The sequence below is a fragment of the Lampropedia cohaerens genome, from assembly GCF_001005215.1.
GTDB lineage: Bacteria > Pseudomonadota > Gammaproteobacteria > Burkholderiales > Burkholderiaceae_C > Lampropedia > Lampropedia cohaerens.
This window is the reverse complement of record NZ_LBNQ01000008.1, coordinates 1-57,671: the sequence shown is the minus strand read 5'-3', so window position 1 is coordinate 57,671 and position 57,671 is coordinate 1. Positions and strand designations below refer to the sequence as shown.

Sequence of the window (57,671 nt, the reverse complement as noted above, 5' to 3'; positions counted from 1 at the left end):
GGTGGTGAACTGGGATCCGGTGGACCAGACGGTGCTGGCCAATGAGCAGGTCATCGACGGGCGTGGTTGGCGCACCGGGGCGCTGGTGGAAAAGCGCGAGATCCCCGGCTACTACCTCAAGATCACCGATTACGCGCAGGAGCTGCTTGATCACGTGCAGATCGGCAACGACAAGGCCACGCTCGATGGCTGGCCGGACAAGGTGCGCCTGATGCAGGAGAACTGGATCGGCAAGTCCAGCGGCGTGCGCTTTGCCTTCACCCACACCATCCAGGGCGCCGATGGCCAGCTGATCCAGGACGGGCGCCTCTACGTATTCACCACCCGCCCCGATACCATCATGGGCGTGACCTTCTGCGCCGTTGCGCCCGAGCATCCACTGGCTGCGCACGCGGCGGCTGGCAATGCGAAACTGGCCGCCTTCATCGAGGACTGCAAAAAGGGCGGCAATACCGAGGCGGAGCTGGCGACCAAGGAAAAGGAAGGCGTGCCCACGGGCCTCTTCGTCACCCATCCGCTGACCGGCGAGCAGGTCGAGGTCTGGGTTGGCAACTACGTGCTGATGAGCTATGGCGATGGCGCCGTGATGGGGGTGCCTGCCCACGACGAGCGCGACTTCGCATTCGCGAAGAAATACGGGTTGCCGATCAAGCAAGTCGTGGCGGTGGAGGGGGAGGCATTTTCCACCGACGCCTGGCAGGAGTGGTATGGCGACAAGCAAAAGGGCGTGTGCATCAACTCCGGGGTGCTCGACGGTCTGGGCTACTCCGACGCGCTGGAGAGGGTGGCGGCATTGCTGGCCGAGAAGGGCCTCGGCGAGAAGCAGACCACCTGGCGCCTGCGCGACTGGGGCATCTCGCGCCAGCGCTACTGGGGCACACCCATTCCCATCATCCACTGCGAGGATTGTGGCCCGCAGCCCGTGCCGGAAAAGGACCTGCCCGTCGTGCTGCCCGAAGGGCTGGTGCCCGATGGCTCCGGCAACCCGCTCGTTAAGTGTGAGGCGTTCCATGCTGGCGTAGTCTGTCCCTGCTGCGGCAAACCGGCGCGGCGCGAGACCGACACCATGGACACCTTTGTCGATTCGTCCTGGTACTTCATTCGCTATTGCGATCCGCACAATGCCGAGCAGATGGCCGCCGATGGCGCCAGGTACTGGATGCCGATGGACCAGTACATCGGTGGCATCGAACACGCCATCCTGCACCTGTTGTATGCGCGCTTCTGGACCAAGGTGATGCGCGACCTGGGGCTGGTGGCGATCGACGAGCCGTTCAAGCGCCTGCTCACGCAAGGCATGGTGCTCAACCACATCTACAGCCGCCGCACCGCCAAGGGGGGCAAGGAGTACTTCTGGCCCAAGGATGTGGAGAACGTGCTGGACGATGGGGGCAAGATCATCGGTGCCCGGCTCAAGGTGGCGGTCGACAGCGCTGACGGCCTGCTGCCGGCGGGCACGCCCATCGACTACGAGGGCGTGGGCACCATGAGCAAGTCCAAGAACAACGGCGTCGATCCGCAGGACCTCATCGCCCGCTATGGCGCCGATACGGCGCGCCTGTACACCATGTTCACCGCGCCGCCGGAGCTGACGCTGGAATGGAACGATGCGGCCGTCGAAGGCAGCCACCGCTTCCTGCGTCGCGTCTGGGGCTTCGGCACCCGACTGGCTGGGCCGGAAGTGGCGGCCGCGATTGCAGGGCTTGATCGCACTGCGCCGCCGCAGCGTGCGTGGAGCAAGGCGGCCAAGGCGCTGCGACTGGAAGTGCACACCGTGCTCAAGCAGGTGGATTTTGATTACCAGCGCATGCAGTACAACACAGTGGTCTCCGGCGCCATGAAGATGCTCAATGCCATGGAAGGCTTCAAGCCCGGCGAGGCAGGGGAGGCAGCGCCCGACCTGCTGGCCGTGGCCGAATCCTTTGGCATCCTGTTGCGTGTGCTGTATCCGGCCACGCCGCACATCACCCACGCCCTGTGGACGCAGCTGGGCTATGACAAGGTGTTCGGTGAGCTGCTCAATGCGCCCTGGCCGCAGGTTGATGCGAAGGCGCTGGAGCAGGACGAGATCGACTACGTGCTGCAGATCAATGGCAAGCTGCGCGGGACGATTGCCGTGCCTGCTGCGGCCGACAGGGCCGCGATCGAGGCCGCCGCACTGGCCAGCGAGGCCTTCGCTAAGCAAGCCGGCGGTGCTGCGCCGAAGAAGATCATTGTCGTGCCCAAGAAACTGGTGAACATCGTCATTTGATGGCACCATCCAGCGTCCTGTGAATACTGCGAACGGAGTCCTCGCCATGCAACGCCGCCGCTTTCTGACCTTCGCCTCCGCAGCCGCCGCGGGGTGTGCGCTCTCGGCCTGCGGCTTTGCGCTGCGTGGCAGGCAGGACTTTCCGTTTCAGTCGCTGTTCATCCAGGCGCAGCAGCAGTCGCAGCTGGCGCGCCAGCTGCAGCGCATGCTGGAGGCATCCGGCGTGACCGTGCTGCGTGCCCCTGACCATGGCCCCCAGGAGGCGCAGGCGGTGTTCGAGCTCCTGCAGGAATCGCAGGAGCGCGCCGTCATCAGCCAGTCGGCCACCGGCAGTGTGCGCGAGTTGCAGCTGCGCCTGCGCGTGCGCTACCGCTTGCACCGTGGCGATGCGCAGGCTGCCGAGGAGGTCGAGCTGCTGCAGACCCGCGACCTGAACTACGACGAATCGTCGGCGCTGGCCAAGGAAATGGAAGAGCAAATCCTGTTTCGTGACATGCAGCTCGATCTGGTCGGCCAGATCGTGCGGCGCCTGAGCCTGGCGCAGTGACCGCGCGCCGACCCTCGGCCGGTGTCATGTTTTGTCCCGTGGGGCCTGGGCATTGCGGCGACGCAGCTCGGCCAGTTTCTCGCCGATCTTGATCTCCAGTCCGCGCGGCACCGGGCGGTAGAACCCTGGTGGTGCCATGCCATCGGGCAGGTAGTTCTCGCCGGCGGCAAAGCCATCTTCCTCGTCGTGCGCGTAGCGGTAGCCCTTGCCGTAGTCGAGCTGCTTCATCAGCTTGGTGGGCGCATTGCGCAGATGCCGCGGCACGGGGCGGGTGCTGTCCTGTTTGACGAAGGCCTTGGCGGCATTGAACGCCTTGTAGACGGCGTTGGACTTGGGGGCCATGGCCAAGTACACCATGCACTCGGCCAGCGCCAGCTCGCCTTCGGGCGAGCCCAGGCGCTCGTAGGTCTCGGTGGCGTCCAGCGCCAGGCGCAGCGCACGCGGGTCGGCCAGCCCGACGTCCTCGGTGGCCATGCGGATCATGCGGCGGGCGATGTACATCGGGTCGACGCCGCCATCGAGCATGCGCACCAGCCAGTACAGCGCTGCATCCGGGTCGGAGCCGCGCATGGACTTGTGCAGTGCGCTGATGGTGTCGTAGAACTGCTCGCCGCCCTTGTCATAGCGGCGCATACGCTCGCCCAGCACGCGCTGCAGCCAGGCTAGCGTGACGTTATCGCGCTGTTCCTGCCTTGCTGCCATGGCCAGCGTCTCCAGCGTGTTGAGCAGGCGTCGAGCGTCGCCGTCGGCATACGCCAGCAGCTGGGCGAGTGCCTCCTCGTCGATGCCTGGCACGGCTCCGATGGCCTGGGCACGCGCGACGATCTGGCGCAGGTCCTGCTCCGACAGCGGCTGCAGCACATAGACGGCCGCGCGTGAAAGCAACGCTGAGTTGACCTCGAACGAGGGGTTTTCCGTGGTTGCGCCAATGAAGGTGAACAGCCCGCTTTCCACGTGCGGCAAGAACGCATCCTGCTGCGCCTTGTTGAAGCGGTGTACCTCGTCCACAAAGACGATGGTGGCCTGCGGTGCCAGCCCGTCGCGTGCCTTCTGGGCTTGCTCGACCGCGTCGCGGATTTCCTTGACGCCGCCGAGCACGGCGCTGATGGAGATGAACTGGGCATCAAACGCGTTGGCCATCAGGCGGGCAATGGTGGTCTTGCCCACGCCTGGTGGGCCCCACAGGATGCAGCTGTGCGGGCGGCCCGATTCGAACGCCAGCCGTAGTGGCATGCCTTCGCCCAGCAGATGCTGCTGGCCGACGACATCCGCCAGCGTGCGCGGACGCAGTTGTTCCGCAAGGGGTTGGTGCAGGGGTAAGGCGCTCATCTTCTTGGCAACAGGGCAACGCGCCGTGGCTGGCGCGCCGCGCGGGCAGCGCGCTGCGTTATCGAAATGCCGTGGCGCAGCAAGCCATCATATCGACACGCGACCTACGTTTCACGCGTGGTGGCCTTGTGGCCGGGAGTGCCTGTCTACAATCTCCCGCTCCTTGACTCTCAGGCGCCCTGGCATGACCCGCACGCAGCTGTTTCGACTGGTGATCGCGCAGGTGTTTCTGCACGCGTCGATGACGGGACTGCGGCTGGCTACGCCGTTGCTGGCGCTGAGCCTGGGCTACAGCCCGGGCGCCGTCGGTGCGCTGATTGCGCTGTTCGCCCTGAGCCAGGTGTTTCTGGCGATTCCGGCTGGCAAGTATGCCGATCACCATGGCCTGCGCAGACCCATGGGCTTTGCCGTCAGCGCCGCCGCACTCGCACTGACGCTGGCTGCCATCTTTCCCTACGTGCCGATGCTGTGCGTGGCCGCCTTGATGAGCGGCGCATCGGCAGGAGTAACGACCATCGTGCTGCAGCGCCACATCGGCCGGGCGGCGCGGTCGGCGGCGCAGCGGCGGCTCTTTTTCAGCTGGCTGGCGATTGCGCCTGCCGTATCGAACTTTCTCGGGCCATTTGGTGCGGGGCTGGTCATCGACCATGCTGGCCGGACACCCAACGACTTACTGGCTTTTCGCGTGTGCTTTGGCCTGCTGGCGCTGCTGCCGCTGCTGGCCTGGCTGCTGCTGATGCGCGTGCGGGAGCTGCCCTACGAGCCGGTCAATCCCCATGCGGCTCCCACCCATGCCTGGGACCTGCTGCGCCTGCCGAATTTCCGCTACATCCTGTTTGTCAACTGGCTGCAGTCTGCCTCGTGGGACATCCACGCCTTTCTCGTGCCGGTGCTGGGGCACGAGCGGGGGCTGAGTGCCTCGATGATCGGCACTATCTTGGGCGCCTTTGCGGTGGCGGCGGCAGCGATCCGTATGAGCCTGCCGGTGATCGCCGCACGCTTTGCGGAAAAGCAGGTCATTGCCGCCTCGTGCGTGATCACGGTCCTGGTATTTGCCGTCTATCCGCTCGCTGGCGGGCCGGTTGCCATGGTGGCATGCTCGGTTGTGCTGGGCGCCGCGCTGGGCTGCGTGCAGCCCATGATCATGAGCCTGCTGACGCAGGTCACGCCTGCCAGTCGGCAGGGTGAGGCGCTGGGGCTGCGGCTGATGGCCATCAACGCATCCAGTTTTCTCATGCCGATGGTGGCCGGCTCGTTTGGCGCACTGATTGGCGTGGCCTCGGTGTTCTGGGTGGTGGCGGCACTGGTGGCTGTGGGCGCGCCGGTCGTGCGGCGCATCACCTTGCCAGCCGAGGAGTCCCGCCCTGTCGACGGATAAGCGGCCATCGCGCACGCCCTGCCAGTGCCATGCGCCACGCCTATAATTGCAGGCTTTTGCGTGTTTTCCCGCACTTCATTCTTTGTGACTTTGCTATGCCAATCTACGCTTACCTGTGCACCGATTGTGGCTTTCGCAAGGATGTGCTGCAGAAAGTCACCGACGCGGCCCTGACCACATGCCCACAATGCGGCAAGGCGGCTTTTCAGAAACAGCTTTCGGCGCCGAGCTTTCAGCTCAAGGGCACCGGCTGGTACGCCACGGATTTCAAGAACAGTGGCAAACCGGCCGCATCCTCTTCCTCTGCCGCGCAGTCTGATGGCGCTGGCAACGCGGCCGCCTCGGGCGGCGCCAGCAAAGCTTCCACCGACACCGCCAGCGCCGCTGCCTGAGGCAGCGTGTTGACACTCTTGCGACCTGCACCCCCGGCTGCCTGTCAGCCAGAAACGGAACCTTCTCTCCATGGCAACCCGCACTGAATACTGTGGCCTGATTACAGAACGACTGATTGGCCAGACCGTGACCCTGTTTGGCTGGGTCAACCGCCGCCGCGACCATGGCGGTGTGATCTTCATTGATCTGCGGGATCGCGAGGGGTATGTGCAGGTCGTCTGCGATCCGGACCGCCCCGAAATGTTCGCCACCGCCGAGACCGTGCGCAACGAGTTCTGCCTGCAGGTCACCGGCGTGGTGCGCGCGCGCCCCGAAGGCACGGTCAACGACAGCATCACCAGCGGCAAGATCGAAGTGCTGTGCCAGGAGCTGACGGTGCTCAACCCGTCGGTCACGCCACCGTTCCAGCTCGACGAGGAGAACCTCTCGGAGACCACGCGGCTGACGCACCGGGTGATCGACCTGCGCCGCCCGTATATGCAGCGCAACCTCATGCTGCGCTACCGCGTCAGCATGGCTGTGCGCAAGTTCCTGGATGCGCACGGCTTCATCGACATCGAAACGCCGATGCTGGGCAAGAGCACGCCGGAAGGCGCGCGCGACTACCTGGTGCCAAGCCGTGTGCACGACGGCCAGTTCTACGCGCTGCCGCAGTCGCCCCAGCTGTACAAGCAGATGCTGATGGTGGCGGGCTTTGACCGTTACTACCAGATCACCAAGTGCTTCCGCGATGAGGATCTGCGCGCCGATCGGCAGCCCGAGTTCACGCAGATCGACATCGAGACCTCCTTCCTGGGCGAGCAGGACATCCGCGACCTGTTCCAACGCATGATGAGCGAGGTGTTCAAGCAGACGCTGGGCGTGGATCTGGGCGAGTTCCCGGTGCTCACCTATGCGGAAGCTGCGCGGCGCTTTGGTTCGGACAAGCCGGACTTGCGCGTCAAGCTGGAGTTCACCGATCTCAAGGACGTCATGGCCGATGTGGACTTCAAGGTCTTCTCCGGCCCTGCCACGCAAGCCAATGGCCGCGTGGTGGCATTGCGCGTGCCCGGTGGTGCAGCCATGCCGCGCAGCGAGATCGACGCCTATACCGAGTTCGTCAAGATCTACGGCGCCAAGGGCCTGGCGTGGATCAAGGTCAATGAAATTGCCAAGGGCCGCGATGGCCTGCAGTCGCCCATCGTCAAGAACCTGCACGACAAGGCCATTGCCGAAATGCTCGCACGCACCGGCGCGCAGGATGGTGATCTGCTGTTCTTCGGTGCGGACAAGGAAAAGATCGTCAACGACGCCATTGGCGCGCTGCGCGTGAAGATCGGTCACAGCGAATTCGGCAAGTCCCATGGCCTGTTCGAAGACCGCTGGGCGCCGCTGTGGGTGGTGGACTTTCCAATGTTCGAGTACGACGAGGACGAGCAGCGCTGGAACGCCATGCACCACCCCTTCACCGCCCCGAAGGATGGCCATGAGGAATACCTGGCGACCGACCCGGGCAAGGCTGTGGCCAAGGCCTACGACATGGTGCTCAATGGCTGGGAGCTGGGCGGCGGCTCGGTGCGTATCCACCGCGCCGACGTGCAGAGCAAGGTGTTTGCCGCCCTCAACATCAGCGAGCAGGAAGCGCGGGCCAAGTTTGGCTATCTGCTCGATGCGCTGCAATACGGCGCGCCGCCGCATGGCGGGCTGGCATTCGGCCTGGACCGGCTGATCACGCTGATGACCAGGGCCGACTCGATCCGCGACGTGATTGCCTTCCCCAAGACCCAGCGGGCGCAGGATCTGCTGACGCAGGCGCCCTCCGAGGTCGATGAGAAGCAACTGCGCGAGCTGCACATCCGCCTGCGCAACCCGCTGCCTGCGCAGTGAGTCCTACCGCGCCGGATGCCGCCATGACCCATACCGAAAACCTGCTCGTCGAACTGCTCGTTGAAGAGCTGCCGCCCAAGGCACTGCGCAAGCTGGGCGAAGCGTTTGCGCAAGGCCTGGCCGAGGGGCTCAAGGCCCAGGGCCTGCTGGATGCGGCGGCGGCCATTACGCCCTTTGCCACGCCGCGGCGGCTGGCCGTGCACCTCACGGGCGTGGCGAACAAGGCGGCCGACAAGCCGGTGTCGCAAAAGCTCATGCCCGTCAGCGTCGGTCTCAAGGACGGCCAGGCCACGCCTGCGCTGCTCAAGAAGCTGGGCGCGCTGGGGCTTGATGCGAGTGTCGTGGATCAGCTGCGGCGCGAGGGCGAAGGCAAGAACGAGGCCTTGTACCTCGACAGCGTGCAGCCGGGGGCAACGCTGCAGCAGGGCTTGCAGAAGGCGCTCGATGACACGCTGCGCCACCTGCCGATTCCCAAGGTCATGACTTACCAGCTCGAAAGCGGCGTGGCTTTGCCGGGCTGGGACAGCGTACAGTTCGTGCGCCCGGCACACGGTTTGGTGGCGCTGCACGGCGCGCAGGTGGTGCCCGTGACAGCGCTGGGCCTGCAAAGCGGCAACACCACGCAGGGACATCGTTTCGAGGGTAGTGGCCAGCCCATTGATCTGAGCCACGCCGATCGTTACGCCGACCAGCTGCGCGAACAGGGCGCCGTCATTGCCAGCTACGCTGAGCGCCGCCATGCCATAGCCACGCAGCTGCAGCAGGCCGCGCGCCAGGTGGGCGAGGGCGTGCGCGCCATTGAGGACGAGGCGCTGCTCGACGAGGTCACCGCGCTGGTGGAACTGCCCAATGTGCTGGTGTGCCAGTTCGAGGAAGAGTTTCTGCAGGTGCCGCAGGAATGCCTGATTCTCACGATGAAGGCCAACCAGAAATACTTCCCGCTGCTGGATGCGGCGGGCAGGCTGACCAACCGCTTCCTCGTTGTCAGCAACATCCGTCCCCAGGATCCGAGCGCCGTCATCGGCGGCAACGAGCGGGTCGTGCGTCCGCGCCTGGCCGATGCCAAGTTCTTCTTTGACCAGGATCGCAAGAAGACGCTGGAGTCACGCCTGCCGCAGCTGGCCAAGGTGGTCTACCACAACAAGCTCGGCACGCAGGGCGAGCGCGTCGAGCGCGTGCGCGCCATCGCGCGGGCCATTGCCAGCCAGCTGGGTGTGGATGTGCAGCAGGTCGATCAGGCCGCGCAGCTGGCCAAGACCGACCTGGTTACCGACATGGTCGGCGAGTTTCCCGAGCTGCAGGGCACGATGGGCCGCTACTACGCGCTGTCCGATGGCCTGCCAACCGAGGTGGCCGATGCCATCGAGGACCACTACAAGCCGCGCTTTGCCGGCGATGCGCTGCCGCGCGGGCAGGTCGGCGTGGTGGTGGCGCTGGCCGACAAGCTCGAGACCCTGGTGGGCATGTTCGGCATCGGCAACCTGCCCACGGGCGACAAGGATCCCTTCGCCCTGCGGCGCCACGCGCTGGGCGTGATTCGCATGCTGATGGAGAAGGCGCCAGCGCTGGCGCTGCAGGACGTACTGCGCAGCGCCCACGCGGCATTTGCAGGTCGCATTCCGGCAGACACCGCGTTTTCGGATGCGACTGCCCAGGTGGCCCAGTTTATCTACGAGCGCCTGGCCGGTAGCCTGCGCGAGCAGGGCTACAGCGCCGCAGAGGTGGAGGCCGTGCTGGCGCTGCAGCCGCAGCGTCTGGCTGACGTGGCGGCGCGTCTGCAGGCGGTGCGCGCCTTCGCGGCGCTGCCTGAGGCCCACGCACTGGCTGCGGCCAACAAGCGCGTCTCCAACATCCTCAAGAAAGCGGACGGCGCGGTGCTGCCGCAGGTCGATACGCGCTTGCTGCGGGAAGAGGCGGAAAAGGCGCTGCATGCCGCATTGCAACAGGTGGCCACGCCGGCGCTGCAGGCCTTCGAGGCCGGCAATTACACGGCCAGTTTGCAGGCGCTGGCTGCACTGAAGGCGCCGGTTGACGCCTTCTTCGAGCAAGTCATGGTCAATGCCGACGATGCGGCGTTGCGTGCCAACCGCCTGGGCCTGCTGCGGATGCTGCAGGAAGCGATGAACCGCGTAGCCGACCTGTCGCGCCTGGCCGTCTGACGCGCTCCGGCGGTAGTCAGTGCCTGGTGCGTGCGGGCATGACTGCACGTTTTCCCGCAGGACGCGTGTCTGTGGCGGGCTTACCATGGGGCGGTGGCAATGCTTCGCTTAGCATCCTAGCCGGGTTGAAAATACTGTGAAAAAAAGACGTTGGACAGGCACCAACCTCAACGAGGAGACATAGCCCATGTTCAAGAAACTGCTGATAGCGGTGGGGTTCAGCCTTGCCGCGACGCTGGTTGCCGCGCAAGGCTGGCCGACCAAGCCGGTGCGCATGATCGTGCCGTTTCCGCCTGGTGGAGGCACGGACATCCTTGCGAGACTGTTGGCCAGCGAGCTGAGCGCTGCCAATGGCTGGAACATCGTGGCCGACAACAAGCCCGGAGCGGGCGGCACGCTGGGCATTGGCGAGGCCGTCAAGGCTGCGCCGGATGGCTACACCATCGTGCTGGGCCAGAAAGACAATCTGGTGATCGGGCCATGGCTGTACCCGCGCCTTGGGTGGAATCCCGTAGACGATCTGGAGGCAGTGGCGCACATTGCCTATTCGCCGGTGCTGATCTCCACCAGCATTGAATCGCCATACCGCACGCTCGCCGACGTGGTGGCAGCGGCCAAGGCTGAGCCGGGGGCAGTGACCTATGGCTCTCCTGGCAATGGCACCTCCATCCATCTGGCCGCGCATCTGTTCGAGCAGGCAACGGGCATTGCGATGACCCACGTGCCGTACCGCGGCTCCAACCCGGCTCTGGTGGATGTCATGGCAGGCAACGTGGCGTTGCTGGTTTCTTCGGTGCCATCGGCGATCGGGCAGATCAAGGCAGGCAAGCTCAGACCGTTGGCGGTGACCTCCGCGCACCGCAGCTCGTCGTTGCCGGATGTGCCAACGGTGGCAGAATCGGCCATCGCCGGGGTCGAAGACTTCGACGTCAGCACGTGGTACGGGGTGATGGCCCCCAAGGGTACGCCTGAACCGCTATTGCAGGCACTGCATGCGCGCATCGATGCGGCGCTGGACAAGCCGCAGCTGCAGGAGGCGATCCGGCAGCAGGGCGCAGAACCCCAGGCCCAGGCGCGCGAGGCATTTGCCGCCTTTCTCAAGGCCGACTACGAAACCTGGCAGACCATCGTCCAGGGCTCTGGCGTGCAACTGGATTGATCGCAGGCCGATCGGGGATGGAGATGACGACAATTGACTGGAACGACTTCGCCAAGGTCGAACTGCGGGTTGGTAAGGTGGTGCGCGCTGAACCTTTCCCGCAAGCGCGCAAGCCTGCCTACATTCTGCATGTCGACTTTGGCGCGGAGGTGGGCCTGCGCAAGTCCAGTGCCCAGATCACCGACCTTTACACGCCCCAGGAGCTGGTGGGGCGGCTCGTCGTGGCCGTGGTGAACTTCGCGCCCAAGCAGATCGGCCCGATCCGTTCGGAATGCCTGGTCACTGGTTTTCACGACGCCAACGGCCATGTCGCGTTGTGCGTGCCCGATCGGGAGGTACCGCTGGGCACGCGGCTGGCCTAGAACCTGCTCACGATCCTTTCGTGCGTTGCGCAGCCAGGCATTGAAATAAAAGGGTTCTCAGAAGCTGATGCTGCCCGCAGGCAGATCGACCAGCACGGTGTCCTTGCCGAGTGCTGCGGTGATGGCCGAGGCGAAGGCACTCGACCATTGCGGGCTTTCAAGCTGTTCACGGGTTGCAGTGTTGGCGATGGCGAGCACCTTGTCTGCGGTCAGCACCTTGCCGCTGGCACGCAGCGGTTCACATTCGAGCTCGACGAACTGCTGATCCAGCCATTGGCGCGCGTCCTGTTGCGTCAGCGCGCTGCCGGGTTGCAAATGCACTTCCTGGCTGGCAGAGAGCTTGATGATGACTTCCTTGGGCATGTGGGTGTCTCCTTTGTCGAAAGTGGCCGTGCGCAGGCTGTCCGGCGTGCACGGCCATTCTAGTGGTGGGGGAGGCGATGCCCCAAGGGCATCGGAGGCCCTGCAGCATACCGCAGGAATGTTGCGCAGCGCGTGTCTGGCGCAACTTCCGCGCACGCGGCGTCACTGCCATGACCAACCAGACGTGACGCCGCTTGCCGGACCTATTGCGCCAGCGATGCAATGTCGATGACAAAGCGGTACTTCACATCGCCCCTGAGCATGCGTTCGTAGGCGTCGTTGATCTGCTCGGCGCGAATGAGCTCGATGTCCGCCACGATGCCATGTTCGGCGCAGAAATCCAGCATCTCCTGCGTTTGCGGGATGCCGCCGATCATCGAGCCGGCCAGGCTGCGCCGCTTGGTGATGAGGGTAAAGACCTCTGGTGAGGGATGGGGCGTGGCTGGCGCGCCCACCAGCGTCATCGTGCCATCGCGCTTGAGCAGCGTCAGCAACGCATTCAGATCGTGCGGCGCGGCCACCGTATTCAGAATCAGGTCGAAGCTCTGCGCGTGCGCGGCCATCTCTTCGGGATGGCGCGAGACCACGACTTCGTCGGCGCCCAGTGCCGTGGCGGCCTCGCGTTTCGCGGCGGAGGTGGTGAAGGCCACCACGTGTGCGCCCATCGCATGGGCCAGTTTGATGCCCATGTGGCCCAGCCCGCCAATGCCGACCACGCCGACCTTTTTCCCCGGCCCGGCATGCCAGTGGCGCAGCGGCGAATAGGTGGTGATGCCCGCGCACAGTAGCGGCGCGACGGCGGCCAGCTGCTGCGCGTCGTGGCGGATGCGCAGCACGTAGCGCTCGTGTACGACGATGCTTTGTGAGTAGCCGCCCAGCGTATGGCCGGGTGCATCCGGCGTTGGGCCGTTGTAGGTGCCCACCATCTGGCCGCAGTAGTTTTCCAGCCCTTCGTTGCACTCTTCGCAATGCTTGCAGCTGTCAACGATGCAGCCCACGCCAACCAGATCACCCGGCTTGAAGCCGCGCACATGTGCGCCGACCGCCGAGACGCGGCCGACGATTTCATGGCCCGGTACGCAGGGAAACAGCGTGCCGGCCCATTCGGCGCGGACCTGGTGCAGGTCCGAGTGGCAAACCCCGCAGTAGGCAATGTCAATCTGCACATCGTGCGCGCCCGGTGCGCGGCGGGGAATATCCATGGGCTCCAGCGGCAGATCGCTGGCATGGGCACCATAGGCTTTGACGTTCATGAGCAGGCTCCTGATAGCGTGAACGGAGAAATGGACGGATACCGCTGCGCGGTACGCAAAAAGATCGTAAACAGGTTCTAACGACGTGTCGGCAAGCATCGCGCTGACGCTGGCAGCAGGTGTTGCTGCAAGGCATGGTATTCGATGCGACACTGTCCGTGCGTGAGAATCTGTTTGCGCGCGGTGATGCCTGACGCGGCGCACGCAGGTTATTTTGGCAATGTGACAGGCAGATAGCGAATAGAGCAGGAGGCCAGGGCAATGAAGCGATACGATTACATCGCCATCGGCGGCGGCAGTGGCGGCATCGCGTCGGTCAACCGTGCGGCCATGCATGGGCGCAGGTGCGCGCTGATCGAGGTCGGCGCTATCGGCGGTACCTGCGTCAACATGGGCTGCGTGCCCAAGAAGGTCATGTGGCATGCGGCGCAGCTGGTCGAGGCCGTGCAGCGCTACGCGCCCGACTATGGCTTGCAGGCACGCTTGGAGCGCCTCGACTGGGTGCAGCTGCTGGCCAGCCGCACAGCCTACATTGCACGCATCCATGCGTCCTACGAGGCGGGGTTGCAGCGCAACGGGGTGGACCGCTATACAGGCTTTGGCCGTTTCGTGGATGCGCACACCGTCGAAGTCAACGGCGTGCGGCTGACCGCGCCGCACATCCTCATTGCCACCGGGACCAAACCGGCCCGGCCGGGCATTCCCGGGGCCGAACTGGGCATCGATTCGGAGGGCTTTTTTGCGCTGCAGGCGCTGCCTGCGCGCGTGGCCGTGGTGGGGGCGGGCTATATCGCCGTAGAGCTTTCCGGCGTATTGCATGGCCTGGGTGCGCAGACGCATCTGCTGCTGCGTGGCGAGGGCGTGCTGCGGGCCTTTGATGCCATGCTGGGCGAGACGCTGGTGCAGATCATGGAAGAAGACGGCATTCACCTGCATCGCCATGCCGAGCCGCAGCGCATCACGCGGCAGGCCGATGGCAGCCTGGCCGTCCATCTGAGAAATGGCGAGGTGGTGGAGGTCGACTGCCTGCTATGGGCCACCGGGCGCAAGCCCGACACGCGCGGCCTTGGCCTGGAAGCTGCGGGCGTGGCCTGTGACGAGCAGGGCTACGTGAAGGTGGATGACTACCAGGACACCAACGTGGCAGGCATCCATGCGGTAGGCGACATCACCGGCCGACTGGCCCTGACGCCCGTGGCCGTGGCCGCCGGGCGGCGCCTGGCAGAGCGGCTGTTCAACGGCAAGCCCGACGAGCGGCTTGATTACAACAATGTGCCGACCGTGGTGTTCAGCCATCCGCCCATCGGCACCGTCGGCCTGAGCGAGGCGCAGGCGCGGGCGCAGTATGGCGACGCTGCTATCAAGGTCTACACGTCATCGTTTGCCGCGATGTACACGGCCGTCACGCGCCACCGCCAGCCGGTGCGCATGAAGCTGGTGTGCGAGGGGCCGCAGCAGCGCATTGTCGGCATCCACGGCATCGGCCATGGCATGGACGAAATCCTGCAGGGCTTTGCCGTGGCGCTGAAGATGGGCGCGACCAAGCGCGACTTCGACGACACGGTGGCCATCCATCCCACCGTCGCAGAAGAGTTCGTGACCATGCGCTGAAAGCAGGGCGGGATACGGGAAACGGCTGGGCACAACGCCCATCCTGATCGCCGCACCGATGAACGCGACAACGCCTTCCCCACAGCAGGTGCGCATTTGGGCGGCATGGGCGAGGCGGTCGCCCCGGAGCGCCGGGGCCCTTTTGCCCAAACGCACGACGTCCACCGCGATGCGTTGCCTGTCCTGGTTGCGCCAGGCTACCTGGCATTGCATGCTCGGTCTCACGCCAGCCCGTTCTCGCGCATCAATTGCAGCAGCGCCGCGCCCTCCTCCTTGTCCGCCTCGAAAATCCTGTCGCCGTCCAGCATTCGTGCCTGCACCAACTGGTCCAGCCCCTTGCTGTCGGACAGCCGCAACAACGTCTTGCCGAGCATGTAGTGCACGAAGGGGTTGTCCAGGCCCCCGCTGCAGTTGAGGGCGTCATAAAACTCGTCTTTGGCGGCGGGCCAGTTCTCCATCAGGAAATAAGCCTCACCCATCGACGCGTGCAGCCACATGGCCTGCCCATCAAGGCGCTCATCTTCGGGCAACAGATCCAGGGCTGCCCGCCACGCCGCGAGGGCCTGCGCATGCCTGCCCCCGTCCAGATGCGCGTTGCCCTCTTCGGCCAACCGCTCGATCTGCTCGTAGAGATCTTCTTCCATCATGACCCTTGTTCACTGAATCAATTGTTTGTGCTTGGCCGGTTCACCTTGAAAGCAACGTCCCCGGGATATCCGGTTGGCCTCGACAAAGTGCAGCCGCGCCTGGTCAAGATCGCCCATCTCGTAGTAAACCGTATCCAGTACGAAATGAGGCCTGTCCTGATACGGCTCGACTGTCCCTGACTCAAACAGCGCCCGCATGATTTCGAGCGCACCTTCGAAGTCGCCAGCGTCCCGACGAAGTTTTGCGAGCATATGTACATAGCTTTGGCTGACGTCCCAGTCAAACCGGGGTTCAAGCAGGCTATCCCACGCCTGGGCCGCCAGCAGCAACGCCTGTGACTTTTCGCCGTGGTCGAGAAGCGCCCTGGCCTCGAAGAACATCGCGTCGATACGGTCACGGGTTTCAACGTCAAGGTCTTGCATGATGTTTTGTAGATAGGACGGTCGGATCTTGGCAGATGGCCGGGTGCCGTTGCGCCGCATGACGGCGAAGTTCTCGGATCATGCCCTATTGGACAACATCAACGGCAATATGTCTTACTTTTTATGGGCCGGATCTATAGGACCCGGCCATATCGGACTTGGTGGCCAGTGCCCGGTATCATCCACGGGCGTATCGGGTCTGTAATCGCGGTGAAGCTGCAGCCCCGTGGCTGGCTTGCTCCGTCGGTAAGCCGTCGGTGGAACAGGTTCGCGTCACGAATGGTCTGCGTTCTGTCTGTATATCGGATGCGGCATTTGACGCTAGAGGCGCTGCGGACATGCGTGGCACTGACGGTCCCACACTGTCGCGGTAGAGTCTGGACTGCACATGAGTGCCTTTACAGGACTGGGCCCGATGGGGCGCGGCTACGTTGGCTTGGCCCTGATTGCCAGCCACTCTTGTGCCAACTGTCCGAATGTCTCCTGCGGTTCAGGATCTGGCAAAGGCGGGTTTCTCGCATCTGTGAGGGTCAAGCCGTTGGCATGGGTATCTGCACCCAATGCGGTGACCCTCTAGCGCGTCTGTGCATCCGTCAGCTGGTGCTGGTATGCCCCACGATCATACGAAACCACGGCCCAGCCACGACCAACTGTCGTCTGGTTTCAGCTGCCAGTCCCTCTACTCATAGGGCCTGACGCGAAGGTAAACCCCATCCGCGTGTCTTTCCCTGTACATGCCCGCTTCCGGCTCCAGCAACTCGATGACTGTATCTGCCAGTGGTCTGCGCTTGACCTCGCTGCGTCTCAGGGGTTGCCCTGTTTGTGTATTCCTGAGTTGGATTTTTCTACAGGGATACACCAGGGGATACAAGAAACCTCGTGCTGTATAGGTGCATGCGTGCCCATGATTTAACGCTAACTCATTGAGTTTCCAAAGAAAAACCCCCATGTGTGAGCATGGGGGTTTATGTCGTTGGTGCCGGATGTCGGATTCGAACTGACGACCTACCGCTTACAAGGCGGGTGCTCTACCAGCTGAGCTAATCCGGCGAAGCGCGCATTCTAGCCGCTTTCCAGAAAGATGACGGTAAATGGCGTTGCCACGTGGCGGGCCATGACGCGTCAACGGCGCTTCTTGCGCGCGTAGGCCTTATGCCGCTCCTGCTGGTACAGCTCCTTTTTCAGCTGGCGCTCGGCATCCAGCCGTTCACCCGTGGCCAGCCATTGCTGGAATTCCTCCGGGGTCTCGATGGTCACGCGGCCCAGCGCGCCGCTGCGGAAATCCTGCAGAATCAGCTCGGCGGCTTTCTGGGCGTTGATGCGGTTGCCTGGCAGCAGGGCCCCACGCTTGCGCGCGATGGCCTCGAACAGTGCGTCATCACGCATCTCGGCCAGTGCGGATACGTTGTCGGCAACGCCGTAGCGTGCCTGCAGCGCCTGCGGGTAATGGCGCTGCAGATAGGCCAGCAGCTCCAGCGCCACCAGTTCATCATCGAACGCATTGCGACCGATGGAACCTGCGGCCGCGAGGTTGTAGCCGCTTTGCGCGACGATGATGCGCGGCCATAGCACGCCCGGCGTGTCGAACAGGTAAAAGCCATCCTGCAGCACGTAGCGCTGCTCCTGGCGTGTCACGCCCGGCTCGTTGGCAGCTTTCGCTGCGCGTTTGCCGACCATGGTGTTGATGAGCGTGGATTTGCCGACGTTGGGAATGCCGCAGATCAGCACGCGCATGGGCTTGTCCATGCCGCCGCGGTGCGGTGCCAGTGTCAGGCAGGCCTCGATCAGCGCGCGCGCCGGTGCGCTGTGGTGGCTGTCCATGGCAACTGCACGGGTGTTCTGCTGCTGCGCGTACCAGTCCAGCCACAGCTGCGTACGTACCGGATCGGCCAGATCGGCCTTGTTGAGGACCTTGAGGTTGGGTCTGGCCCTGAGCAGCTCACGCAGCATGGGGTTGGCGCTGGAGGCAGGCAGCCGGGCATCGACCATTTCGATGACGACATCAATCGTCTTGACCCGCTCGCCGATGGCGTTGCGGGTCAGGTGCATATGGCCGGGAAACCACTGGATGTTCATGGCGGAGCTGGGAGCAGAATGGAGGCCGATTGTCGGCGATTGTCGGCCTGGCGGTTGCCGGTAGCGCAGATTCCTGGCCGCGCGCAGAAACAATGCGCAGCGCACGGTACTGGCAAGATGACGCTGCGACGCCGCAGCAATCCACCGATGATAGCGAGAGGAGATTCACCCCATGCGAGCCACAGCGGGAACCTGCGAAGCAGTGGAGCCGGCCAGCGTAACGGAGGCCAAAGAGGCCATCCCGGCAGCCAGCGTCATCATTGTGCGACCCGGGCAGACAGCGCCATTCGAAGTATTGCTGATGGAGCGAGCAGCAGCGTCGCGCAACTTCGCTGGCGCGCTGGTGTTTCCGGGCGGCAAGGTGGAGCCGGGTGATGCGGCGCTGGCCGGGCAGGCGGGTTTTGCGGATTACTGGCAGTCCCATCATGCCCAGCTGGGAGACTGCGTAGCCAGCATCGAACAGATGGCCGGGCTGCTCGGCGCGGCCTTGCGCGAAACGCTGGAGGAAGTGGGCATCTGCTGGGGCGAAGGCGTACCTGCCTTGCCGGCTCAATGGCTGGATGCGGTGCGGTGCCGGCTGCTGGCAGGCGCGCCCTGGCAGGCGATTGAAGAGGTCGGCGCGCAGCGCCTGTGCGCGGCCGCATTGCGGCCTTTCTCGCGTTGGATCACGCCGCGCCTGCCGAACATGAGTGCCAAGCGCTTTGACACCTGGTTCTTCATCGCCCGACTGCCGCAAGGACAGACAGCACGGGCCGATGGCGCGGAGGCGCAGCGCATCCTTTGGGGCAGTCCTCGCACGCTACTGCAGCGCTACGCGCGTGGTGAAATTCTGCTGGCACCGCCTCAGGTGATGACGCTGGCGCACCTGGGGCGCTTTGCCAGCCTTTGCGCCCTGACCGAAAGCCTGCGCTCGCACATCCCCTACTGTGTCGCGCCGGTCAGCGTGGATGGCCCGCAGGGACGGATGGTCTGTTTCCCCGGCGATGTCCTGCATGCGCAGACGCAACCTGTCATGCCGGGGCCGACCCGGCTGGTGGCGCAGGATGGACGATTCCTGCCAGAAGGCGTGCTTGCGCGGCTTTGGAATTGAAAAACGGCCTGCGCGGCCGTTTCTCAGATGGGGCGGGACATCGTTACAACCCGGCCGGGCGGGTATAGCCGGGGAAATGCTCGTCCAGCGCGGCCTTGAAGAACTCGGAGCGGAACGCGTTCTTCAGGTCCTGCGCCCAGGGCTTGTCCGCGTCCTCGCTGCGTACCGCCACAACCTGCTGGTAGTTGACGGGAGGATTTTCCAGCGCCAGTGCGCTGGTGAACTTCAACCCGGCGGAGGTGGCGAAATTGCCGGGCACGATGGCGATGGCGGCATCACCGAGTGTGCGTGGCAGCTGTGCCGCCTCGATCGGCACAAAGCGCAGCTTCTTGGGGTTGTCGACTACATCGCGCTCGCTCACGCGCAGCGGATCGACGTCGGGCTTGACCGTGATCAGCTCTTGCTGGACCAGCAATTGCAGGGCGCGGGCGAGGTTGCTCGGGTCGTTGGGCAGCGTCACGCGTGCGCCTTCAGGCAGATCGGCCAGTGCGGTGATGTTTTCCGAGTAGATGCCCATCGGGGCGGTGGTGCTCTGCACCAGATCGGTCAGCGCCAGCTTCTGGTCTTCCTTGAAGCGGTTGAGGTAGGCGATGTGCTGGAACAGATTGGCATCCAGGCTGCCCTGTGCCAGTGCCATGTTGGGCTGCACATAGTCATTGAACTCGACGAGCTTGACGGTGTAGCCTTCCTTCTCAAGCTGAGGCGCGATGGCGAGCTTGAGCACGTCGTAGTTGTAGCCGGCGGTGGCGCCCAGCGTCAGATCGGTCTTGGCCGGATCGGCGGCGTAGGCACTGGATGCAAGGCCGAATGCCGTGGCAGCAGCGGCAAGCAGAAGTTGGCGACGGAGAAAGGACATGTTGGCAATAAGGTAGGTGACGCGCGAATCGTGCGCGCAGGAGGTTGCAGAAAACAGGCCACTGGAACATGCCAGTGACCTGTTCAGGTGGGGGTGCTGAGGCGGTTTTGCAAGAGGGCGCGGGCACTGTCGTTCAGCGCTTGTCCAGGCGGGCCGCCAGTGCGTTGCCGCCGAACTGGATGATTTGCACGATGACGATGAGCAGCCCCACCGTCAGCAGCATCACGTCGGTCTGGAAGCGGTAGTAGCCGTAGCGGATCGCCAGATCGCCGATGCCGCCGCCACCGACCACGCCGGCAATGGCCGAGTAGGACAGAAAGCTCACCGCCAGCACCGTCAGCGCCAGCACCAGGCCGGAGCGCGCCTCGCGCACCAGCACGCGCCAGACGATCTGCAGCTCGGACGCGCCCATGGCGTGCGCCGCCTCGATCACGCCGCGCGGCACCTCGCGGATGCTCTGCTCCACCAGCCGGGCGAAATAGGGAATGGCCGCCACCGACAGCGGCACCGAGGCCGCCAGCGGCCCGATCGACGTGCCGGTCACCAGCCGCGTGAACGGTACCAGCGCCACCAGCAGGATGATGAAGGGAAACGAGCGTACTGTGTTGACCACCCAGCTCAGTACCAGATAGGCCGTGCGATGGCTCAGCGACTGGCCCGGGCTGAGCAGAAACAGCAGCACGCCCAGCGGCCCGCCGAGCACGACGGCTGCCGCCAGGCCGATGCCGAGCATCATCGCGGTCTGGCCCAGCGCCAGCCACAGCTCAGGCAACAGGGCGGAAATGTTTTCGGACATAAGGTGTTCTATAAGGTTCAGGAGGCACGTTCGGCCAGCTGGCCGCTTTCCCAGCGCTGCAGGATGTGTTGGCGCTGTTGCTCCAGCAGCAACTCGCGCCCCAGCGTGCTCAGGCGTGGCGTGGCCTGATCGGCCACGGCGAATTGTTCGACGATGCGGCCTTGCTCGACCACTGCCACCCTGTCGCACAGGGCCTGCACCACCGCCAGCTCGTGCGTGACGATGACGATGGTTACGCCCAGTTTCTGGTTGATTTCGCGCAGCGTCTGCAGCACCGAGCGGGTGGTGCCGGTATCCAGCGCCGAGGTCGGCTCGTCGCACAGCATCACCTGCGGGCGCGGCGCCAGCGCCCGCGCAATCGCCACGCGCTGCTTCTGTCCACCCGACAGCTGGGCCGGATAGCTCGATGCCTTGTCGGACAGGCCCACCAGCTCCAGGCACTCGGCCACGCGCTCGGCAATCTCCGCCTTGCTGCGCCGCCCGTGCAGGCCGAGCGGAAAGGCCACGTTCTCGAACACCGTGGCGTTCTGCAGCAGGTTGAACTGCTGGAAGATCATGCCGATATTCTGCCGCGCCTTGCGCAGCTGCGCCTTGGACATGGCGGTCAGTTCCTGCCCGTCAACCACCACGCGGCCCGAATCAGGGCGTTCGAGCAGATTGATCAGCCGCAGCAAGGTCGACTTGCCCGCACCACTTTGGCCGATCAGCCCGAAGATCGTGCCAGCGGGCACCTGCAGGGAAACATCCCGCACCGCTTCGAAGCTGCGGCCATCGGGCAGGGCAAAGCGTTTGCTGACAGCGTCCAGATGAATCAGCGGCCGCGCGGGCGGGGGGGCAGAGGTCACGGCAGAAGCCATTCGTTGCTTGGGAAGATGAGTTGAAACGACGCGGATGGCGCACTGCGCAATGTCATGACAGCTTGGCCTTGAGCAGCGCATTGACCTGCGCCGGATTGGCCTTGCCCTTGGTGGTCTTCATGACCTGGCCGACCAGGGCGTTGAAAGCCTTTTCCTTGCCGGCCTTGTACTGCTCGACATTGGCTGCGTTGTTGGCAATCACCTCGTCGATGATGGCTTCCAGCGCGCCAGTGTCATTCATCTGCTTGAGGCCCTTGGCCTCGATGATGGCATCCACGTCGCTGCCTTCGCCGCGCCACAGCGCCTCGAACACCTGCTTGGCGGCGTTGTTGCTGATGGTGCCATCGTGGATGCGGGCAATCAGTGCGGCGAGCTGCTGTGGCTTGACCGGCGCGGCCTCGATGCCGATTTCCTCGTTGTTCAGGCGGCGGGAGATTTCGCCCATCACCCAGTTGCTCACCAGCTTGGGCTGGCCGCAGGCCTTGGCGGCGGCCTCGAAGTAGGCACCCATGGCCTGGCTTTGCGTCAGCGTGGTGGCATCGTATTCGGGCAGGCCGTAGTCCTTGACGAAGCGCGCGGCCATGTGGCGCGGCAGCTCGGGCATGCTGGCGCGCACCTGCTCGACCCATTCGGGGGCGATGACCAGCGGCGGCAGGTCGGGGTCGGGGAAGTAGCGGTAGTCGGCCGAGTCCTCCTTGGTGCGCATGGCGCGGGTCTCGCCGGTATCCGGGTTGAACAGCACGGTGGCCTGCTCGATGGCGTGGCCGTCCTCAAGCTGCTCGATCTGCCAGCGGATCTCGTAGTCGATCGCAATCTGCATGTTGCGAAAGCTGTTGAGGTTCTTGATCTCGCGGCGTGTGCCCAGCGGCTGGCCGGGGCGGCGTACGGAGACGTTGGCGTCGCAGCGGAAGTTGCCTTCCTGCATGTTGCCGTCGCAGATGCCGATCCAGGTGACGATCTTGTGCAGCTCCCTGGCGTAGGCCACGGCCTCTTCAGTCGAACGAATGTCCGGTTCGGTGACGATCTCCAGCAGCGGCGTGCCGGCACGGTTCAGGTCGATGCCCGTGGCGCCATCGAAATGGTCGTGCACCGACTTGCCGGCATCTTCCTCCAGATGCGCGCGCACCAGCCGCACGGTCTTCTTCTCGTCACCGAGAAAGAAACTGACCTCGCCGCCCTGCACGACGGGAATCTCGAACTGGCTGATCTGGTAGCCCTTGGGCAGATCGGGGTAGAAGTAGTTCTTGCGCGCGAAGATGCTGCGCGGCGCGATGTGGCTGCCCAGCGCCAGGCCAAGGCGGATGGCGTGCTCGACCGCCTGGCGGTTCATCACCGGCAGCGTGCCGGGCAGGGCGCAGTCCAGCGCGCTGGTCAGGGTATTGGGCGCGGCGCCAAAGCCGATTGGTGCGCGCGAGAAGATCTTGCTGCGGGTGGCGAGCTGGGCGTGGGTCTCGAAGCCGATGACGACTTCGTAACCGTGGATGAGTTTGGCAGTCATGGCAGTTCGTTCAGGGTCTCGTGGCGCAACGCTCAAAAGCCTGCGGGGCGCTGCAGGTGAAAGTCGGTGGCCTGCTGGAAGCGGTGCGCGACGTTGAGCAGGCGCGCTTCCTGCAGGTAGTTGCCGATCAGTTGCAGGCCCACGGGCATGCCGCCTGCGCCAAAGCCGGCGGGCAGGCTCATGCCCGGCAGGCCGGCCAGCGAGGCCGGCAGGGTGAAGATGTCGGCGAGATAGTTGGCCAGCGGGTCGGCGCTTTTCTCGCCGATCTTCCAGGCCACGCTGGGCGCGACCGGGCCGGCGATGACGTCGCACTCCTTGAAGGCCTTCTGGAAGTCGTCGGCGATGATGCGGCGAATCTTCAGCGCCTTGAGGTAGTAGGCGTCGTAGTAGCCGTGCGAGAGCACGTAGGTGCCGACCATGATGCGGCGTTTGACCTCTTCGCCAAAGCCTTCGGTGCGGGTGTTGAGATACATCTCCGCCAGATCAGCGTATTGCTTGGCGCGATGGCCGAACTTGACGCCGTCAAAGCGCTCCAGGTTGGCGCTGGCCTCGGCAGGCGCGATGATGTAGTAGACCGGAATGGCCAGCTCGGTGCGCGGCAGGCGGATGGGCACGCGCCTAGCGCCAAGCCGCTCGTACTCTTGCAGCGCGGCGTCGATCGCGGTGCGTACGTCGGCGTCGATGCCTTCACCGAAGAATTCCTCGGGCACGCCAATGCGCAGGCCTTCGATGCTGGCTTCCAGATCGCGCGTGAAGTCCTCTGCAGGCACGTCCAGACTGGTGGAGTCACGGTCTGGGTCAGGGCCGGCCATGGCCGAGAGCAGCAGTGCGCAGTCCTCGGCGCTGCGGGCCATCGGTCCGGCCTGGTCGAGGCTGGAGGCAAAGGCGATCATGCCGTGGCGGCTGATGCGACCATAGGTCGGCTTGATGCCGGTGATGCCGCAGAACGCGGCGGGCTGGCGGATGGAGCCGCCCGTGTCGGTGCCCGTCGCCGCGGGGGCCAGGCCGGCAGCCACGGCGGCAGCGCTGCCGCCCGAGGAGCCGCCGGGCACGCGCGTGCTGTCCCACGGATTGCGCACAGGCTGGGGCGCGGCCGCGCCAACGGCGGGCACGGCCACGTTCTCGTTGCCCGAGCCCATGGCGAACTCGTCGCAGCTGAGCTTGCCCAGCGTCACCGCCCCAGCATCGGCCAGTTTCTGTACTACGGTGGCATCGAAGGGCGAGCGGTAGCCCGCCAGCATTCTGGAGGCAGCGGTGGCGGGAAAGTCGCGGGTGACGAAGATGTCCTTGTGCGCTACCGGTAGGCCTTCGAGCGGTCTGGCGCTGCCAGTGGCCAGGCGGGCGTCGGCGGCCCTGGCCTGCGCCAGCGTCACGTCTTCGTCCATGGCGAGAAAGGCGCCCAGCGACTGATGGTCGCGGGCGCGGGCGAGAAAGTGGCTGGCCAGCTCGGTGGCGGAAATGGTTTTGTCGCGCAGCGCCTGGGTGAGTGCGCGCACGCTCTGATGATGCAGGGGAGGTTGGCTCATGATGCGTTGGGGCCGGCGATTGCTGCGCGGACCTGTCCTGTCAGCAGAAAAATACGAAAGGGGAAAAACCATGCACCGGAGAACGACCGGATGCATTGGCAAGCGCTGCTGCGCAGCACTTATTCGATGACCTTGGGAACGAGAAAGAATCCTTCCTCGGCAGCAGGTGCGTTCTGCATGTTGGCTGCACGCCGCGCAAGGGCGTCGTCCGCGAGCGGCTCGTCGTCACGCAGGCGCAGGGCGATGTCCTGCACCGCGGAGACCGGGTGGAACAGCGGTTCGGTGGAGGATGTGTCCACCGCATCCATCTGTTCGACCAGAGCGAAGAAGCGGTTCATGGTTGCAAGCAGCGCCTGGCTTTCGGCAGGCTCGAAGCGCAGCTTGGCCAGAGCGGCTATGCGTTGGAAATCGTCAGCAGACAGGGACATGGCAGCAATGGGTAGTCGAAGACGCAACGACAATCGCTCGCGTTACGCTTTGTGTCTTGTACAGTAGAAGGATGGCCTGGAAAGCCACAGGGGATGCGGTATTATCTGTCCTTTACTGTCTACAGGTAGACAGACAGAGTTTTTGAAGGCCTGCTGGCTGCGCGGTGTGCCCGATGCGGCGCTTGGGTGCGAGCAGGTCAAGCGGGAATGCGGGTCTGGCCCGCACGCCAGCGGCAGTGCGTCGTGTGGGGTGCGGGCGATTGGCGTTCCCTGAATGGATTTGCGCAACCGGGCGACCATGCCAGTTGGCCCTGGGCAAAGGAATTTTTCAATGATCGGACCACTGCGTCGCTACTTTTCCACCGACCTGGCCATCGACCTCGGCACTGCCAACACCTTGATTTTTGCGCGCGGCAAAGGCGTGGTGCTGGATGAGCCCTCGGTGGTGGCCATTCGCCATGGGGCCGGCCCCAACGGCAAGAAGATCATCCAGGCCGTCGGGCATGAGGCCAAGGCCATGCTGGGCAAGGTGCCGGGCAACATCGAGGCCATCCGTCCGATGAAGGACGGCGTGATTGCCGATTTCGTCATCACCGAGCAGATGATCAAGCAGTTCATCCGCATGGTGCACCCGCGCTCAATGCTGGCGCCGCAGCCGCGCATCATCATCTGCGTGCCGTGTGGCTCCACGCCGGTGGAGCGCCGCGCGATCAAGGATGCCGCGCTCAAGGCCGGCGCCAGCAAGGTCTACCTGATCGAGGAGCCGATGGCCGCTGGCATCGGCGCCGGGCTGCCGGTATCCGAGGCGCGCGGCTCGATGGTCGTGGATATCGGCGGCGGCACCACCGAGGTCGGTGTGATCTCGCTGGGTGGTATGGTCTACAAGGGCAGCGTGCGCGTTGGAGGCGACAAGTTCGACGAGTCCATCGTCAACTACATCCGCCGCAACTACGGCATGCTGATCGGAGAGCAGACTGCCGAGGCCATCAAGAAGAACATCGGTTCGGCCTTTCCGGGTGGGCAGGTGCTGGAGATGGAGGTCAAGGGCCGCAATCTCAGCGAGGGCGTGCCGCGCAGCTTCACGATCTCCAGCAACGAGGTGCTGGAGGCGCTGACCGAGCCGCTCAACCAGATCGTGTCCTCCGTCAAGACGGCGCTGGAGCAGACGCCGCCGGAACTGGGGGCCGACATCGCCGAGCGCGGCATGATGCTGACCGGCGGTGGGGCGCTGCTGCGGGATCTGGACCGTCTGCTGGCCGAGGAAACGGGTCTGCCGGTGCTGGTCGCCGAGGAGCCGCTGGCCTGCGTGGTGCGCGGCTGCGGCATGGCGCTGGACCGGCTCGATGACCTGGCCAGTATCTTTACCGACGAGGGGTGATTACCGTGTCCGCGCGGGACGCCGAGGTGACGCGCGCGCATGCTTGGTGCGCGCGCCAGCCGTGGGCCAGCCTGCGCCAGCGCATGCCTCATTGCCCGTCCGATGTTTGAGCGCAGGACCCCGAATATCTTCGCCAAGGGCCCGGCGCCCTTGTCTCGCCTGCTGGTGTACGGGGCGCTGGCCATTTTGCTGATGGTGCTCGACGGGCGCTTTGAGCTCATGGGGCCGCTGCGACAAGTGGTGGCAACGGCGACGTATCCGCTGCAGTGGCTGGTGTTTCAACCGGTGCGGGCCTGGCAGGCCGCGAGCGCGTACACGCAGGACCTGCAGACGGCCCAGCGTGCGGCGCAGCAGGCCCGGCGCGAGGCGATTGCGCTGGCTGAGCGGGTCAGTCATGTCGACTATTTGGAACGTGAGAACGAGCGTCTGCGGGGCCTGCTGGAGCTGCGCGCGCGCGTGCCAACGCGCGCACTGACGGCGGAGGTCTCCTTCGAGGCACCTGATCCGTTCACCAATCGCCTCGTGATTGACAAGGGCCGCATCGCCGGTGTACGCGAGGGTGCTCCAGTGCTGGATGCGCAGGGCGTGCTTGGCCAGGTTACGCAGGTCTACCCCTTCACCAGCGAAGTGCGCGTGGTGTCTGACCGGGATTTGGTGGTGCCAGTGATGAATCTGCGCACCGGCCTGCGCATGGTGGCGTTTGGCCAGACCGCGGCGCGACCGGAAGCCGGCATGGAAGTGCGCTACGTGCCAACCGGCTCGGACGTGCAGGAAGGCGACATGCTGGTGACCAGCGGCATCGATGGCTACTATCCGCCCGGTCTGCCGGTGGCCACGGTGCGCTTTGTCGAGGCGCATAACGACACGCCGTTCCTGCGCATCTTTGCCGAGCCGGTGGCCCAGACCCACAGCGCCCGCTATGTCATGGTGCTGGAGCCGGTTGGTCTGCAGGGGCAGGCCGGACCTGAGCTGCCGGAGTCGGGAGGCGGTGGTGTGGTGCAGTCTCGCGACGCAGCGCCTGATGCCGTCGCGACCGAGGAGACGCCCTGATGCCGATGCCGCCGAGCGAACAAATCCTGCGCCCAGCACGCCAGCGCTTCATCGTCCTGTCGCTGCTGCTGGCGTTCTGCCTGCAGATCGTGCCACTGGGGCAGCTGCCCTGGCGACCGGATGTGTTGCTGTTGGTACTGGTGTTCTGGGGCCTGCACCAGCCGCAGCGCATCGGCATTGGCACGGCCTTTGCGCTGGGCGTGGCGATGGATGTGCAGGCTGCCAGTCTGCTGGGCCAACATGCGCTGGCGTATGCCGTGGTCGTTACCTGGGTGCAGTCGATGGCCAACCGGCTGCTGTGGTATCCCAGTGGCATACAGCAGGCGGTGTTGCTGCTGGTGCCCTTCGTGCTGGCAACGCTGTTGCAGATGGCCGTGGGCTGGGCCGCCAGCCACAGTGTGCCGCCGCTGCCCATGCTACTTGCGCCGCTGGCACAAGCACTGTTGTGGCCGCTGACGCGTCACCTTCTGCTGGCGCCGCAGCTGAGCGCGCCAACGGAGCGTGAACGCAGACGCCTATGACGGAGCTTGAACAGGAACGGCATGGCAGCGATCGCTTTCTGGTGCGGCTGCTGTTCATGGCACTGGTGGTGCTGACCGGGCTGACATTGCTGGGCCTGCGCGCCTATTACCTGCAGGTGGTGCGGCACGACGAGTTTCTCGAGCGTGCCGAGAGCAATCGCACGGCGGTCGTGCCCATCGTGCCGTACCGGGGCAACATCGTTGACCGCAACGGCGTGCTGCTGGCGGCGAATTACTCCTCCTATACGCTGGAGATTGCGCCTGCGCGTGTGCGCGATCTTGAGGCAACCATCAACGAACTGGCGCAGATCGTCGACATTCAGCCGATCCACCGGCGCCGCTTCGAGCGCCTGCGCAGCGAATCGGGCCGTTATGCCACGTTGCCGCTGCGCACGCGGCTGACCGACGAGGAGGTGGCGCGCTTTGCCGCGCAGAGCTGGCGCTTTCCCGGCGTGCAGGTGGCCGCGCGGCTGTTTCGTACCTACCCGATGGGCAGTACGGCCAGCCATGTGATCGGCTACATTGGCCGCATCAACCAGCGCGACCAGGAGCGTATCGAGGAACAGGGGGAGGAGGCGAACTATCGCGGCTCCACGCACATCGGCAAGGCGGGCATCGAGGCCAGCTACGAGCGCGACCTGCACGGCATCACCGGGGTGGAGCAGCTTGAGCGCTCCTCGGCCGGGCGCCCCATTCGCGTGCTGGATACGGCGCCGGCGCGCAGCGGGGACTCCGTGGTGCTGTCGTTGGACATCAAGCTGCAGCAGTTGGTCGAGCGGCTCTTTGGCGAGCGCCGTGGCGCGCTGGTGGCCATTGATCCCCGCAACGGCGAGGTACTGGCCATGGTCAGCATGCCGACCTACGACCCCAACCTGTTCGTGGAGGGAATCGACCACGAGAACTGGCGCGCGCTCAACGAATCCCCGGACCGGCCGCTGTTCAACCGCGCCCTGCGCGGCACCTACCCACCGGGCTCTACCTACAAGCCGTTCATGGCGCTGGCGGCGCTGGAGACCGGCGCGCGCGATGCCGACACCGTCATCCATGACCCTGGGGTGTGGACCCTGGCGGGCCACAACTACCGTGGTGCCGCAGTCGGGTCGGTCGACATGCGCCGGGCCATCGCGCGCTCCAGCAACGCCTATTTCTACTCCCTGGCCTACGAGATGGGGGTGGACCAGGTGCACGACTTCATGGCGCCGCTCGGCTTCGGGCAGGTCACCGGCATCGACCTGAATGGAGAGGCACGTGGCGTGCTGCCCAACCGGGAATGGAAGCGCCGTGCATTCAGTGATCCGCGCCAGCGTCACTGGATTCCGGGGGACACGCCCTCACTGGGCATCGGCCAGGGCTACAACAGCTTCACGATCCTGCAGCTGGCCCATGCCACCGCGACGCTGGCCAGCGGCGGCATTCGCCATCGGCCCCACCTGGCGCGCGCGCGCATCGATCCATTGAGCAGTGACATGCATCTGCTGCAGCCGACGCCTGGCGACGACCTGGGCTTCGATCCTGAGCACTTGCGCGTTGTCTATGACGGCATGCAGGGCGTGGTGCTGGAAGGCACGGCACGGCGCGCTTTTGCGGGCGCGCCGTACACTACGGCCGGCAAGACCGGCACCGCCCAGGCCTCGACGGTGGCCCAGAATGCGCGCTACGACGCTGCCAAGCTTGCCGAGCGCCAGCGCGACCATTCGCTGTTCATCGGCTTCGCACCGGTGGAGGCGCCGCGCATTGCCGTGGCTGTCATTGTCGAGAACGCGGGCTTCGGCGGCGCGCATGCCGCGCCCATTGCGCGTCGCGTGATGGACTATTGGCTCGCTGGCATCTATCCCAGTGAGGAGGACATCGCGGCCGTGCAGCAAAGCCGCGCCGCGGCGCCGATTGGCGTGCCGCGCCGCGTGGAGGACATCGCTTTGCCCAGTGCCACGGTGCCTCTGCCAGAAGCAGGTCAGTAACAACAGGCCTGCATTGAAACGGTGGTGCGACTGCGGTCAGCAGGCTACGCGGCTATTCAGGTGGCCACAGCACGCTGCGGTCAATGACTGCGATGCGGGTGCAGCCCAGTTGCGCCATCGCCAGCTCCAGCTCGGCGCGTAGCAGATGCAGCATGTGCGCCACGCCGAGCAGGCCGGCCACCGCCAGGGCGTGCAGCTGCGGCCTGCCGACCAGTACCGCCGATGCGCCGAGCGCCAAGGCTTTGACGATGTCGGTGCCGCTGCGGATGCCGCCATCGAGCAGTAGCGGCACCCGGCCCGCAACGGTTTCGGCGACGCGCGGCAATATGTCAATGGCCGCGGGCAGGCCATCCAGCACGCGCCCGCCATGGTTGGAGACGATCAGTGCATCGGCGCCCAACTCCACCGCCCGCATGGCATCGCGGGGCGAGACCACGCCCTTGACGATCAGCGGCAGCGTGCACTGCTGGCGCAGCCAGGCAATGTCCTCCCAGGTCGGAGCACTCTCCACCAGCGGGGTGCCAAACAGGATCGGCCCTGCCAGGCCTTGCGGGCGCTGCGCCAGGCTGGGAAAGGATTGGATGTTGACGGCCTCAACGCCCGGTGGCAGCGCAAAGCGGGCGCGCTTGACGGTGGCATCAATGGTCACGACCAATGCCTGGTAGCCGGCGGCTTCGGCGCGCCGCACCAGCTCCAGGCTGTGGCTGCGCTTGGGCTGCAGATATAGCTGGAACCACAGCGGCGCTTGGTCGTGGCGCAATTCGGCGGCCGCTGCACGGGCGCTGCGCGCGATGTCCTCCAGCGTCTGGCTGGCCAGTGTGCTGACGACCATGCCGGTTTGCATGGCGGCAGCCGCACGCGCGGTCTCGCACTCTCCGCCGGGATGCACCAGGCGATGGTAGGCGACCGGGGCCAGCAGAACAGGGGCCGCGTGGCGCTGGCCCAGCAGTGTGGTGTGCGTCGTCGCGCCCTGCAGGCAGGCCAGCGCGCGGGGCTCAAGCAGCAGGCGCTCGAACGCCAGGCGGTTCTGGCGCAGGGTGCATTCCTGCCCCGCGCCGGAGGCGATATGGCGCCAGGTGGCTTCGGGCATGTGCGCCACGGCGCGGCGCTCGTAATCGGCCAGGCTGGTCAGGTCGGCTGGAATCGTCGTCAGTGGCGGCTCGGCAGTGTGCGGCATGGCAGTCGCCATCAGGTCGTGGACCACAGCCGCAGCAGGTTGTGATAGACACCGGTCAGCTGGCTGATCGAAGGGTGCTCCGGGTGATCGGCCGTGAGGCGCTGGATGGCCGTGTCCAGCTCGAACAGGGTGCGCCGTTGCACATCCAGTGCGACCAGGCTCTGCGTCCAGAAAAACGATGCATAGCGCACGCCGCGGGTAACCGGATTGACCCGGTGCAGGCTGGTGCCTGGATACACCACCATGTGCCCGGCAGGCAGCTTGATGCTGTGCACGCCATAGGTGTCCTCGATGACGAGTTCGCCGCCGTCATAACTGTCCGGATCGCTCAGGAACAGCGTGCTGGAAATGTCGGTGCGCACGCGTGCGCCATTGCCGGGGATGGTGAAGATGGCGTTGTCAATGTGATTGCCGTAGGTGCCGCCACCGGCATAACGGTTAAAGCGCGGCGGCAGCACCCGTGCTGGCAGCGCCGCGGAGATGAACAGCGGGTTCTGCCCGAGGCGGGCGAGGATCTGCTCGCCAAGCTGTATGGCGATCGGGTCATCCAGCGCCAGCTGCTCGTTGCGCTTGACACTTTGAGCGAGGTGGCCTGCAGTCTGGCGACCGTCCCGCCATTGCGCCCGTTCCAGCGTTTCGCGCAACTGGCGCGCTTCTTCGGGGCTGAACAGTTGGGGGATTTGAAGCAGCATGGCAATGGATCAGTGAGGTGAACGGTACCTGGGCCCGGTACCTGGGCCGATTGTGCGCCCTTGCCGTGTGTCACAAAAAGCAGGCCGCGCGCTTAGCGGCACCCTCCTGAGAACAGGTTTTCGCAGAAAAGTGTTGCTTTTTTGCATTTAATCTATTTGAAAATCATTTGCATTTTATATGCCTGACTGTCTACACTCGCGTCCCGCACCAGAATGATCGGGAAAGCATCCGCAGCACTGCCATGCGCGTGATACCGCCGGGTTCAATGGTGTTCATGTGCCGTCAGCATCTGCAGTGTTTCCGTGACTCGACTGGTGTGTAAAAGATGGGTACGTGGGCTTGTCTGGCCCCGCCCGAGCGCAGGTTGCGTTGAAACCGGCGTTCATACAAGGTCGTAGCCTTTCTCCTGAATCTGCCGCCGCGCTGGCATTTGACAATGATTGCTTCTCATTGCGATCAAAGCCGGTTGCTTGTGTTGCTACACCTTCACGCGTTGACGTAGTGACCCGTCATGGCGTTTGGCTTCGCGCTCCCTGCTTGTTCAAGTCATGGAGTAGTACCTTGGAGCATTCAGTCATTTCGACGATTTCGCCCGCAGCAGCATCAGGCAATGATCTGTCCGCCGTGTCCCCAGTGCGCGCGGCTACCACGGCCGTGGCATCGCTGGGGCTGCTGACACTGGGCTTTGGCCTCAATACCGGCTATGCACAAACGGCCGATGAATCCGCGCAGCGGCTGGCGCCGGTGGTCATCACCGGCGAGGCCGAAGGGCAGTACCAGACCAAGCGCGCATCCTCGCCGCAGTTCAACGCGCCACTGCGTGACGTGCCGCAAAGTGTCACGGTCATTCCTGCAGAGCTGATCCGTGAGTAGAACGCGCAAACGCTGGAGGACGTGCTGGCCAACTCGCCCGGCATCACCTTCAATTCCGGCGAGGGTGCAGGCGGGGTCGGTGATGGCATCAACATCCGCGGCTTCAATTCCGGCGAGTACGGCGGCAGCAACGTGTTCCGTGACGGCGTGCGCGAGTCGGCCTATTACACCCGCTCGGAGATGTTCAACGTCGAGCAGGTGGAGGTGGTCAAGGGCTCCAGCGCCTCGGTCTGGGGTGCGGGACTGATCGGCGGCGGCATCAACCTGGTGACCAAGACGCCGTTCATGGCCAACCGCCGGGAGGTCAACCTGGGCCTTGGCACATCCGACTTCCGCCGCGCCACAGTGGACCTGAACCAGATTGTCGATGAGGAGCGTGGCATTGCCGTGCGCCTGAACGCCGTGGCGCACCGCTCCGGGGTGGACGGGCGCGACGAGATTCTGCGCAAGCGCTGGGGCATTGCGCCGTCCATCGCCTATGGCCTGGGCACACCCACGCGCCTGACGCTGAGCTACGAACACCTCAACGATGACGGTAACTACGACTACGGCATTCCCACGCTGCACGATGGCAAGAACCCGCGTCAAAGTGGTGGCCGGCCCAGCCCCTATCCGGGCGTGAAGTGGAGCGGCTACTTCGGCTACGACAACCTGGACAAGGAAGACAACAAGATCGACCGGCTGAACTTCAAGGCCGAGCACAACTTCAACGAGCGCGTTACGCTGGTCAACCAGTTGTCGCTGGCGCAGATGGATCGCGACTATGTGGTCACCACGCCCGGCGGCGATCAGGTGACTAACCAGGGCCCGGTGCTGCGGCGCCTGACCGGCATTGCCCGCCATACCGAGAACAAGACCATCAGCAACCAGACCAATCTGTTGCTGAACTTTGAGACGGGTTCCGTGGGGCACGACATGGTGGTCGGTGCGGAGTTCACCCGTGAGAAGCTGGACTTGATGCAAGGCGGCCTGAAGTTCGGCAACCAGGGCAACAACCATGTCATTGATCCTGCCAACCCTCCAAAGGATTTCGTGGGTGACACCAGCGTGTACTACACCTCCAGCCAGAGCACGCGCGCGACGTCGAAAGCGCTGTACGTTCTCGATACGCTGAGATTCAACGAGCAGTGGCAGACGCAGATTGCCCTTCGCCATGACTGGTGGGACGTCAAGCAGACGCACAACGCTTCACGCGGCGGCTACACCAGCGGCACGCCGGGCGACAAGCCGTGGGCCGATGGTGCTCTTGGCCGCGACAGCCAGAACCTGTTCACTGGCCGCGTTGGCCTGATCTACAAGCCAGCACAGAACGGCACGATTTACGCAACGTACGCCAATGCGCGCCAGCCCACCTCCATCCAGGCTGCGACCAGCGGTGGTGCGGGCGATGTCAACCCCGTGGTCAAGGGCGACACGGTTGAGCTGGGCACCAAATGGGATCTGTTCGATGAGCGTCTGTCCCTGACGGCTGCGATCTACCGCACGACCCAGGACAAGCCCGAGTATGTCAACGAGGAATTGCAGGACGAGCTGTACCGTTACAAGCAGCGCGTTACCGGCCTGGAACTGGGTGCTGCGGGCAACATCACGCCGCAGTGGTCCGTGTTTGCCGGCTACAGCTACATGGACAGCGAAATCACCGATTCCGACAAGCCAGCAGGCAATCTGAACAACGGCAACCTCAACGGTGACGAGGCAGGCATTGCCATGCGCAACACGCCCAAGCATGCCGCCAGCCTGTGGACGTCGTACCGCGTTACGCCGCAACTGAACGTCAGCTATGGCCTGCGGTACGTGGGCTCGCGCTACATCGCGCTGGGCCGCGGTGCCGGCATGACCAGCCAGTACCGGGTGGATGTGCCGTCCTACACGGTGCACAACATGATGCTGAGCTACCAGGTCAGCGATGCGCTGGGCGTGCAGCTCAACATCAACAACCTGTTCGACAAGAAGTACTGGCGCCAGTACAACGGCCACGGCTTCGGTGTACCGGGTGCGGGCCGGGGCGCACAACTGCTGGCGACCTACCAGTTCTGACGGAATCCAAGTAGCAGCACTGCATGGTGCTGCTGGCAATGGGCCATGACTCCGGCGTTTTGCCGGGGCCATTTTTCTTACTCTGTCCGTTCAGGCCAGAAACGCATCCCATGCCGAGCGCATGATCAGCAGGCTGACGACCGCCACGAAGATCCAGCGCACGAAACCGGAGCCGTGCTTCAGCGCCATGTGCGTGCCCAGCACGCTGCCGACGATGTTGGCAACCGCCAGCGGAATGGCCAGATGCCACCATACATGGCCCTTGACGCCCAGCAGCAGCAGTGCCGCCAGATTCGTCGCCAGGTTCAGCAGCTTGGCATGGGCCGAAGCGTTGAGGAAATCGAATCCCAGCAGGCGCACGAATGCAAAGACGAGGAAGCTGCCGGTGCCGGGGCCGAAGAAGCCGTCATAAAACCCGATCAGTAGCCCGATCAGCACGGCCAGCACGGCCTCGCGTACAGCGCTGGTGAGCGGGTGGTGGTGGCGCCCCAACTCCTTCTTCATCAGCGTGTAGACCAGCACACCAGCCAGGATGAACGGCAACGCCTTGCGCAAAAAGTCGGCCGATATCACGGTGATGGCCCAGGCACCGAGCATGGCGCCGGCAAAGGCCGCCGCGATGGCTGGCGCGATGGTGGCCCAGCGAAACTGCACGGTGCGGGCGAACTTCCACGCCGAAAACGCGGTGCCCCACATCGAGCCGGACTTATTGGTCCCAAACAGTGTGGCCGGCGCCGCGCTGGGATAGACGGCGAACAGTGCAGGCACCAGCACCAGACCTCCGCCGCCGACGATGGCATCGACAAAACCGGCAAACAGCGACGCGACAGTAACAATGAGCCATTCCATGGTGGGCGCCATTATGCGCGCGGGCGTGCGCGTGGGAGGCGTGTGCCAGGCGAGATCGCGCGGTGGCTCCCGCAGGCTCCGTTGTGCGTGCAATCCCGAAAGATGGCAACAGATCGCTACCAATACGTTGCTGTAGGTGAGATGATGGTGGTTTTGTTGAAAATTTTGTTAAAAACAGACTTCTTTTCTTAATTTGTCAGTAAATTGCCTAAATTTGTCTGCATAAATGCACATCGCTGTTTCATGAATAAGCGAATCTGCCCAAAGATAATGGGTGTGGCGAATGGCTTTTGCCACGCGAAAAGATTGCGAATTCGCACAACAGGAGGTTTCGTGTACCCAATGCTTCGCTTCCGCCCAGTCCTTTTGGCTCGCGCGGTAATGCGGCGGCTGACGGCGGCTGCGCTATGTCTGGCTGCCTTCGCGCACGCTGCTGACGCAGCGGCACCACAGTCGCCCATCCGCCTGGCGCTGGTTGAAAGCCTGTCCGGGCCTTTTGCGAACACCGGGGAGGCGGTGTTTCGCAATCTGCTGTGGGCGATCGAGCGCGTCAACGCACGAGGAGGGGTGCAGTTGCCTGCGGCCGAAGGCGGGCCGCGTCCATTGCAACTGGACCGCTATGACAGCAAGGGCCAGAGCGAGGAGGCGCTGGCGGCACTGCAGTCCGCGCGCGACAGCGGCGCGCAGTATGTGCTGCAGGGCAATTCGTCGGCGGTGGCCGAGGCATTGCTGCATGCCATCAACCTCAACAACCAGCGCATGCCTGAGCAGCGCATGCTGTTTCTGAACTACTCGGCCGTTGATCCCGCACTGACCAACGAGAAGTGCAGCTTCTGGCACTTCCGATTCGATGCGCATGCCGACATGCGCATGCGCGCGCTGATGGATGTGCTGCAGCAGGATGCCTCCATCAAGAAGGTCTACCTGTTCGGGCAGGACTACAGCTTCGGCCATGCCGTGCTGCGCGAGGCGCGCCGCCAGCTGGCCGAGCGCCGGCCCGACATCGAGATCGTCGCCGAGGAGTACCACCCCATAGGCCGCATCCGCGACTTCGTGCCCTATGGCGTGAAGATCAAGGCCAGCGGCGCGGATGCGGTCATCACCGGCAACTGGGGCAATGACCTGACGCTGTTCGTGCGCGCGGCTGCGGAGGTTGGCTTCCAGGGCCGCTTCTACACCTTCTATGGCAACGCGCTGGGCGCGCCAGCAGCCATGGGCGATGCCGGTGTCGGCAAGGTGATCGCCGTGGCCGACTGGCTGCCCAACTACCCCGCGCCCGAGAGCCGGGCGTTCTACCAGGCCTTTCGCGCGCGCTTTCCCGACCCGGCCGACGACTATGTGCACATGCGCATGCAGCTGATGATCGAGGCACTGGCGGCGGCGATGGAAAAGGCTGGCAGCACCGATCCCGTGAAGGTCGCCTATGCGCTGGAAGGCCTGCAGGTGGAGCTGGCCGGGCAGCGCGGCACCATGCGGGCGGCCGATCACCAGTTCCAGCAGTCGCTGCTGGTGGGGCGCATGCAGAAGGCCGGCAGCGAGGCGGTGCCGTTTGACGTGGAGGGTTCGGGCTATGGCTTCGAGGTGATTCGCGCCCTCACGCCCGAACAGGCCGAGATGCCGCATCGCTGCAGCATGCGCCGCCCTGGTTGAGTGCCTGTCATTTCACAATCAACGCGCTCATCCCTGATGCAAGCTGAATCTTTGCCGCAAGGCGCACCAACAAGCCAACAGCCGGTGGTGCTGCACCGCCCGGTTGGTCGTTCGCCGCAACAGCCTGCCGCGCCGCGCTGGTCGGTGCAGCAGATCCAGGCGCTGCTCGACATGCCCTTTCTGGACTTGCTCTACCAGGCGCAGACCGTGCACCGCCAGCACTGGCCGGCCAACGACATGGAGCTTGCCACGCTGCTGTCGGTCAAGACCGGCGGCTGTCCGGAAAACTGCGGCTACTGCCCGCAATCGGCCGCCTACGACACGGGGGTGAAAGCGCAGAAACTGCTGCCTGTGGAGGAGGTACTGGCCCACGCCCGTGCGGCGCGCGATGCGGGGGCCACGCGCTTTTGCATGGGCGCAGCCTGGCGCGCGCCCAAGGACCGCGACATCGAGAAAGTCAGCGCGCTGGTGGCGGCCGTCAAGGCCCTGGGCCTGCAGACCTGTGCCACGCTGGGCATGCTGCAGCCGCATCAGGCCGTGGCGCTGCGCGATGCGGGGCTGGACTTCTATAACCACAACCTCGACACCGCGCCCGAGTACTACCGCAGCGTGGTGGACACGCGCCAGTACCAGGAACGGCTCGATACCCTGCAGGCGGTGCGCGATGCCGGCATCAGCGTCTGCTGCGGCGGCATCATCGGCATGGGCGAGGAGCCGGTGCACCGCGCCGGCCTGATTGCCCAGCTGGCCAATCTCGACCCTTACCCTGAGTCCGTGCCGATCAACAGCCTGGTTCCGGTGCCGGGCACGCCAATGGCCGACGCCAAGCCGGTGGACCCGCTGGATTTCGTGCGCATCATCGCCGTGGCGCGCATCACCATGCCCAGGGCGCGGGTGCGGCTCTCGGCCGGTCGCCAGCAGCTGGGCGAGGCCGTGCAGGCGCTGTGCTTCCTGGCCGGCGCCAACTCAATCTTCTATGGCGAAAAGCTGCTGGTGACGGGCAACCCCGACGCCGATGCCGATGCGCGGCTGCTGGCCAAGCTGGGCTTTGACGTGCCACGCGCAACCGCTGCGTAGCCCGCAATCATTTGGACAGCAGCCGCATCGTCTGCTCCAGGCCCTGCAGCGTCAGCGGGAACATGCGCCCGCCCACCATCTGCTGGATCAGCGCAATGCTCTGCCGGTAGCCCCAGGCGCCCTGCGGCTCGGGGTTGATCCAGGCATGGTGCGGGAAGGCATGGGTCAGCCGCTGCAGCCACTCGGCGCCAGCCTCGGCGTTGTTGTATTCGACGCTGCCGCCCGGCTGCAGGATCTCGTAGGGGCTCATGGTGGCGTCGCCCACGAAGATCAGCTTGTAGTCCCGGTTGTACTTGCGGATCACATCCCAGGTGTCGATCTTCTCGGCAAAGCGGCGCCGGTTGTTCTTCCACACGAAGTCGTAGACGCAGTTGTGGAAGTAGTAGAACTCCAGGTGTTTGAACTCGCTCTTGACGGCTGAAAACAGCTCTTCGACGCGCTGGATGTGCTCGTCCATGGTGCCGCCCACGTCCATCAGCAGCAGCACCTTCACGCTGTTGTGGCGCTCGGGCACCATCTTGATGTCGAGATAGCCGGCATTGGCGGCGGTGGACTGGATGGTGCCTTCCAGGTCCAGCTCCAACTCGGAACTGGTGCGCGCGAACTTGCGCAGCCGGCGCAGTGCAACCTTGATGGCGCGGGTTCCGAGTTCCTGCGTGTCGTCATAGTCGCGGTACAGGCGCGCATCCCAGACCTTGACGGCGCTCTTGTTGCCGCCCCTGCCGCCAATGCGGATGCCGCGCGGGTTGTAGCCGCCATGCCCGAAGGGCGAGGTGCCGCCGGTGCCGATCCATTTGCTGCCCCCTTCGTGGCGCTCCTGCTGCTCCTGCAGGCGCTTTCTGAAGGTTTCCATCAGCGCGTCCCAGTCCATGGCTTCGAGCGCGGCTTTCTGCTCCGGCGTCAGTTCCTTTTCCAGCAGTTGCTTCAGCCAGTCCTCGGGGATCTCCTTGCTGTAGTCGGCCAGCAGTGCCACGCCCTTGAAGTAGGCGGAAAAAGCGCGGTCGAACCGGTCGTAGTGCTTTTCGTCCTTGACCAGGATGGTGCGGCTGAGGTGGTAGAAATCTTCCATGCTGGTCGCCTCCGGAGCCTTCGGCCCGATCACACCCTTGTCCAGCGCTTCCAACAACGCCAGGTATTCCTTGACCGAAACCGGCAGCTTGCACGCGCGCAGCGTATAAAAGAAGTCGATCAACATGATGTGTAACCATCCTTTAACAACCCGCGACTAGAGTGCTGCAGTTTGAAGATGCTGCTACCTCATGTCCATCGAGAAAACCGCCAAGGGCCGCCTGGCGCTGGAATCCAGAGTTCGCATGGCGCCGCGCGCAAGGCAACTGCTGTTGCTGTGTGATGGCCGGCGCACTCTGGCGGAACTCACGGCGATCTTCGGTACGGGAACCGAACAGGCCCTGCTGCAGCTGCAAGCTGCAGGTCTGCTGCGTGGCGTCGATCAACCGGCCGCCGCAGTGCGGGAAAGCGGCGCTATGCCGCCGCGTGCGCGCACCCGAAGTCTGGCGGCCTGCAAGGTTTACGCGGTGGACATTTTGCAGCTGCAGCAGGATGCCGCGGCCAGCCACCTGGTGGGGCAGTTGCGCCAGTGCGAGCAGCCGCAGCCGATTCTGGAGCTGGTGCTGGTCGCGCTGCACCTGATTCTCGAACGCTCCGGCGAGCGCTATGCCGAGCGCGTGGCCGGGCGTATCTTCGAGATCGTGCCGGATGCGCATCTGGGCCGTTTTGTCGAGCTGGCGGAAGGCACGCGTGTGCCCGTGCTGCAGCTGCTGGCGCAGCGTTATCGGCGCTGCCTGATGCCGGCGTGAGTTCATGCTTTGCGTCGTAGTGCGTCCTGCAGGAAGGCACGGGTCTGGGGCCATTCGAACGCCGTCAGGCTGTACATCACGGTATCGCGAATGGTGCCATCGCGCCGCAGCGCATGGCCGCGAATGATGCCGTCCCTTTTCGCGCCCAGGCGCTCAATGGCACGTTGGCTGGCGTAGTTGAAATTGTCGGTGCGCCAGCCCACGACGAGGCACTGCAGAGTCTCGAAGGCGTGTTCAAGCATGAGCAGCTTGCAGGTCGTGTTGACATGGGTGCGTTGCGCACTGGCCGCGTACCAGGTGTAACCAATCTCGACGCGCCGCACGGCTGGCAGGATGTCGTGGTAGCTGGTCGTGCCCAGCACGTTGCCGTTGCGCTGATCAATGACCGCGAAGGCGAAGCGATGGCCCTGTTCGCGCGCAAGCAGGGCGGCCTCGATGTAGGCGAGGGTGTTCTCCGGCTCGGGCACGGAGGTGACGCGCAGCTGCCACAGCTGGCCGTCGGCGGCTGCAGCGCGCAGGCCTTGTTCGTGGGAGCGTTCCAGCGGTTCCAGCCGTACGCCGTGACGGCAAAGGGTGACGGGATGTACGAAAGCCATGGGTTAGCGCTCCTGTCGCAATATGTTGACCATGTCCTCAAACGCCATCTGTTCAATGTAGCCATCTCCAGGCGCAAGTCCGCTTGCGCCGGCGCAGGCAGCATGGTCGCTGAGGTAGCGCGCACGGCCAGATCCATTGGGAATGATCAGCTCATAAGCGGGCAGGTCAGACCGGCACGATGCGAAGTCGACGCGGGTCAGTTGGGCAAGTCTGGAGCGAAGCGCTATGGGCGCCCTGGCAATCGGAGTCTGCCATTGACCGACGGGTTGCCATGCCGGCCGCGACCCGTGGCTGCTCCAGCGCAGTTCGGTGATGATGATGACCAGATTGCTGCCATCGTCATTCTTGTCGCGCCCGTCCCAGATGAAACTGGCCTGCCAGCTGCCGCCGCAGGCTGCCAGCCACAGCACGGCGGCCACGGGCAGCATTCGCTGGAGGAGGGGCGTCATCGGTTGCGCTGGTTCATGAAAACCAGTTTTTCGAACAGCGTCACGTCCTGCTCGTTCTTGAGCAGCGCGCCCAGCAGCGGCGGCAGGGTCACCTTGTCGTCCTGGCTGCGCAGCGCCTCGGCGGGGATGTCTTCGGCTACCAGCAGCTTGAGCCAGTCGATCAGCTCGCTGGTGGAAGGCTTCTTCTTCAGTCCCGGCACACTACGGATTTCATAGAAGCTCTTGAGTGCAGCCGACAGCAGCTCGCCCTTGAGATCGGGAAAGTGCACCTTGACGATCTCGCGCATGGTGTCCGCATCCGGGAACTTGATGTAGTGGAAGAAACACCGGCGCAAGAAGGCATCCGGCAGCTCCTTCTCGTTGTTGGAGGTGATGAACACGATCGGCCGCTGTCGGGCCCTGACCAGCTCGCGCGTCTCGTAGACGTAGAACTCCATGCGATCGAGCTCGCGCAGCAGATCGTTGGGAAACTCGATGTCGGCCTTGTCGATCTCGTCGATCAGCAGCGCCGTGGGCTGCTCGGCGGTGAAGGCCTGCCACAGCACGCCCTTGACGATGTAGTTGTGGATGTCCTTGACGCGGTCATCGCCCAGCTGCGAGTCGCGCAGCCGGCTGACGGCATCGTATTCGTACAGCCCCTGCTGCGCCTTGGTGGTGGACTTGATGTGCCACTGCAGCAGCTGCAGCCCCAGCGCGCGGGCCACCTCCTCGGCCAGCATGGTCTTGCCGGTGCCGGGCTCGCCCTTGATCAGTAGCGGGCGCTGTAGGGCAATGGCGGCGTTGACGGCCAGCTTCAAGTCCTGCGTGGCGACGTAATGCTCGGAACCCTGAAATTTCATGCGATGCTTTCGGATGGAATGCGGGGGCAGCCAGCGGCCATGCCAGCCCCATACAGCGTGAACGCGAAATGCAGTCGCATTGTCCGGCACAACGGCGCTGTCTAACAAGCACGCGCACGACAGTGGCGCGGCCGCAGCCGCCAATTTCGGCCACAATCGCGGCCATGGAGAATCTTTGCGAACAACAGCCAGCTGCGCTGCCGCGGCTGATCCTCGGCTCCACCTCACGCTACCGGCGCCAGTTGCTGGCGCGTCTGGGACTGCCTTTCGAGGCGATCGCCCCGGATGTGGACGAAACCCCGCAGCCGCAAGAAGCGCCTGCAGCCCTGGCACAGCGCCTGGCACTGGCCAAGGCGCAGGAAGTGGCGGCGCGCTATCCGGATGCAGTGGTGATTGGCTCCGACCAGGTGGCCGATCTGGCTGGCCAGCCGCTGGGCAAGCCCGGCAGCCATGTGCGCGCGGTGGCCCAGCTGCGCCAGATGCGTGGTCAGACCGTGGTGTTTCATACCGCCGTGGCGCTGGTGTGGCAGGCCCGAGGCCTTGCGCTGCAGGACATCGCGCAGGTGCGCACGCGCTTTCGCGCGCTGGACGATGCCGAGATCGAGCGCTACCTGCTGGCCGAGCAGCCCTACGACTGTGCTGGCAGCGCCAAGAGCGAGGGGCTGGGCATCAGCCTGCTCGACGCCATCGACAACGACGACCCGACCGCGCTGATCGGGCTGCCATTGATCCGAACCTGCCGCCTGCTGCGCCAGGCCGGGCTGCAGATTCCATGAGCGCGCCCGGAACCGAAAGCGGCAGCGGCGCCGCGCACGGGCGCTTGCTGTTGGTGCCCACGCCCCTGGATTTCGGCTGCGCCGAACAGGTGCCGCTGACGCAGGTGCTGCCAGAAGGTACGTTGGCGCAGGCCGCGCAGCTGACCTACTGGGTGGCCGAGAATGCCAAGAGTGCGCGGGCCTACCTCAAGCGCATTGCCGCTACGCACCCGCTGGCCTGCACCCTGCAGGACATGCAGATCACCGAACTGCCGCGCGCCGTGCACAAGGGCGGCGACCACGCCGGTCAGCGCCGCGCGCGCAGCGGCGGCCAGGCCGCGTCAGCCCCCGCCTTTGATGCGCGCAGCCTGCTGGCGCCCGCCCTGGCCGGGCACGATGTGGGCCTGGCCAGCGAAGCGGGCATGCCCGGCGTGGCCGATCCTGGCTCGTCGGTGGTGCGCGCAGCACACCAGCTCGGTCTGCAGGTGCTGCCGCTGGTGGGCCCTGTGTCGCTGCTGCTGGCGCTGGCGGCATCCGGCCTGAATGGCCAGAGCTTCGCCTTCGTGGGCTATCTGCCGCAACAGGACGATGCGCGTGCCCAGACCATCGTCCGGCTGGAGCAGCTCGCCCGCAAAACCGGCCAGGCCCAGATCTGCATCGAGACGCCGTATCGCAACGCCAAACTGTGGCAGGCGCTGCTGCAGCACCTGCATCCGGATACCTGGCTGTCGGTCAGCGCCGGCCTGACGCTGCCTGCAGCGATCAGCCGCAGTGCCAGTGTGGCCGAATGGCGCAGGCGGCAAGGCAGCCAGCCGCACGGCTGCCCTGCCGATGCCAAGACGCCGGCCGTGTTTGCATTCGGCTGCTGAAACCAGCGACGTTCAGCCGCGCCAGACGCGCCTTGTCAGGCGCGATGACTGCGTTTGCCGAGCGCATGCAACGGCTGTGCGCAGCGCGCGAAAAGACTGTGAACAGGTTCTCAGGCTTCTTCGGCCAGACGCTGCTTCTGGCTCTCGAACTCCCGCAGGTATTGCGTGGCGAGTGCGTTCTTTTGCTGCTCATCGAGAATCTTGCCCGACATCTGGAAGAACTTGCGCTCCTCCTCTTCCAGATGGTGGTGCACTTCATAGCGCAGCTTCTTGGCCGTCACCAGCCAGGCCGAGCTGCTCGGGTCTATCTCCTGCAATTGCTCGACCAGCTCATCCAACGTGTGGTGCTCGGCCAGCGCGTGGCGCGTGAGGTCGATGCCGTTGTCGTCCATCAGCAGGGGCACGTAGAAATAGCGCTCCTCCGCCGTGGCATGCGCGGCCAGCTCGCGGCGCAGCTGGGCAAACAGCTCCTGCCGCTCCTGACTGTCGCCGGATGTCTCGATCAGTCGGTCCGCCAGCAGGCGTTGCACGTCGTGGCTCTGGCGCAGGGCTTCATAGATGTTCATCATCGGGCTCCTTGTGGCATTGGCAACCTGTTGTGCGCAATGTAGGCGCAAGCCGCAGCTGCGAATGTAGGCGCTATGCCGTCAGCGGGTGCCAGACAGTACCGCGGGTTTCAGCGATGATTCTTTGCCGCCTGCTCGAAGGTGTCGGCGCGTCGCAGGCTGGGAAAGCGCGCCATCCATGCCGCCACGATCGCCAGTGTGCTGACGCTGCCCAGCACGGATGCGCCGACGGCTCCCATCCATGCCGCCCCCGCCCCGGCACGAAAGCTGCCCAGCTCGTTGGAGGAACTCACGAACAGCATGTTGACGGCATTGACACGCCCGCGCATGTGGTCGGGCGTGGCAAATTGCACCAGCGCCTGGCGGATGTAGACGCTGACCATGTCCGCCGCGCCGGCCAGCCACAGCATCGCAAAGGACAGCCAGAACCAGTGCGAGAGCGAGAACACCAGGTTGGCCAGCCCGAACACGGCCACGGCGCCGAACATGACCAGCCCGACCCGGCGATTGAAGGGCCTGCGTGCCAGGTACAGACCGGCCATGACCTCGCCCGCGCCCATCGCGCTGCGCAGCAGGCCCAGCCCGTCCGGGCCGACCTTGAGCACCTCGCTGGCATAGATCGGCAGCAGCGCCACGACCCCGCCCAGCAGCACGGCAAACAGGTCCAGCGAAATCGTGCCGAGAATGATCGGGTGGTTGCGGATGAAAACGATGCCTTCGGCAAAGCGCTGCCACATCGTGGTGGCAGGCGAGCCGTCATCGGGCTGCCGCTGGGCTGCAAAGCGCACCGGCACCCGCGCCAGCAGCAAAGTGCCGACGGTCAGGCACAGCAGACAGACGCCATAGGCCAGCTGTGCGTCCCCCCAGGCGTACAGCAGCCCGCCCACCACAGGGCCGCCAATGGCGGCAGCGCGCATCAGCATGCTGTTGGTGGCCAGCGCCTGTGCCAGCTGTGCGCGCGGCACGATCTGGGGCAGCAGGCTTTGCAGCGCCGGGCCGGTGAAGGCCCGTGCGCAGCCAAACAGCACCAGCACGGCATACAGCCAGCCCAGCCCCCAATGCAGCTGCGCCGACAGCAGCCACAGCAACGCCGCACAAAGTGCCTGCACGGCCCAGCTGGCCGCCAGCAGCAGCTTGCGGTTGAAACGATCGACCATGTCGCCTGCTGGCATCAGCAGCGCCAGCATCGGCAGAAACTGCGCCAGCCCGACCCAGGCCAGGCTCATGGCTTCGCCGGTGGCCTGGTAGACCTGCCAGCCCACCACCACGGCCTGGATTTGTGTGGCCAGCACCGCCACCATGCGAGCGAACAGGAACGCGCCAAAGCCTGGCGTGCGCCAGACATCACCGGTGCGGCCAAGCAAGGAGGCCATCAGCGCCTGAACATGCGTTTGTCATGCTGCGGTGCAGCCATCGGCGTGGCCGCGCCGCGCTTGCCGCGTCAGCTGCCCGACGGCCTGAGCAATGCGGCCACCTTGGATTTGCTTTTGATGTTGCCTGAGCGGTGCTGCGGTGCCGGTTGGCGTGGCGCAACCTCCCAGGCGGGCGCAGCCGCGCTATCGCTGGGCTCGTAGGGGGCGTCGAACAGGGGATCGCGTGGCGTTGCGCCGCGTCGGTAGGTCTGACGTTCTTCGGCGTGGCGGGCGCGTTCGGAACGCTCGGGCCGTTCGCGCCGCTGCGGGCGCTCGCGTGTGGCCGCTGCCGGCCGCTCATTGCGCGGCTCGGCGCGTGCGCTGTGTTCGCGTGCAGGCCGGCCGACTGCCAGCGGTTGCGGGTCGAGTTGCTTGCCGATCAGCTTGCCGATTTCGGCCAGCTGGCGGTCCTCATGGTCGGTGACGAAGGTGATGGCCAGGCCCGAGGCACCGCCGCGGCCGGTGCGGCCAATGCGGTGCACATAGTCCTCGGCGTGGAAGGGCACATCGTAGTTCACCACCGCCGGCACATCCTTGATGTCCAGGCCGCGGGCAGCCACGTCGGTACAGATCAGCAGATCGACCTCACCGGCCTTGAACGCTTCCAGCGCCTTGAGCCGCTCGTCCTGGCTCTTGTCGCCATGCAGCGCGGCCGTGCGCACGCCGTCGCGCTCCAGCATGCGCGCCAGCCGGGCGCAGCCCAGGCGGCTGTTGACGAAGACGAAGGCCTGTTGCTTGTCGTGCTGGCGAAACAGCTGCAGCAGTGCCAGGCGCTTGTCGGCATCGCCGACGCGAAAGAACTGCTGCTCGATGCTGGACGCAGTGGCATTGGGGCGCGCCACCTCGATCAGCACCGGATTCTGCAGGTAACTTTCGGCCAGGCGCTTGATCTCCGTGGAGAACGTGGCCGAGAACAGCAGCGTGGTGCGCTTTTTCGGCAGATGCGCCAGGATGCGCTGCAGGTCCGGCAGAAAGCCGATGTCGAGCATGCGGTCGGCCTCGTCGAGCACCACGTACTCCACCTGCCCGAGCGAGACGGACTTGGCTTCCAGATGGTCCAGCAGCCGTCCCGGCGTGGCCACCAACACCTCCACGCCTTTTTTCAGTTCGGCCACCTGCGGCTTCATGTCCATGCCGCCAAACACCACGGCGCTGCGCAGCTTGGTGTACTTGGCGAACTTGGCCACCTGATCGGCGACCTGATTGGCCAGCTCGCGCGTGGGCAGCAGCACCAGCGCCCGCACGGGGTGGCGCGCCGGCGACGCCGAACCGTTCTCGTGCTTGAGCAGCCGCTGCAGCAGCGGCAGTGCGAATGCCGCCGTCTTGCCGGTGCCGGTCTGCGCCGCGCCCATCACGTCCTGGCCGGCCAGGACCACGGGAATGGCCTGTTCCTGAATCGGCGTCATCGCCTCGTAGCCCATTTCCGCAATTGCGCGCTGGATGGGCTCGGCCAGCATAAGGGTGGAAAAATCTTTGCTCATGAACTATGGGTGAAGGCAGGCGTCAAGGCCGCCGCACTGCGCGCGTCGAACGCAGCCGCCGAAGCGGGCATTTGAAAAGGGGCAGGCGCGGCGGTCCATCCACGCATTCTTGCGACAAACGCCTGTGCAGCGCCGCTGCAAATCGATGGTGTCAGTGTTTTCAAGGCCGGACCGGGGCGCCCAAACGGCACCCCGCGAAATGCAGCAGGACTGACCTCGATCCCATGCTGCAGCGCTGCATTATCGCCCAAGTCGCTGCGGCAGCCTCAACACAGGCGTCAGTGCGCTGGCTGTCGCCGTATGTTTTGGCAGACGCTTCGCTGCTGGCAAAGGCAAACATTTGTGAACGCATGTTTCGTGAGTGAAAAGCATATCTACAGTGCGGTGCAGGCCGCACAGCGGATACGGTTTGCGCCCTGAGAAAGGGCAAGAGGCTGCGCGGCGCTGTCAAAGAACAAGCGCAACGGCGCAATTGCCATGGTTTCTCGGCTGAATAAATTTTGGGTATTGTTGGGCGCAGCTCTGGCTTCGGCACTGCAGGCGCAAACGCCTCAAGGGGTTGATCCGGCACTGGAATTTCAGCGTCAGCAGCAGCGTCTGGAGCAGTTGCAACGAGAGCAGCAGAGCGCGCCGCACGTGCGCCTTCAGGCAGACGGGCTACAGGGCTCGCCATTGCTTGTCGAGCACGAGACGCCGTGTTTCCGCATCGATCAGGTCATCCTGGAGGGCGAGATGGCCGAGCAGTTCCAGTGGCTGCTTGCCAGCAAGGACCGCACCGCCGACGGCCAGGCCGACCCAGTCGCCGGGCGCTGCCTGGGCTCACAGGGCATCAACCAGGTCATGCAGCGCATGCAGAACGCCCTGATTGCCAAGGGTTACGTCACCAGCCGAATCGTCGCGCCCGCGCAGGACCTGCAGCAGGGTCAGCTGCGGCTGGTCTTCGTACCCGGGCGAATCCGCCAGGTGCGCATGGCCAACCCGGCGCAGGCCAGGGCCGCGCTGTTCAACGCCCTGCCTGTGCGCGAGGGCGATGTCCTCAACCTGCGCGCCATTGAGCAGGGGCTGGAGAACTTCAAGCGCGTGCCCACCGCCGATGCCAGCTTCGAGATCGAGGCGGTGGCCGACAGGGTAGGCTACAGCGACATCGTCATCACCCACCAGCAGCCCTGGCCCTTCAGGGTCCAGCTGGCCGTGGACGACGGTGGCACCAAGGCCACAGGCAAGTACCAGGGCAGCGTGACTGTCTCTTACGACAACCCGCTGACCCTCAACGACCTGCTCTACCTCAGCTTCAACCATGACCTTGGAGGCGGCCAATCGGGCCGCCGTGGCTCGCGGGGCAGCAGCGCCTATTACGCCGTGCCGTTTGGCTACTGGCTGCTGTCGGTCAACTACAGCCAGAGCCGCTACCACCAATCGGTGGCAGGCGCCACGCAGGACTACATCTACAGCGGCACCAGCAACCAGACCGAGCTGCAGCTCGCGCGCGTGCTGTGGCGCAACGCCAGCCACAAACTCAGCGCCAGCATCAAGGCCTTCCAGCGGCGCAGCCGCAACGCCATCGACGACACCGAGGTCTTGGTGCAGCGCCGCGCCACGGGCGGTTGGGCGGCGGGATTGGATCACCGCGCCTACCTGGGCGACAAGATCCTTGACTTGCAGCTGAGCTACCGTCGCGGCACAGGCGCGTTTGGCGCGCTGCCAGCGCCGGAGCAGGCCTTTGGCGAAGGCACCTCCCGCTTTGAGATCGTGACCGCTGGTGCCAGCCTCCATGCGCCTTTCCAGCTAGGCGGGCAGCGCTTGCGCTATGGCGGCCAGCTGCGCGTTCAGTGGGCCGACACCCCCTTGGCCCCCCAGGAACGCTTTGCCATTGGCGGGCGCTACACCGTGCGTGGTTTCGACGGCGAGTCCAGCCTCATGGCCCAGCGCGGCGTACTGCTGCGCAATGACATCGGCTGGGCGCTGGGCAACTCCACTCAGGAGGCGTATCTGGGCGTAGACCATGGTCGCGTAAGCGGCAAAGGCGCTGAATGGCTGTTGGGCCGTTATCTGACAGGGGCAGTCATAGGCTTGCGAGGTGGAATGGGCAGCCTGCAGTACGACCTGTTTGTGGGCAAGCCGCTGAGCAAACCCGATGGATTTCGCACCGCCAGCACCACGGCGGGATTCAGTGTCAGCTATCAGTTTTGAGAGGTGCGCGGACGGTCATCCGCGAGGGAGCAACACATGAACAAGAACCACTACCGAGTCATCTTCAACGCCGCGCGCGGCCAGCGCATGGTGGTGCAGGAAAACGCCCGCAGTTGCGCCAAGGCCGCTGGCGGCGAAGCGGCCATTGCGGGCGGGCGCATCTGCATCTGTCAGGGCGCGCATGCAGCCGAGCGGGTTGGCTGGGCAATGCTGGCGCGCCCGCTCATCGTGGCCATGGCAATGGCCCATGGCAGCCTGGCCCTGGCGCAGATCGTGGCCGACCCCAGCGCGCCGGGTGCGCAGCGGCCCACCGTGCTCAATGCCGCCAACGGCGTGCCACAGGTCAACATCCAGACGCCCAGCGCGGCAGGCGTGAGCCGCAACACCTACAGCCAATTTGACGTGCAGCGCGAAGGTGCCATCCTCAACAACAGCCGCACCAACACGCAGACCCAGCTTGGCGGCTGGGTGCAGGGCAACCCCTGGCTGGCCACCGGCAGCGCCAGAATCATCCTCAACGAAGTCAACAGCAGCAACCCCAGCCAGTTGCGCGGCTACGTGGAAGTGGCCGGCCCGCGCGCAGAAGTCATCATTGCCAACCCGGCGGGCGTGGCCATAGACGGCGCAGGCTTCATCAACGCCAGCCGTGCCACCATCACCACCGGCACGCCTGTGCTCAATGGCGGCAGCCTGGAGGGCTATCGCGTCCAGCGTGGCAGCGTCAGCATCGACGGCCAGGGGCTGGATGCGAGCACCAGTGACTACACCGGCATTCTTGCGCGCGCCGTGCAGGTCAACGCCGGGGTGTGGGCCAACAACCTGCAGGTCGTCACGGGCGTCAACGACGTTGGCACCGCCAGCGCTGCGGACAACGCGCCCGTGCGCGCAGGCGTGGACGCCGGTGCGCAGCAGGCGCCGCGCTACGCGCTGGACGTGGCGCACCTGGGCGGCATGTACGCGGGCAAGATCACCCTGGTGGGCACCGAGGCAGGCGTTGGCGTGCGCAACGCCGGACATATCGGCGCCAGCGCGGGCGAAGTCGTCGTCACCGCCAACGGACAGCTGGTCAACAGTGGTCAAATCACCGCCGGCGGCAGTGAATCGGCTGACCTACGGCTGGCCGTGCGCGAGGGCGTCAGCAGCAGCGGACTGGTCTATGCGCAGGGCAGCGTCGACATCGAAAGCCAGACGCGCACGATCTCCCAGACCGACGGCACCATCGCCGCGCAAGGCAACGTGACGCTGCGTGCCAATGGCGTGCAAGGGCAGATTGCGAGTGGTCCACAAGCCATCCTGGCAGCCGGCCTGGCCGCCGATGGCTCAGCGCTGCCGCAAGCTGGCAACGTCACCTTGCAGGCTGCGCAGCGTGTTGCCGCCCATGGCCTGATCCAGTCCGGCGCGGCGCTGCAAGCGCAGGCGGGCGAACTGGACCTGCGCAGCGGCCAGTTGCAGGCCAGTGCGGTAGCGCTTGCGGCCAGCGACGGCGACATCGAACTGAGCGAAGCACAGCTCAACGCCGCAGCCAGCCTGCAACTGCGCGCCGCGCAGGCCTTGCGCACCGCATCGGCGACGATTTCCGCCGACCACCTCAAGCTCGACGCAGCCACCTGGGACAACTCCGGCGGCAGCGTCGAACAAACCGGTGATGCGCGCACCCAGATCACTGTCGCAGGCGCGCTCGTCAATCGGCAAGGCCGTATCGCCAGCAACGCTGCCGACCTGCAGCTGCAAGCGCAAACGCTCGACAACGGTCAGGCCCAGATCCTGCATGCCGGCGAGGGCCAGCTCGCCATCGACGTCGCACAGCTGCAAGGCCAGGGCGGCCGTATCCTCAGCAACGGCGCCTTGCGCCTGCGCGCCGCAGCGGCCGACCTGCGTGAGGCAACCACCGTTGCGCAGCACCTGCAGCTGCAGGCAGACCAAGTGGACAACCGCGCAGGTGAAATCGTGCACTCCGGCCAGGGCCAGGCCATCGTTGACGTGACTCGGAAGCTGGACAACCGCGCCGGCCTGATTCTCAGCGAAGGCGCACTTCGCCTCGCTGCTGACCAAATCGACAACAGCGACACCCTCGCTTCCGGCGGCATCTTCAGTCAGGAGGCGGCCGAAGTGCAAGGCAACGAGCTGCGCAATGCCCAGGGCAGCGTGCAATCGCTGGGTGATCTGTCCATCCATGCAGCCTCCAGCATTGACAACACTGCCGGCACCATTCGCAGCAATGCCGTCACAAGCGTGCGAACCGGCAGCCTTGCCAATACGCAAACCCTGACCGTTCAGCGTGGCATCGAGGGCAAGACCATCCACATCGACGCCGACCATCTGGACAACCGCGCTGGCGCAATCCTGGCCGGCCAGGACCTTCGCGCCGAAATTTCCACCCACCTGGCCAACCAGAATGGCCGCATGACAGCGGCCCATGCCCTGACCGTCGCCGACACCGCAGCAGGGGCAGATCGCCAGCTGTCCATTGCCAACACCGGGGGCACATTGCTGGCGGGCAATGACTTGAACCTCTCGGCCCGCACCCTCAGTGGCGATGGACAAGTTCTCAGTCAGAGGGACATGCGCATCGATCTGCAGGACACCTATGTGCATGAGCAGGATGGACAGATGCAGGCCAATGGCACCCTCGATCTTGCCAGTGCGGCAGACGTGCAGAACAAGGGCAACATTCTTGCGGGAGAGCACCTGCAGATCGATGCCCGCAATATTGACAACCGCGCCGCAGGCGAGCTTGCAGGCGGGCAGACCACCACCCTGACTGCTGCGCAAACCTTCACCAACCGTGGCCTGATCGACGGCGTGCGCACGCGCCTGTCCGCAGCGCAGCTCGACAACCTGGGCACCGGACGCATCTACGGTGACCACCTGGCCATCGCGGCCGGACATCTGCACAACGGCGAGGAAACCACGGCATCCGGGCAGCGCCAGTCCGCCGTCATCGCCGCGCGCCAGCGCCTGGACATCGGCGCGCAAAGCATCCGCAACCAGGAAGAAGCACTGATCCTCAGCGAAGGCGAACTGGCCATTGGTGGCACGCTCACGCAGGATGGCCTCGCACAGGGGCAGGCGCAACTGCTGCACAACGCCAGCGCCACCATCGAATCAGCTGGCGACATGGCACTTGCGGTGGCCGACCTGCGCAACACCAACGAACACTTCTCGACGGAAATCATCCCGGTGGGCCAGGCCCGCCAGCTCAAGTACATCCAGCCCAACGGCTCGGACACCAAGATCCTCGTCGACAACCTCATCTGGGAAGGCTGGAGCAAGGCCGGGCAGTACCGCTACAACACCACGCCCAACCCAGAAACCCAAGTCATCCTTGGCAAAACCCCCTTGCCCTATGTGGACGACGTGGCCTGTACCGGCGAAGGTGACAGCCGCACCTGCATACCCAACTACCTGCCCGATGACCCCGTCTGGCAATACTTTGGCATCACGCCGCCATCGCTGCAAATGCCGCAGGCCCTGACCATGGAGCCGCCCGTAGCACCCGACCCGGCCGGGCAGACCAGCTGCGAGGCCGGCGCAGGCTTTAACGCCAGCGCATGCGCCGCCTACCAGAATGCGCTGCAGCAATACGAGGCAGATCGCCAGGCCTACGACGCTGCCGTGCGCGAGTACAGCGCCGCGCTGGAGCAATGGGCACAGGAAGACGAAGACAGCTACGGCCAGCTCGATGAAGCCATACAGCGGTACAACCTGCAGTTCTCCAGCGATCGCATCCGCGCGTGGACCGAGTTCAACGTCACCCGCACCGAACGGGAAAGCGCCGTGGCCTCCTCGGCGCCGGCGCAGATCATCGCCGGCGGAAACCTGCGCATCACCGGCCAGACGGTACTCAACGACAAAAGCCGCATCCTGGCCGGGCAGGAACTGCAGGTCGTCGGCACCAGCATGGACAACCGCCAGGCCACCGGCGTGCACATCATCCACGAAGAAGGCACCAGCCAGTACACCTACTCCAAATGGCGCGGTGGGTTCAAGCGCCACCACGAGCGCAGGTGGGATGCATCCATTGCCTACACCCCGGCCGATCAGGTTCAGACCATCACCCTGAACGTCAGTGAAGTCAAGGCCAATACCCAGGTGACAGGCTCCGGCCAGGGCGCTGCCGTGCGCCAACAGGCCCCGGCCGTCAGCGTTGCCATTGCCGCGCCGGCGCAGGCTGGCGGTGCATACACGGGAGACACCCGTGCCCATGTGCGCACCAGCGTGCCCAGCGTCAGCCTCCCCACGGCCAGCCTCTACCGGCAAAACCCCTCGCCCACCGCGAAATACCTCATTGAGACCGACCCACGCTTTGCCAACCAGCGCCAGTGGCTCAGCTCCGACTACCTGTTCGACCAGCTCAGCTACGACCCTGCCAGCGTGCAGAAGCGCCTGGGCGACGGCTACTACGAGCAAAAGCTCATCCGCGAGCAGATCGGCCAGCTCACCGGCATGCGCTACCTGCAAGGCTACAGCGACGACGAGCAGCAATACCAGGCACTCATGGCGCAGGGCGCAGCCTTTGCGCGGGCATACCAGCTCATCCCCGGCGTGGCGCTCACCGCAGAGCAAATGGCGCAGCTGACCAGCGACATCGTCTGGCTGGTCGAGCAGCCCGTGCAGGCCGCAGACGGCAGCTGGCAAAACGTACTGGTGCCGCAGGTATATGTGCGCGCCAACCACGCCCAGGTGCGCGGCGACGCCGGCCTGATTGCCGCCAACAACATCGAGCTTGCGCTCAGCGGCGAGTTGACCAACAGCGCCACCATCGCGGCGCGCGAGCGCCTGCAGGCCAGCGCCGGCAACATCCACAACAACGGCGGCGCCATGCATGCGCGCGAGGTTGCCCTGCAGGCGCGAGAAGACCTTGAGAACATCGGCGGCACCATCGCTGCGCAATCGCGCCTGAGCGCACTGGCCGGGCGGGACCTGCGCGTTGCCAGCACCACGCAAAGCGACAGCCGTCAGGCCGCAGCCAGCCACTTCAGCCGTACCGACATTGACCGCGTAGGCAGCCTCCAGATCAGCGACCCGAACGGACAAGGGCAGCTGCTCATGGCTGCAGGGCGTGACATCCAGCTCGACGCTGCGCACATCGGCAACGCCGCAACGGGCGAGCAGGCGCTCAGCCGTATCGAGGCCGGGCGTGACATCCGGCTGGGCACCATTGAGACAGAGGTGCAGGAGCACAACATCCGCGACGCCAGAAACCAGCTCAACCAGAGTGCCAGCCAAACCGTTGGCAGCAGCATCGACACCGCCTCGCACGTGCAACTGGCAGCAGGGCAGGACATCACAGCCACGGCGGCCAACATCGCCAGTGCAAGCGGCGCCATCACAGCCGACGCCGGGCGAGACATACAGCTACAAGCCGGCAGGGCCGACAGCAGCTACGAGCAGGCGTTGCACCACAAGCACAGAAGCACCTTCAGCAGCAAAACCGTCACCACCTACGAAGCGCGCCAGCGCAGCCAGGCCGTGGGCAGCACGCTCAGTGCAGAAGCCATCGACCTGCAGGCCGGGCGCGACCTGGGCATCACCGCCAGCGACGTGGTGGGCACGCATGAAGTGAACCTGCGCGCGGGCAACGACATCGCCATTGCGGCGGGGCAGCACAGCCAGTCGCAAGAGAGCTTTCGAGAAGTCAAGAAATCCGGCCTGTTCAGCGGCGGCGGCCTGGGCGTGACCATTGGCAAGCAACAGCAAAGCCACGACATGGCCAGCACCGCCACCGAAGCCGCGGCGAGCACGGTTGGCAGCGTCGAGGGCGACGTCCGCATGGTCGCTGGCCGCGACTACCGCCAGAGTGGCAGCGACATACTGACGCCGCAAGGCGACATCAGCATCACCGCGCAGGACATAGCAATCACAGAGGCACGTGAACAAAGCCAGTACGCGCAAGAAAGCAAATTCAAGCAAAGCGGCCTGAGCGTAAGCCTCTCCTCCCCGGTGGTCAGCGCCATCGAATCGACCGCAGAGCTCGCGCGGGCGGCGGGCAAAGTCACCGACACGCGCATGCAGGCACTGGGCATTGGCATGACCGCGCTCAAAGCCAAAGGCAGCTACGAGGCAGGCAAAGGCGTGGTGGATGCCGTTCAGTCCGGCGACCTCAGCCAGGCAGGCGGCGTGGGAGTCAGCATCTCGCTGGGCAGCGCAAAGAGCGAAAGCCGCACCACGCAAACCAGCGATAGCGCCAAAGGCTCCACCCTGCAGGCCGCAGGCGACATCCGCCTGGTGGCCGCAGGCGGGCAAGAGCGCAGCAACATCCTGGTGCGCGGCAGCGACGTGAGCGCCGGCGAAAACGCCATACTCATGGCGCAAAACCGCATTGACCTGCAAGCTGCGCAAAGCACATTCGAGCAGCGCAGCACCAACAGCAGCAGCTCCGCCAGCCTGGGCGTGGCGTTCACGGTGGGCGGCCAGCGAAGCGGAGTGAGCATCAATGCTGCAGCCTCCAAAGGCAGAGGTAACGCAGACGGGCGCGATGTGGTCAACACCAACAGCCACATCCAGGCGGGCGAAACCGCCACACTCATCACAGGAGCGGACCTGAACATACGCGGCGCCCAAGTCAGCGCCGACACCGTGCAGGCTCAAACGGGCGGCAACCTGAACATCGAAAGCCTGCAGGACACCAGCAGCTACGCCAGCAAGCAAACCAGCAGCGGCGCAGGCATCAGCGTATGCGTGCCGCCCCTGTGCACAGGCACCCCCGTCAGCGGCAACATCAGCCACGGCAAAGACAAAGTCACCGGCGACTACGCAGGCGTGCAAGAACAATCGGGCATCCTGGCAGGCGATGGCGGCTTTCAGATCAGCGCAGGCGGCACAGTCGATCTGAGCGGAGCGGCCATCGTCTCGACCGCAGAGCCTTCTAAAAACCTGCTGGTAGCCCAAGACTTCACCTACCGAGACATTGAAAACCACGCCAGCAGCAAAGCCAGCTCCACAGGCGTGGCCCTGGGATTCTCCTACGGGCGAGACCAAACCTCCGAACAAGACCGGGCGCTCAACGAAAAATACCGCAGCGAAGGCCTTGCGCAAGGGCAAACCTACGACAAAGCCAACCCCCACCAGGCCAATGCCGGCAAATTCGGTGTGGGGCTGAGCGAAGGCGATGTACACAGCGCAGACAAATACGCGGCAGCCAAAGTCGCAGGCGCCAATTTGCTGGCCAACGCATCAGCGAGCGAAAGCCGCGCCAACACAACCCGCTCCATCATCAGCCATGGCACCTACCAGGTAGGCAGTGAAAGCGCGGCGGCCAACCTGCAACAAATCCTCAAAGGCACGGGCAGCAGCCACCAGAGGCTGGAGCCAATCGATCACGAAGCGCTGCAGGAGCAGGCCCAGGGCAGCCACACCATCCGCCAGGCGGCGCTGGGGCATGTGGCGGCCATCACCGACGAGGCCTACCACAGCCAGTTCATCGCCGAGCACCGCATGATGACCTTCGTCATCGGGGAAGATGGCAAGCCGGTGAAGGATCCTGAGCGAATTAGACAAATTGAAGATGAGGGCAGGAGGCAGGCAATTGAGTCTGGGCTATCTGGTCAAGATGTAGACGACTATGCAGCTGCCTACTACCAGAAAAAGGTGGTGGACCAAGGCGTCAACATCTACCAGTTGCGGGAAGTCACGGACGCCGAGCGGGCCAACCTCAAGCCGGTGACATACATTGACCCGCGCACGGGGCAAGAGAAGACGCAGGTAGCCGTGATGTTCAACGGCATCTTCAACGACATCCAGGCCTCGGCGAAATATGCGGTGCAAAACTACATAGGGCAGCAATCGGAGCCTGGAGGGCAAGTGGACACCCGGCTGTATGAAAACATCCACCTGATCAACAACCCGCCGGCGGCCAGCACGCTGGGCGAGAACATGGTGGCGGTCTACCAGAAGATGCTCGAAGGGCTGGTGGGAGAGCCGGGCAACTCGACAGAACAGGCCGTGGAGCTGGGAGAACAATACGGCCAGCAAGGGCTGTTCATGGGCGCGCACAGCCGAGGCAGCCTGACGGTGGCCAACGCGCTGGGCGAGCTGCAGCGCCGCCCCGGGGCCCAAGGAGTGCTCAAGGAGACGGACATCAAGATGGTAGGGCCGGCAGCCAACGTGGCCAACAGCGACAGGAAGTTCGGCCATTTGCAGGGGCAGGGCGAGACCGCACGGCACATCGTGCTGGAAAACAGCGCATTGGATTTTGTGGGATCGCTGATAGGGCTCAACCCGGCGACGGGAGACACCAACCTGAAGGGCAAGAGCTGGTGGAGCTACACGCTGGACATCTTCGGAGGAGACTCCTCAGCGCACAATTGCTATGGGTTTGGAAACATGCAGTGCCAATATGATGGTTATAGAAGCGAAGATGGTCAGTTAATCATGCACCCCGGCCAAACCATCCCGGAGCTGTTGCAGAGGAAGAAGATGGATTAATGGCCGCAGAGCAGATGGTGGCCGGGAGAAATTGATGAAAGGGCAAGGAGAGAAGATGCGCAAGGTGATGACGGTGGCGGCGCTGATAGTGGCGACGGCCACATTGGTGGGATGTGGTTTCAAGGGCTTCAAGCCGGT

General features: G+C 64.8%; 45 protein-coding genes and 1 tRNA gene (1 of these 46 running past the window's edge). 23 read left to right on the top strand and 23 right to left on the bottom strand.

Going from position 1 to position 57,671, the window contains the following annotated elements; genetic code table 11:
* Both leuS and AAV94_RS00655 read left to right on the top strand, forming a co-directional pair.
* On the top strand, window positions 1-2,251 hold the 3' portion of the coding sequence (gene leuS / locus AAV94_RS00660; RefSeq protein WP_046740397.1) for a leucine--tRNA ligase. 461 nt of this gene lie to the left of the window's left edge; the window shows 2,251 of its 2,712 coding nt (coding positions 462-2,712); the start codon falls outside the window, past its left edge; it ends in the stop codon at window positions 2,249-2,251.
* A 46-nt stretch (window positions 2,252-2,297) separates the two neighbouring features.
* On the top strand, window positions 2,298-2,798 hold the full coding sequence (locus AAV94_RS00655) for an LPS-assembly lipoprotein LptE (protein ID WP_046740396.1): 501 nt from the start codon (window positions 2,298-2,300) through the stop codon (window positions 2,796-2,798).
* Window positions 2,799-2,822: 24 nt separating this feature from the next.
* On the opposite strand, the gene AAV94_RS00650 is transcribed toward AAV94_RS00655, so the two are convergent.
* On the bottom strand, window positions 2,823-4,127 hold the full coding sequence (locus AAV94_RS00650; RefSeq protein ID WP_046740395.1) for a replication-associated recombination protein A: 1,305 nt from the start codon (window positions 4,125-4,127) through the stop codon (window positions 2,823-2,825).
* Window positions 4,128-4,311: 184 nt separating this feature from the next.
* Here AAV94_RS00650 and AAV94_RS00645 point away from each other — a divergent pair, with 184 nt between their 5' ends.
* The 6 genes from AAV94_RS00645 (at window position 4,312) to AAV94_RS00620 (ending at window position 11,444) form a co-directional block, all read left to right on the top strand.
* Window positions 4,312-5,505 (top strand): MFS transporter, encoded by a 1,194-nt coding sequence (locus tag AAV94_RS00645; protein ID WP_046740394.1) that lies wholly within the window; start codon window positions 4,312-4,314, stop codon window positions 5,503-5,505.
* Window positions 5,506-5,600: 95 nt separating this feature from the next.
* Complete coding sequence (locus AAV94_RS00640; RefSeq protein WP_046740393.1) at window positions 5,601-5,897, top strand: FmdB family zinc ribbon protein; 297 nt, start codon at window positions 5,601-5,603, stop codon at window positions 5,895-5,897.
* 70 nt (window positions 5,898-5,967) lie between these two features.
* Window positions 5,968-7,764 (top strand): aspartate--tRNA ligase, encoded by a 1,797-nt coding sequence (aspS, locus tag AAV94_RS00635; protein ID WP_046740392.1) that lies wholly within the window; start codon window positions 5,968-5,970, stop codon window positions 7,762-7,764.
* Between the two features lie 23 nt (window positions 7,765-7,787).
* Window positions 7,788-9,923, top strand: coding sequence for a glycine--tRNA ligase subunit beta (gene glyS, locus AAV94_RS00630; protein ID WP_046740391.1), 2,136 nt, complete (start codon window positions 7,788-7,790; stop codon window positions 9,921-9,923).
* A 187-nt stretch (window positions 9,924-10,110) separates the two neighbouring features.
* The gene (locus tag AAV94_RS00625; RefSeq protein ID WP_046740390.1) at window positions 10,111-11,082 is read left to right on the top strand and encodes a Bug family tripartite tricarboxylate transporter substrate binding protein; all 972 of its coding nucleotides are present in this window, start codon (window positions 10,111-10,113) and stop codon (window positions 11,080-11,082) included.
* Between the two features lie 23 nt (window positions 11,083-11,105).
* Window positions 11,106-11,444, top strand: a complete 339-nt coding sequence (locus tag AAV94_RS00620; protein ID WP_046740425.1) for a tRNA-binding protein — start codon at window positions 11,106-11,108, stop codon at window positions 11,442-11,444.
* A gap of 57 nt (window positions 11,445-11,501) precedes the next feature.
* Here the strand turns inward: AAV94_RS00620 and AAV94_RS00615 are convergent, their stop codons facing one another.
* Together AAV94_RS00615 and AAV94_RS00610 are read right to left on the bottom strand one after the other, a co-directional pair.
* The gene (locus AAV94_RS00615; protein WP_046740389.1) at window positions 11,502-11,807 is read right to left on the bottom strand and encodes a hypothetical protein; all 306 of its coding nucleotides are present in this window, start codon (window positions 11,805-11,807) and stop codon (window positions 11,502-11,504) included.
* A 203-nt stretch (window positions 11,808-12,010) separates the two neighbouring features.
* The gene (locus AAV94_RS00610) at window positions 12,011-13,060 is read right to left on the bottom strand and encodes an NAD(P)-dependent alcohol dehydrogenase (RefSeq protein ID WP_046740388.1); all 1,050 of its coding nucleotides are present in this window, start codon (window positions 13,058-13,060) and stop codon (window positions 12,011-12,013) included.
* A gap of 261 nt (window positions 13,061-13,321) precedes the next feature.
* On the opposite strand from AAV94_RS00610, the gene gorA reads away from it, so the two are divergent.
* Window positions 13,322-14,671, top strand: coding sequence for a glutathione-disulfide reductase (gene gorA / locus AAV94_RS00605; protein WP_046740387.1), 1,350 nt, complete (start codon window positions 13,322-13,324; stop codon window positions 14,669-14,671).
* A gap of 221 nt (window positions 14,672-14,892) precedes the next feature.
* On the opposite strand, the gene AAV94_RS00600 is transcribed toward gorA, so the two are convergent.
* From AAV94_RS00600 to ylqF, 4 genes are all read right to left on the bottom strand, one after another.
* A complete protein-coding gene (locus AAV94_RS00600) occupies window positions 14,893-15,318 on the bottom strand; it encodes a hypothetical protein (protein ID WP_156167871.1) in 426 nt (141 codons plus the stop codon).
* A 9-nt stretch (window positions 15,319-15,327) separates the two neighbouring features.
* Window positions 15,328-15,741, bottom strand: coding sequence for a hypothetical protein (locus tag AAV94_RS00595; RefSeq protein WP_046740423.1), 414 nt, complete (start codon window positions 15,739-15,741; stop codon window positions 15,328-15,330).
* Between the two features lie 974 nt (window positions 15,742-16,715).
* Window positions 16,716-16,791, bottom strand: a tRNA-Thr gene (locus AAV94_RS00590).
* A gap of 72 nt (window positions 16,792-16,863) precedes the next feature.
* Window positions 16,864-17,817, bottom strand: coding sequence for a ribosome biogenesis GTPase YlqF (ylqF, locus tag AAV94_RS00585; protein WP_046740386.1), 954 nt, complete (start codon window positions 17,815-17,817; stop codon window positions 16,864-16,866).
* A gap of 172 nt (window positions 17,818-17,989) precedes the next feature.
* Here ylqF and AAV94_RS00580 point away from each other — a divergent pair, with 172 nt between their 5' ends.
* Window positions 17,990-18,907 carry an NUDIX hydrolase gene (locus tag AAV94_RS00580; RefSeq protein ID WP_156167868.1) on the top strand — a complete coding sequence of 306 codons (918 nt, stop codon included), beginning with the start codon at window positions 17,990-17,992 and terminating at the stop codon, window positions 18,905-18,907.
* A 43-nt stretch (window positions 18,908-18,950) separates the two neighbouring features.
* Here the strand turns inward: AAV94_RS00580 and AAV94_RS00575 are convergent, their stop codons facing one another.
* The 6 genes from AAV94_RS00575 to gatC form a co-directional block, all read right to left on the bottom strand.
* Window positions 18,951-19,763, bottom strand: coding sequence for a MetQ/NlpA family ABC transporter substrate-binding protein (locus AAV94_RS00575; protein WP_046740385.1), 813 nt, complete (start codon window positions 19,761-19,763; stop codon window positions 18,951-18,953).
* 133 nt (window positions 19,764-19,896) lie between these two features.
* Window positions 19,897-20,559, bottom strand: a complete 663-nt coding sequence (locus tag AAV94_RS00570) for a methionine ABC transporter permease (protein ID WP_046740384.1) — start codon at window positions 20,557-20,559, stop codon at window positions 19,897-19,899.
* 17 nt (window positions 20,560-20,576) lie between these two features.
* Window positions 20,577-21,404 carry a methionine ABC transporter ATP-binding protein gene (locus AAV94_RS00565; RefSeq protein ID WP_269430752.1) on the bottom strand — a complete coding sequence of 276 codons (828 nt, stop codon included), beginning with the start codon at window positions 21,402-21,404 and terminating at the stop codon, window positions 20,577-20,579.
* A 64-nt stretch (window positions 21,405-21,468) separates the two neighbouring features.
* The gene (gene gatB / locus AAV94_RS00560) at window positions 21,469-22,914 is read right to left on the bottom strand and encodes an Asp-tRNA(Asn)/Glu-tRNA(Gln) amidotransferase subunit GatB (protein WP_046740382.1); all 1,446 of its coding nucleotides are present in this window, start codon (window positions 22,912-22,914) and stop codon (window positions 21,469-21,471) included.
* Between the two features lie 32 nt (window positions 22,915-22,946).
* Window positions 22,947-24,440 (bottom strand): Asp-tRNA(Asn)/Glu-tRNA(Gln) amidotransferase subunit GatA, encoded by a 1,494-nt coding sequence (gatA, locus tag AAV94_RS00555; protein WP_046740421.1) that lies wholly within the window; start codon window positions 24,438-24,440, stop codon window positions 22,947-22,949.
* 119 nt (window positions 24,441-24,559) lie between these two features.
* Complete coding sequence (gene gatC / locus AAV94_RS00550) at window positions 24,560-24,868, bottom strand: Asp-tRNA(Asn)/Glu-tRNA(Gln) amidotransferase subunit GatC (protein ID WP_046740381.1); 309 nt, start codon at window positions 24,866-24,868, stop codon at window positions 24,560-24,562.
* A 331-nt stretch (window positions 24,869-25,199) separates the two neighbouring features.
* Between gatC and AAV94_RS00545 the strand changes: the two genes are divergently transcribed.
* From AAV94_RS00545 to mrdA, 4 genes are all read left to right on the top strand, one after another.
* Entirely contained in the window at window positions 25,200-26,246 is a 1,047-nt protein-coding gene (locus AAV94_RS00545; RefSeq protein WP_046740380.1) for a rod shape-determining protein, read from the top strand.
* 102 nt (window positions 26,247-26,348) lie between these two features.
* Window positions 26,349-27,296, top strand: coding sequence for a rod shape-determining protein MreC (mreC, locus tag AAV94_RS00540; RefSeq protein ID WP_156167865.1), 948 nt, complete (start codon window positions 26,349-26,351; stop codon window positions 27,294-27,296).
* Entirely contained in the window at window positions 27,296-27,817 is a 522-nt protein-coding gene (gene mreD, locus AAV94_RS00535; protein ID WP_046740378.1) for a rod shape-determining protein MreD, read from the top strand. Before mreC ends, mreD begins: the two co-directional genes overlap by 1 nt.
* Entirely contained in the window at window positions 27,814-29,775 is a 1,962-nt protein-coding gene (gene mrdA / locus AAV94_RS00530) for a penicillin-binding protein 2 (protein WP_046740377.1), read from the top strand. Before mreD ends, mrdA begins: the two co-directional genes overlap by 4 nt.
* Window positions 29,776-29,827: 52 nt before the next feature.
* On the opposite strand, the gene AAV94_RS00525 is transcribed toward mrdA, so the two are convergent.
* Together AAV94_RS00525 and AAV94_RS00520 are read right to left on the bottom strand one after the other, a co-directional pair.
* Entirely contained in the window at window positions 29,828-30,952 is a 1,125-nt protein-coding gene (locus AAV94_RS00525; protein WP_046740420.1) for an alpha-hydroxy acid oxidase, read from the bottom strand.
* A gap of 11 nt (window positions 30,953-30,963) precedes the next feature.
* Window positions 30,964-31,644 (bottom strand): Fe2+-dependent dioxygenase, encoded by a 681-nt coding sequence (locus tag AAV94_RS00520; RefSeq protein WP_046740376.1) that lies wholly within the window; start codon window positions 31,642-31,644, stop codon window positions 30,964-30,966.
* A 625-nt stretch (window positions 31,645-32,269) separates the two neighbouring features.
* On the opposite strand from AAV94_RS00520, the gene AAV94_RS00515 reads away from it, so the two are divergent.
* Together AAV94_RS00515 and AAV94_RS00510 are read left to right on the top strand one after the other, a co-directional pair.
* Window positions 32,270-32,518: a hypothetical protein gene (locus AAV94_RS00515; RefSeq protein WP_156167863.1), complete on the top strand. Its 249-nt coding sequence runs from the start codon at window positions 32,270-32,272 to the stop codon at window positions 32,516-32,518.
* Between the two features lie 12 nt (window positions 32,519-32,530).
* The gene (locus AAV94_RS00510) at window positions 32,531-34,555 is read left to right on the top strand and encodes a TonB-dependent receptor (RefSeq protein WP_084824652.1); all 2,025 of its coding nucleotides are present in this window, start codon (window positions 32,531-32,533) and stop codon (window positions 34,553-34,555) included.
* Between the two features lie 90 nt (window positions 34,556-34,645).
* On the opposite strand, the gene AAV94_RS00505 is transcribed toward AAV94_RS00510, so the two are convergent.
* Window positions 34,646-35,404 carry a sulfite exporter TauE/SafE family protein gene (locus tag AAV94_RS00505; RefSeq protein WP_046740419.1) on the bottom strand — a complete coding sequence of 253 codons (759 nt, stop codon included), beginning with the start codon at window positions 35,402-35,404 and terminating at the stop codon, window positions 34,646-34,648.
* Between the two features lie 381 nt (window positions 35,405-35,785).
* Here AAV94_RS00505 and AAV94_RS00500 point away from each other — a divergent pair, with 381 nt between their 5' ends.
* Together AAV94_RS00500 and bioB are read left to right on the top strand one after the other, a co-directional pair.
* Window positions 35,786-37,054: a branched-chain amino acid ABC transporter substrate-binding protein gene (locus AAV94_RS00500; protein ID WP_231731160.1), complete on the top strand. Its 1,269-nt coding sequence runs from the start codon at window positions 35,786-35,788 to the stop codon at window positions 37,052-37,054.
* Between the two features lie 36 nt (window positions 37,055-37,090).
* Window positions 37,091-38,131, top strand: coding sequence for a biotin synthase BioB (gene bioB / locus AAV94_RS00495; RefSeq protein ID WP_046740372.1), 1,041 nt, complete (start codon window positions 37,091-37,093; stop codon window positions 38,129-38,131).
* Between the two features lie 7 nt (window positions 38,132-38,138).
* Here the strand turns inward: bioB and AAV94_RS00490 are convergent, their stop codons facing one another.
* Window positions 38,139-39,326, bottom strand: a complete 1,188-nt coding sequence (locus AAV94_RS00490) for a vWA domain-containing protein (RefSeq protein ID WP_046740371.1) — start codon at window positions 39,324-39,326, stop codon at window positions 38,139-38,141.
* A gap of 64 nt (window positions 39,327-39,390) precedes the next feature.
* Between AAV94_RS00490 and AAV94_RS00485 the strand changes: the two genes are divergently transcribed.
* A complete protein-coding gene (locus AAV94_RS00485; RefSeq protein WP_046740370.1) occupies window positions 39,391-39,948 on the top strand; it encodes a hypothetical protein in 558 nt (185 codons plus the stop codon).
* 2 nt (window positions 39,949-39,950) lie between these two features.
* On the opposite strand, the gene AAV94_RS00480 is transcribed toward AAV94_RS00485, so the two are convergent.
* The 3 genes from AAV94_RS00480 to AAV94_RS00470 are packed head-to-tail and all read right to left on the bottom strand — an operon-like array spanning window position 39,951 to window position 41,833.
* Entirely contained in the window at window positions 39,951-40,544 is a 594-nt protein-coding gene (locus AAV94_RS00480; RefSeq protein WP_046740369.1) for a GNAT family N-acetyltransferase, read from the bottom strand.
* Between the two features lie 3 nt (window positions 40,545-40,547).
* The gene (locus AAV94_RS00475; protein ID WP_046740368.1) at window positions 40,548-40,994 is read right to left on the bottom strand and encodes a hypothetical protein; all 447 of its coding nucleotides are present in this window, start codon (window positions 40,992-40,994) and stop codon (window positions 40,548-40,550) included.
* Window positions 40,991-41,833: an AAA family ATPase gene (locus AAV94_RS00470; RefSeq protein ID WP_046740367.1), complete on the bottom strand. Its 843-nt coding sequence runs from the start codon at window positions 41,831-41,833 to the stop codon at window positions 40,991-40,993. Before AAV94_RS00470 ends, AAV94_RS00475 begins: the two co-directional genes overlap by 4 nt.
* A 164-nt stretch (window positions 41,834-41,997) precedes the next feature.
* Here AAV94_RS00470 and AAV94_RS00465 point away from each other — a divergent pair, with 164 nt between their 5' ends.
* Both AAV94_RS00465 and AAV94_RS00460 read left to right on the top strand, forming a co-directional pair.
* The gene (locus AAV94_RS00465) at window positions 41,998-42,609 is read left to right on the top strand and encodes a Maf family nucleotide pyrophosphatase (RefSeq protein ID WP_046740366.1); all 612 of its coding nucleotides are present in this window, start codon (window positions 41,998-42,000) and stop codon (window positions 42,607-42,609) included.
* Window positions 42,606-43,457, top strand: a complete 852-nt coding sequence (locus tag AAV94_RS00460) for an SAM-dependent methyltransferase (protein WP_046740365.1) — start codon at window positions 42,606-42,608, stop codon at window positions 43,455-43,457. The genes AAV94_RS00465 and AAV94_RS00460 overlap by 4 nt, the downstream gene beginning before the upstream one ends.
* Before the next feature lie 110 nt (window positions 43,458-43,567).
* On the opposite strand, the gene AAV94_RS00455 is transcribed toward AAV94_RS00460, so the two are convergent.
* The 3 genes from AAV94_RS00455 to AAV94_RS00445 all read right to left on the bottom strand — a co-directional run bounded on the left by AAV94_RS00455 (window position 43,568) and on the right by AAV94_RS00445 (window position 46,916).
* A complete protein-coding gene (locus AAV94_RS00455) occupies window positions 43,568-44,023 on the bottom strand; it encodes a hemerythrin domain-containing protein (RefSeq protein ID WP_046740418.1) in 456 nt (151 codons plus the stop codon).
* Window positions 44,024-44,133: 110 nt separating this feature from the next.
* Window positions 44,134-45,396: an MFS transporter gene (locus AAV94_RS00450; RefSeq protein ID WP_046740364.1), complete on the bottom strand. Its 1,263-nt coding sequence runs from the start codon at window positions 45,394-45,396 to the stop codon at window positions 44,134-44,136.
* Window positions 45,397-45,464: 68 nt separating this feature from the next.
* A complete protein-coding gene (locus AAV94_RS00445) occupies window positions 45,465-46,916 on the bottom strand; it encodes a DEAD/DEAH box helicase (RefSeq protein ID WP_046740363.1) in 1,452 nt (483 codons plus the stop codon).
* 507 nt (window positions 46,917-47,423) lie between these two features.
* Here AAV94_RS00445 and AAV94_RS00440 point away from each other — a divergent pair.
* Both AAV94_RS00440 and AAV94_RS00435 read left to right on the top strand, forming a co-directional pair.
* Window positions 47,424-49,106 (top strand): ShlB/FhaC/HecB family hemolysin secretion/activation protein, encoded by a 1,683-nt coding sequence (locus tag AAV94_RS00440; RefSeq protein ID WP_231731158.1) that lies wholly within the window; start codon window positions 47,424-47,426, stop codon window positions 49,104-49,106.
* Between the two features lie 36 nt (window positions 49,107-49,142).
* Window positions 49,143-57,533: a two-partner secretion domain-containing protein gene (locus tag AAV94_RS00435; RefSeq protein WP_046740361.1), complete on the top strand. Its 8,391-nt coding sequence runs from the start codon at window positions 49,143-49,145 to the stop codon at window positions 57,531-57,533.
* Window positions 57,534-57,671: the final 138 nt, after the last annotated feature.

Excerpts from the sequence above, each read along its gene's own strand:
- AAV94_RS00465 (WP_046740366.1), top strand. The coding sequence starts at position 41,998 with ATGGAGAATCTTTGCGAACAACAGCCAGCTGCGCTGCCGCGGCTGATC.
- AAV94_RS00570 (WP_046740384.1), bottom strand. The coding sequence starts at position 20,559 with ATGTCCGAAAACATTTCCGCCCTGTTGCCTGAGCTGTGGCTGGCGCTG.
- AAV94_RS00445 (WP_046740363.1), bottom strand. The coding sequence starts at position 46,916 with ATGAGCAAAGATTTTTCCACCCTTATGCTGGCCGAGCCCATCCAGCGC.
- bioB (WP_046740372.1), top strand. The coding sequence starts at position 37,091 with ATGCAAGCTGAATCTTTGCCGCAAGGCGCACCAACAAGCCAACAGCCG.
- AAV94_RS00575 (WP_046740385.1), bottom strand. The coding sequence starts at position 19,763 with ATGTCCTTTCTCCGTCGCCAACTTCTGCTTGCCGCTGCTGCCACGGCA.
- AAV94_RS00475 (WP_046740368.1), bottom strand. The coding sequence starts at position 40,994 with ATGACGCCCCTCCTCCAGCGAATGCTGCCCGTGGCCGCCGTGCTGTGG.
- ylqF (WP_046740386.1), bottom strand. The coding sequence starts at position 17,817 with ATGAACATCCAGTGGTTTCCCGGCCATATGCACCTGACCCGCAACGCC.
- AAV94_RS00460 (WP_046740365.1), top strand. The coding sequence starts at position 42,606 with ATGAGCGCGCCCGGAACCGAAAGCGGCAGCGGCGCCGCGCACGGGCGC.
- AAV94_RS00500 (WP_231731160.1), top strand. The coding sequence starts at position 35,786 with ATGCGGCGGCTGACGGCGGCTGCGCTATGTCTGGCTGCCTTCGCGCAC.
- gatA (WP_046740421.1), bottom strand. The coding sequence starts at position 24,440 with ATGAGCCAACCTCCCCTGCATCATCAGAGCGTGCGCGCACTCACCCAG.
- AAV94_RS00435 (WP_046740361.1), top strand. The coding sequence starts at position 49,143 with ATGAACAAGAACCACTACCGAGTCATCTTCAACGCCGCGCGCGGCCAG.
- mreD (WP_046740378.1), top strand. The coding sequence starts at position 27,296 with ATGCCGATGCCGCCGAGCGAACAAATCCTGCGCCCAGCACGCCAGCGC.
- AAV94_RS00610 (WP_046740388.1), bottom strand. The coding sequence starts at position 13,060 with ATGAACGTCAAAGCCTATGGTGCCCATGCCAGCGATCTGCCGCTGGAG.
- AAV94_RS00450 (WP_046740364.1), bottom strand. The coding sequence starts at position 45,396 with ATGGCCTCCTTGCTTGGCCGCACCGGTGATGTCTGGCGCACGCCAGGC.
- AAV94_RS00480 (WP_046740369.1), bottom strand. The coding sequence starts at position 40,544 with ATGGCTTTCGTACATCCCGTCACCCTTTGCCGTCACGGCGTACGGCTG.
- aspS (WP_046740392.1), top strand. The coding sequence starts at position 5,968 with ATGGCAACCCGCACTGAATACTGTGGCCTGATTACAGAACGACTGATT.
- AAV94_RS00645 (WP_046740394.1), top strand. The coding sequence starts at position 4,312 with ATGACCCGCACGCAGCTGTTTCGACTGGTGATCGCGCAGGTGTTTCTG.
- mrdA (WP_046740377.1), top strand. The coding sequence starts at position 27,814 with ATGACGGAGCTTGAACAGGAACGGCATGGCAGCGATCGCTTTCTGGTG.
- AAV94_RS00595 (WP_046740423.1), bottom strand. The coding sequence starts at position 15,741 with ATGCAAGACCTTGACGTTGAAACCCGTGACCGTATCGACGCGATGTTC.
- mreC (WP_156167865.1), top strand. The coding sequence starts at position 26,349 with ATGTTTGAGCGCAGGACCCCGAATATCTTCGCCAAGGGCCCGGCGCCC.
- AAV94_RS00545 (WP_046740380.1), top strand. The coding sequence starts at position 25,200 with ATGATCGGACCACTGCGTCGCTACTTTTCCACCGACCTGGCCATCGAC.
- gatC (WP_046740381.1), bottom strand. The coding sequence starts at position 24,868 with ATGTCCCTGTCTGCTGACGATTTCCAACGCATAGCCGCTCTGGCCAAG.
- AAV94_RS00655 (WP_046740396.1), top strand. The coding sequence starts at position 2,298 with ATGCAACGCCGCCGCTTTCTGACCTTCGCCTCCGCAGCCGCCGCGGGG.
- AAV94_RS00620 (WP_046740425.1), top strand. The coding sequence starts at position 11,106 with ATGACGACAATTGACTGGAACGACTTCGCCAAGGTCGAACTGCGGGTT.
- AAV94_RS00615 (WP_046740389.1), bottom strand. The coding sequence starts at position 11,807 with ATGCCCAAGGAAGTCATCATCAAGCTCTCTGCCAGCCAGGAAGTGCAT.
- AAV94_RS00470 (WP_046740367.1), bottom strand. The coding sequence starts at position 41,833 with ATGAAATTTCAGGGTTCCGAGCATTACGTCGCCACGCAGGACTTGAAG.
- gorA (WP_046740387.1), top strand. The coding sequence starts at position 13,322 with ATGAAGCGATACGATTACATCGCCATCGGCGGCGGCAGTGGCGGCATC.
- glyS (WP_046740391.1), top strand. The coding sequence starts at position 7,788 with ATGACCCATACCGAAAACCTGCTCGTCGAACTGCTCGTTGAAGAGCTG.
- AAV94_RS00640 (WP_046740393.1), top strand. The coding sequence starts at position 5,601 with ATGCCAATCTACGCTTACCTGTGCACCGATTGTGGCTTTCGCAAGGAT.
- AAV94_RS00580 (WP_156167868.1), top strand. The coding sequence starts at position 17,990 with ATGCGAGCCACAGCGGGAACCTGCGAAGCAGTGGAGCCGGCCAGCGTA.
- AAV94_RS00490 (WP_046740371.1), bottom strand. The coding sequence starts at position 39,326 with ATGTTGATCGACTTCTTTTATACGCTGCGCGCGTGCAAGCTGCCGGTT.
- gatB (WP_046740382.1), bottom strand. The coding sequence starts at position 22,914 with ATGACTGCCAAACTCATCCACGGTTACGAAGTCGTCATCGGCTTCGAG.
- AAV94_RS00520 (WP_046740376.1), bottom strand. The coding sequence starts at position 31,644 with ATGCTGCTTCAAATCCCCCAACTGTTCAGCCCCGAAGAAGCGCGCCAG.
- AAV94_RS00455 (WP_046740418.1), bottom strand. The coding sequence starts at position 44,023 with ATGAACATCTATGAAGCCCTGCGCCAGAGCCACGACGTGCAACGCCTG.
- AAV94_RS00485 (WP_046740370.1), top strand. The coding sequence starts at position 39,391 with ATGTCCATCGAGAAAACCGCCAAGGGCCGCCTGGCGCTGGAATCCAGA.
- AAV94_RS00625 (WP_046740390.1), top strand. The coding sequence starts at position 10,111 with ATGTTCAAGAAACTGCTGATAGCGGTGGGGTTCAGCCTTGCCGCGACG.
- AAV94_RS00600 (WP_156167871.1), bottom strand. The coding sequence starts at position 15,318 with ATGATGGAAGAAGATCTCTACGAGCAGATCGAGCGGTTGGCCGAAGAG.
- AAV94_RS00505 (WP_046740419.1), bottom strand. The coding sequence starts at position 35,404 with ATGGAATGGCTCATTGTTACTGTCGCGTCGCTGTTTGCCGGTTTTGTC.
- AAV94_RS00525 (WP_046740420.1), bottom strand. The coding sequence starts at position 30,952 with ATGCCGCACACTGCCGAGCCGCCACTGACGACGATTCCAGCCGACCTG.
- AAV94_RS00650 (WP_046740395.1), bottom strand. The coding sequence starts at position 4,127 with ATGAGCGCCTTACCCCTGCACCAACCCCTTGCGGAACAACTGCGTCCG.